The following is a 57671-nucleotide window of genomic DNA, read 5'->3' as shown; positions in this document are numbered from 1 at the left end:
ATTTTTATTTAGCTGTCTTCACATTAAATTTTTTCTTTTATTAATAAAGTACCTTAATCATACTAACGAATTGGAATTTAAAAGGAACTACTCATTTTGTTTGTTCTTAATTAATTCCTCAATTAATATTCCATTAATCTTTAATCCAGAAATATCGCAATCAGTAATCTCCATATTGGATAAATTACAGTTTTTTAACTGTCCTTTTGTAAGGTCACAATTATGAAAACTTATTGTTTTATATTGTCCATTTGGATTGTAATTCTCATCACCTTCGACTGGAAATACAACGTTATGAAATTCAGTCCCAAATAAATGAACATGGTCAATAACAGCATGGCTAAAGTTTGCATGCTGAATTTCTACTCCAGATAGATTAGCGTTTGAGATTTTGCTTTCGCCCATATTCACATCATTTATTACCATTTTGTGCATATTTACGTTATTAATTTTAGTTTTAGCCAAACTGACGTTGTCAATTTCTAGCTCCTCAGCTCTAACTTCTTTCCACTTCGAACCAGAAATATCTGCCATCTTCAAATCAAAGTTTTTAACTTCCAACACCATAACATAACCCCCCATTGATTGTGTTAAGTATTCAATTTCTATATCTCAATAAAGTTCTTTAATCTAAATAAAAACTCCTTCTCCTAAAATATTTTATCGTTCGACAATTAGCAGTATTAAAATATTTACTTACTCTCTAAAACGTGAAAACAATAACCTTCAGAGTCAGTTCGTATTTTTGTGGAGTAAAGCTAAATAACCAAACTTAAGCCATCTAGTACTATATAGCACGTAATTCCGAACTTCGCTATCAACAAAATAAATGTTTAACACCAACTTAATCCAACCTTAAAAAATGGAGTTTAAAATAACATTATGAAAACCATTACTCATATTTCGGAGGGATTTTGATGATGACAAATATTTTTTATGAATTTAAAAGTTGGTTTCTTCAGTCAAAATCAATTAATAAAAGGGATGAGTTTGAACGTCTTGAATCCAAGCATACAAGAATCCGTTATGACCGCGATATTCATGAAATGATCCGTGTCAATTAATTAATAATCATAAAAAACACCCTCGTTCAATAATGAATGAGGGTGTTTTTATAAAAGATAATGAGACACACCATAAATGAACTGATCAAAAATATCGGTCTCTATTTTATTCCCTTTTGCAATAAAACAATCACATAAGAACCGTAGGATAAATCCAAATCCTTTATGAATAAGTTCGATCCAAGAAAAGTAAATTTAGCATTTAAAAATGTAGCTACCAAAATGGCAGCTACATTTTTAAATCTTACCCATATTTTATGTTCAGCACTTAAACAAAGAAAATGTCACCAATCAATGATGATCCTTTGGTGGCCTTGGTGGTTTCGGTCCATGCTTAGGCTTTGGTGGCTTTGGACCATGCTTCGGTTTTGGTCCACGTTTCGGTCCCTTTGGTTTATGCTTATCTTTCGTTTTCTTTTCTTCTTTTTTATTTTCTTTTTTAGGAACTATTGGAACATCTTCAGGATTTCCACCTTTAATATATAATTCGTTATTTTGTCTATACACATCATCAGGCTGCACGAAATGGCTTTTGTCCGTTCCAAGTGCTTGTATCATGGCTTTAAACATTAGCTGAGAGATTTTCGTTGTATCTCCCATCATATAGTTACCCGGACCATTCTTAGCATATCCAGTCCAAACCGCCATCGTGTATTGCGGTGTATATCCTACCATCCAACTATCATTAGTTGCATTGTCAGGGTATCCAAATTTTGCACTAGTATTATCGTCAAAATTTGTTGTACCTGTTTTTCCAGCAACATCTATTTCAGGCACATTGGCTGTTGTCCCAGTCCCAGATTGTACCACCGTCCGCAACATATCTGTCACCAAGTAGGATGTATAATCTTGCATGACTTTTTTTGGCTTTGGCGTAAAATTAACCACTTTTCCATTAGGATAGACAACCTTCTGGACAAAATGTGGTGTATTATATTTTCCATTATTACCAAAGGCACTGTATGCCCCCGCCATCTCTAATGGACTAACCGAATTACTGCCAATTGAGTAGGATTCATAAACAATATTATTAGTAAAACGTATCCCAAGCTTTTCTGCAAAGTCCTTCGCTCGGTTCATCCCGACTTCCCTGTATGTGAGAAGAGCAGGAATATTGTAGGACCATTGTAATGCTTCTCGGATAGACAACTTTCCATGATATTGATGATCCCAGTTTGATATTGGTTGACCGGTAGAATACGTTATCTTTTGATCATTAATTTGATGCGCTGTTGACCATTTGAAGTTTTCAATGGCAGGACCATAATCAAGGATTGGCTTAAAGGAAGAACCTGGTTGGCGCTGAATATCAATCGCAAAATTATTACCACGGAATGAAGCTTTATAGTCGTTTCGGCCGCTTCCAATTGCACGAACAGCTCCAGTTTTTGTGTCCAAAAAGACGAAAGCGCCTTGAAATTTAGCATTAGGATAAGAAATAATCTTATTAGTGTCCATGATTTTATCCGAATAATCTTGTGCTTTCGGATCGATAGTTGTATATATCGATAACCCATCAGAAGTGATGTCTACATTCTTAAGCTTTGCCTCTACTTCTTTAACTGCGGCATCCAAAAATCCTTCATATGGCATCCCTTTATTTTTGTTCTTAGGTACAAGCCCTTTTGTAATAGGAACTTTCTTTGCATCTATCATTTGCTGTTCTGTAATATACCCTTGCTTATACATCACGCTTAGCACAACATTACGACGATTTGTAGCTGCTTCCCTGTTTTCAGGTACAGATGGATCGTAATTGCTAGGACTTTGTGGGAGCCCAGCTATCATAGCAGCCTGAGGAAGAGTCAATTTACTTAAATGATTAGCATCAATCCCGTAATACGTCTTTGCAGCTGCTGCTACCCCATAAGAGCCAGCACCAAGGTAGATTCTATTTAAATACATCATCAATATTTGATGCTTAGAATACTTTTTCTCCAGTTGATATGCCAAGCTCCATTCCTGAACTTTCCGCTCAATTGTTTTCTGAGGTGATAAAAAGGAATTTTTTATTACCTGTTGTGTAATCGTACTCCCACCTTGCGAACCAAAATTTCCCTTTAGGTTCTCGAATATTGCTCTGGCCGTCCCTTTTATATCAATCCCATGATGATCATAAAAACGGGCATCCTCGGTGGAAATGAATGCCTGTTCCAATATTTTAGGGACTTGTGAATACGTAATTTCAGTCCGCTTTTCTTTGCCATATTCGTAAAGGAATTTTCCATTTTTATCGTAAAATTTGGTTGAAAGAGGAACGACTAGTTTAGCAGGATCTAACCTTGGTGCGTCCTTCATCATTTTTGCCAAGATCCCTGCACCGATTCCTAATAAAACAATACCCAGAAGAAAAAAGGCAAAAAATATTTTGATTATTTTTTTACCCACTGATTTATTTCTTTTTTGCTTTTGTTTAGCTTTCTCCGCTTGTCTCCGTTCCTGTCGATAGCGATACGTTCCTTCTGACATTTTTAACTCTCCCATAATTATGTTACATGCTGTTTTATAAAGTATGCTTTAATGAGATGAAATATTGAACAATCACTTTTGTTGAATCCATTTCCTTAAACTAAACTCACTGCTTACTACTATTCATATACTTTCGCAGCAAATAATATTTTTATGGGGGGATGTACTTTATTTGTAACAACCTGATGCAAGTGTACATAACTTTGGCCCCTTTCCTGCGGATAAGGGGCCATTAGTAATTATTAATACTTTGCTATTTGCCTATTGCCTTCAAGATCATGTTTGCATAAACTTCCGAACCCTTACGATTAGGATGAACACGGTCCGGGTAAAAGTAGTCCGATCTCCCTTTACTTTTTTCATACCAATTCACAAGTTTAATATTGGAGTGCGATTTAGCGGCTTTCTGAAGAGTGGAATTAACCTCCTTTTCCCACGGCCGAGGTACTCTTGAATTAACAAGCAATATCTTTCGTGACTTTCCTATTTCTCCAATTAAAGACTCAAGTTGTTTTTTAGTAAATGGGCCATTTGTGCCCAATTCAATGACTACAGTATTCCCTAGTGCTCCTTTTGCTTTTAAGCTGTGAATAATAGAAATACCTTGAGACAATTGTCTGCCAATTTTTGCATCTATGTTAGCTTTTGGCAAATACTTTTTAATATAAGGACCGACATCTACCATAACAGAATCTCCAATGATAGAAACGCCTGACCTAGAACTTTGGCTATCCGTCTTTTTGGATTTTGAGCTCTGCTTGTTAACTTGTTTTGTAATACTTACACTTGACTTATTATTGGATTTTTTACCATTACTGTGAACTTTTACAGGTAGAATTTCTAGGTTCGAAGCTTTTTCCTCTGTGTTCATATCACTAGCAGATACAAACCCCTCCTTAGGCATTGCATATTTTTTAAAGTAGGATTTTGATGTTAGACCAAAGCAGGAAATACCCACTATCATTACAATCAAAACCGGGAGTACTCGGTAAAATAATGATGTTTTTTTCAAGGTCCATTTTCCTTTAAATATGTTTTTCAATGCTCCATTTAAGATGGGCTTTTCAATATAAAACCATGAAATATGAGCGATAAGGAAAATGGCAGCTATCTGCAAAAGAGAACGTACGATGTGAACACCATCATCATTACTTGGAGTCGTTAAAGTAATGATTGGAAACTGCCATAAATAAATTCCATAAGACCGTACCCCTATCCAACGAAGAAATTTCATTCCTGCCAGTTTTCCAAGGAAACTTGCTGGATGGGATAACGCCATAATGATGACAATACTAGCAAGAGAAACGAGAAACATTCCACCTCGATATATGAAAGGACTATATTGGGTTGTTCCCCCGATCATCCAAAATAGGAGGACAAATGCTGCTGCCCCACTCAAATCCAAAACAACGTTAGGCAATTTCGGTAATCGAGAGGAAAGGCTTTGACTTGGCCAAAGTACTGCCAGACCAGCGCCAAATAAGATGGAAAAAATACGTGTATCTGTTCCATAATAAACTCTACTTGGGTCCATGCCAGGGTGAAAAAGAAAGGCCATCAAAAAAGTGGAAATCAGCCCTGCAATTAGAGTGATCCATACCAATGTCATTTTCCTTTTAAATACAAACAACGCAAGTAAAACCACAAATGGCCAAATAATATAAAACTGTTCTTCAACAGCTAATGACCACAAATGATTAAAAGGTGATGGGGGGCCAAAGCTTTCGAAATACGAAACTTTATGAAAAATAAACCACCAATTGCTTATATAAAATAAAGATGCAAAAAAATCGGAGCGAGATTTTTCCACCAATGAAGGATCAACCACAGTAATCCATGACATAACTATTAGCAACATAAATAATAATGCAGGTAGCAGTCTTTTGATTCGTCGTATCCAAAAATTCTTCAGATTTAATTGAATAGTCTGCTTCCATTCCTTCAGTAAAAGATCGGTAATAAGATAGCCGGAAAGAACAAAGAACACGACAACACCTAAAAAGCCTCCTCCAGCCCACTGAAGATTTAAATGATAGAAAATGACTGCTAAAACAGCTATTGCTCTTAATCCATCTAATCCAGGCATATAGCGTTTTGAATTTCTCCCTGTTGCTGACATATTTCCTTCCCCCAATATAATTTCCCTATTAAATCTGTTTAAGTAGTACGATAAATCCTTGAAAACCAAAATGATCATAGACCGTGAAAAAGTTAATACAAAAAATAATGAAATGAATAATATAATTGCTACTTTCCTTCTTTTACGGTCAAGTCTTTTTATTGGACAGAGCTCTAGGCCATATATTACTGTTTGGTACTGAAAAGCTAAAAATTAATGTGTGGCGTCAAAATTGAAAATGATTTCTTCATAATTGGTTCCTCCTCTTTTTCGATTACACATACATAGACGTTTTATATTACAAAAAAGTTACGAGATAGTTACGATTATTTCAAAAATATTTTAGTAAGGTTTCTCCGATACATAAATATATGTGAAAATTCCTTAAATAGTAGTAGGTGGAAACGAAAAACAAGCATATTATTTTCTAGTGAAGGATGTGATTTTCTGGAATAAAGAATTTAATTTCGTACAGGCAATTTTCAGAAAAAACAAGCCACTGAAAGATGGAGCACTTGCTTTCATAGTGCTGGTTATTCCAAAATAGAAAAAGCGTCTCCACTATTGCGAAAACGCTTTTTCTGGTAACAATTTAATATCTGATTCAAGTTCAAGGTTCAATGAGATCCGTATCTGGTGGAATATATCCTAGTTGTCTTCCTATTTTTACAATTTGCCCTTTATGATGGAACTCGTGAGTAGCGGTGTGAGTAAACAGCCATAATGTGCTAAACTCATTGCTATCACCATTTTTAAAGGAAACTTTAACAGGATGATCCCAATTGCCTTTAAATTCATTCAAAAATTCATCAACAAGAGCATCTACTTCCCTGAAAACCTCACGCATTTCTTCTACAGTATTAATCGATTCTGGCTCTATTCTAGGAAGTGATTTACCAAGTGCGCGACTTCCCAACCACACCCGATAACAATCGGCTACATGAAAGTGTAAATTGCGAATGGAATCTCCACCAAAGGTTTCAAGTTCTTTTACATAATCCGTGATTGAAAGGGCTTCACAATATTGAAATAATAATTCCCTTGTGCGTTTTACCCAATCATATTGAGTTACGAATACATCCATCTTCTCGCTCTCCTTTAAAAATGAAAAATTGGCTTTTATCGCTCCAAATCCTTGTTGCTCTTATTAATCTTGATCATCGAATAAATACTAATAACATAGACCACTATTGCAATCCCAAGTGCAGAGTAGGTCAAGATCCACATTGGGCTCGGTACCACTTCCACATGTGCATCTCCAAACGTGAATAATCCTATAATTGCAAGATTGAATACTGCTATAAACGTTAAATATAGAAATATGCCGAAAAAAATGTACATGATATTCCGATTATGCTTTATAATACCATCCCGGATTGGGGAAGTTTCAATTTGGTCAGGAGGCTCTTCATTGGATAAGAAATACCATTTCCCGTTTTGCGTCACCGATTCCCAGTTATCAGATAATAAGGCATTTGGCTGCGATGTACCCTTTAATTTCTCAAAACCTATTCTATAAGTAATGGTTTTGGGCTCCTCTTGCTGGAAGAAGAAACAATGTGTCCAGCGGTTTATTTGTACAAGATGATTGCTATTTTCCGCCATTGTTGATAGCCATGTTTCTGTTTTTTTTACGTCGTAGCTCCAAAATGGTCTAAAGACTTTAATCATGAAAAACCCCCTAGTATTTAAAACCATAACGGTTCAACTTTATTTCAAAAACCACTTCACAAAACAAATCTTTTTTCATTCGGTCAACGAGTTGATGGCCAAGAACCTTGCATTTTTCTTATTTGAATAATTTGTCCTGTATGATAAGCATCATGAAGCATGATATCCAGTAATTTCCTCTCCAGTGAATTTTGATCAAGCTTTTCATCGGAAATCTTATTCATTACTTCTCTTAAATTTCGTTGAGCATTTTCGGCTCGTTCAACTACTTTTTCCCATTCCTTATCGTCATTAGATTGATCAGTGAGATAGAAAGTTTCATTACCGTCGAGATTACGCGACCATTCACGGCCTTCTAAGTTGGCAGCAAGTCTCTCTTTGTAATAAATAAGATGATTCACGTTTTCCCAAATGGTTTTAGATGCCTCGCCGGATGGTTTCCAGCTAGCCTGTCCGGCTGTTAGTCCTTCTATAGCATTTTTAAATGGTGCGTACCAACTCTCTTTATCGAAAGTTGTATCTAAGACGTATAAAAGCAAATCAGTTCGTTTCAAAGTCCTCTCCCCCTTAGAATAATTAGAATAATCAAAAAATTCTAATTAACGAATTCACTCTGTATATGATTCTACATTTTAATAAAACATCCTTCTTTTATCTCGCTAATCTTATTGCGCATTATGGCTCGATTGCGGAATTAAAAATCCTGTAATCAATACAGGACTTTTGATCAAATTTATTATAAATTATCGAACTTTATTCCATATCCGCAATTACTGTTATTTTAAAATAAAGTTCGCTCTAAAAACACCTCGAAAACCCGAATACATCATTCAATTTCATAAAAAATAGTGAGTATTTATTATAAACATTGACGAACTATCAGCTAGTTTTAGTAGAATAACAAAAGAGTTGACGACCATCTAAGATCTTCAACTCTAAGAATAACAATTATCAATATCACTTATTTCCTAAGTCTTTCAAGAATCCACCAAATCACCTTATGATTTGGGTAAAGTTTCGTTGGTATTTCATCAATACTTCTTATTGAACTATCATATTCGCTATCAGCCAAATCTGTTTCATTCTCTCTATATACGTGATAAGAGCCATCTAGTGGAATTTGATGTCTATATTTATACAACGCCACAATATATCTTTCAGGTGCTCCGTCTATATTTTTAACATGATTCCATGGGTCATAATAATATCCCTTAGAAAGTGGCAAATCTAAATCTTTTACTGTTGCACTCTCAAAGTTGTTAATAGCCGAAATACTGTACCATATTTGCTTCGTAACAGCTGGGTCAGACTCTTGTGGCCAAATAAAAACTGGGAGAATAAAAGTAACTAAAATAATCGCTATCCATATTATACTCTTATAAAGCCTTTTCAAATTATGGACTATTTTAAACCCTACTATTAATATAATAATATTAATGCCTAAAATTAGTGGAATTGACATTATCCTACCGAGTCCGGTACCAGGAAAAACCTTAGCTAATATAAGTAACATTAAAAAAGTAGGGAAAATAGCTAACAAGAATTTCAATATTTTTTTATCCATTATTTTCTCCTTTAACAACCCATTAGTTTAGTAGACAAACAAATTTTTAATATTACATTAACATATGAAAAGCACAAATAAAGACCAGCAATAAAAAGCGACCAATAGGACAATGATAAAACTCCTGAACAGCAAACTTACTCCCCCTTGAGTTTTTTTATTTTAGCCAAAATTCCATCAATTCATCTTTTTCTATATTACTTGATTCCCTCATTATTAGTAAATAGCTTTATAATTTAACAAATAAAGTCCCATTTAAAACAATGTTTCTTTTATTAATTGGTATAATATCTTTTTACTTTCTGCATCTTTCTGTCGTGGAGTTCGACCAATTTGTTCATAGACCTCTTTTTCTTCAAAAAGATGTTTTGGGTTCAATACGTGAGCTGATATTCCGTTCAAAATAAAGGCTTGTGGCAGTAAAGAATCTTTTCTCCATATCCATTCATAATATCGTTACCGTCATCGGCTGATTGCGGTGAACACATATAGGATTCAGATAGTTTCTTACCTTCTTCCCTCGGTCTTTTCTACTGCTTGTTTTCTTTAACATATTCCTTCTTAAACAAACCAACCCAGTTATTTTAAGTACAAAAAATCACCTTACCTCTAAGAAACATACAGAGGAAAGATGATTTTAATCAAATTTTGTATTAAATGATCTATCTTTAAAAAGTATTACTTTGTTCCTCAAACAAGCCCAATAAGCCAATAAAGGATGCACCCTTATTCCTGATAAGCGCCCGTTAATGGAACATCTATTTAGTATTTACCAAAAAAAATATTTTGTCTGGATTAAATTTACAAATCAAATGATAAAAACTCAGGCCGTTGTTGTTCATGCTTGTCGAGCATAATCTGTTCCGGCTTGATGCCTTGCTCACGCAGTACTTCAATGTTTTGCACGAGGAATTCGTCGCTGCCGACAACATAGAAGAGTCCATCCCTGTCTGCAGCAAGATTTTTCACTTCTTCATAGTAGTCTTTACGGTTAGCGACGAACTGTGATGTGAACTTCTTGTCAGGTGTAGATTTAAAAATATTAGTGAATAAGAAATCTTTTGATGAATCGATGTTCAAGGAATGAATTTGATTGACGTTGTCAGCACGTTCCAAATAATCAAGTACAAGCGGTCTGAAAGTTGCCAAGCCAACACCTGATGACAGCAGGTAGACATTTTTGTCTTCTCTTTTAAGCGGTACATTCGAATGAGTTTTAAATATTGCAACTTCATTGCCAACTTCAAGATTACTTAATATCGATTTAAACTCAGAGCACTGCTCTCTGATGCGTGTTGTGATACCGATTGCATTTTCGTGTGGTAAAGTAGAGATTGACATATGGCGAATCAGGCTTCGGTTTGGTTTATCTCCGGCATTGAAACCTTCCAATGCAAAGTGGGTGTGGGAACCTTCTTCCCATGTAAAGTCTTCCGGACGGTCGAGTAGGTACGTTTTAACCTCTTGCGTTTCTTCAATAATCTTATTTATTTTGGTCCAGTATATTTGCATTATATATTCTCCTTACTCAATTATATTTATCGTTATTATCTAATATATAACAATTGATAACAATTCTCAATTAAAAGAACTAATTATTTCAGATAATTTATGTAACTTAAATTTACTAATAATTCTCAAAAATATAGAACCTAGAATTATTCATAGTTCCAAACGAGCACGTTCTCATTACCAATTTTTCATTAAATTGCCCGATTGTGGAATAAGAAAAATCCTGCTTTGATACAGGATTTTTAATCAATCTTTATTTTTAATAATCGAACTTTCTATTAAATGATCAATCTTTTTTATAAAACCTACAATTACACTAATTTCATAGAAAAATCACTCCACCGTCAAACCTTTTGCCACATTACGAGGTCTGTAAACATTATATCCTCGGACAGTACCTGCATAATAAGCCAATAGTTATAGGGGAATGGCGGCAATGATTGGATCTTTTGTTATTAAACTTGGATAGAAACTAATCTCCTTTTATATTATACATCTGGAAGGGGATTTGTTATTTATAGCGAGGAATATGAAGAATCAATAATATTTGAAACAAACTAACCATCTCCCCACCCTAGAGTTAATAGGTTATGATAATAGTCTCATCTCTATTGCATTTGCAGCGGCTACCGCCCCACCTGCAGACTTAAATCCATCTGCTACACGACGCGCTCCATCTACACATGCGATTGTTTCCCGCACCTTAGCTCGTAGCCGATCGGGATTTAGTCGTTTCGAAGAAAGTCGTGTGCCCGCATTTGCAACCTCTACTCTCCGCGCTACCTCTAACTGATCACGCCCAAAAGGCACTGCACATACAGGTACTCCATGAGCTAACGCTTTTTGAGTAGCCCCCATCCCCCCATGCGTAATCGCGCATACTGCACGGTCTAGTACGAGCCCATGTGGGAGAAATGGCAATAACGTGGCGTTTGTTAATGATTGAAAGTCTTTAGGATTTTGTGAAGGTAGCGTAGCGATAATATGCACATTCTCATCTGCTAGCGCATTTAGTGCTGTTTCTACAAGGCGTCCATCGTCTTGAAATTCAGAGGAAGTTGTGACGAGTACAATGGGTAGATTGATTTTGGCCAGCCATTCAGGGGTCTCAGCAGGCGGATCCCAAGAACATGGACCTACCATAACGATATTCTGTGGCCAATCTGAGCGCGGATATTCAAACGGTTCTGCAGTAAGGTAAATGACGAGTGGTGGGCTGCTAAAAAAATCATCGGCACCTCGTAGTGGCGTAAGCCCTAGGCTAGAGCGTATCTCATTAAGCGGAGGTACCATTATTTTCTCTAGTGTACCTGTAAACACAGGTCGCAATGTGCGATCCCTCAGTTTGCCGAACACGCCGCGTGCTGGAGAAAGTCCAGGGCCAAATGGTGGAACATCACGAGAGGATAATGCTAGTGGATATGGGCAAAATGTCGCCCATGGACCTCCCCAAGCCTCGGCAGCAGCTACTGCACCCCAGCAATTCACATCGACAATGACAGCATCTGGGTTCGTGTCTACAATTGCACTCTGCAAATCGGGTGCATCATATTGTGCCCGTTCGCAAAATATACGTACCGAGCGTTGGAGTGCACTTCGTGCGGAACGTGCCCTGTAATCATCATGATTCATCGATTCGATTCGACTATCGATTGGTGTGGTGTCAAAGCCATGAGCCTGTGCCAATTCCATTTGTGAAGAAAGTGTACGAAGTGCAATTCTGTGACCACGACGAAGCAACTCTTCCAGAATAGGAGTTAGTGGAAATAAGTGCCCTCGCGCAGGCGAGGTATATGCAAGTATACGAGCCATTTACATTCCTCCAATCAGGGGTTGGAGTAGTTCCTTCAATGCAAGCTCTGTTTCATTTCGATTTAAGCCACAATCACGGCGAAGTAGCTTCCAGACATAAACATCTGTTACTGAAATCAATTGAGAGTGACGACGCTTTCGTTCCATCTCATTCATCCCAGTTAGAGCAGGAGCAAATACCCGCTCGCACCATTGATAGTGATATTCGCGGCCACCTTTAATGATATCGCGAAAAGCAGGGATTCTATCCTCTTCGGCAAGCATTCGCAATATCCCATCCCCAACTTCTTCATAGTGATCGATCAGGATATGCAAAGCCTCATCTACATTCCCCTCTACCGCTTGGTCTCGCTGGCTCGCAATTCGCTTGACTTCACGCTCTACAGCTGCAATAAACAAATCCTCTTTGCCGCCGAAACGTCGTATCACAGTCTGTACCGTGACACCCGCACGACTAGCAACATCATCAAGCGGAATGGTTTCAATTGGTCGCTCATAAAAGATCTCTACTGCAGCATCTAAGATACGTTCCCCTGTCATTTCTGTAGCATGAGCTCGGGCTTTCATTTGGTAGGATCGTGTTGACTTCGTTTTTTTGTCCAATGGCATAATTCTTTTCCCCTGTTTAATTTGATTTTAATCAGATTAACATCAAATTATTGCCAAGTCAATCCATTTTCCGCACAAAAAAAGAGACGAATGAAACGTCCCCTAGTCACCTAATAATGAATGAAATATTTAGTTTTCTGTAACTTACTCCACCGTCAAACTTTTTGCCAAATTACGGGGTCTATCAACATTATACCCACGAACAGTTCCGGCATAATAAGCTAATAATTGCAATGGTATAGCAGCAATGATCGGCATCAAAAACGGATGGACTTCTGGGATATACATAACTTCATCCACAATTTCGCCAACATCATCGTCTCCAATTGTTGTTACTCCAACCACAAAAGCATCACGGGCTTTGATTTCCTTGATATTACTAATTGTTTTATCGCGGAGATGTTTTTGAGTAGCTAGTGCAATAACAGGAACACCTGGTGTAATGAGAGCCATCGTCCCATGTTTCATCTCACCAGCTGCATATGCATCCGCATGTAAATAAGCTACTTCTTGAAGCTTGAGTGCGCCTTCTAAGGCGAGAACATAATCGAGTCCACGCCCGATAAGGAAGAGGCTATCCTGATCCTCTGTTACTTGAGCAAATTGATCAATTGCATCCTGTGTCATAATAAGTGTTTTTTCCACTTCTTCCGGAAGCTGATGCAATTCATTTATCATTTCAGGAATACGATCAATTCCATAGCCATTTGTTTTTTCCGTTAAAGCGATTGCTAAAAGATACAATGCAATGATTTGTGTTGTGTATGCCTTAGTGGCAGGAACGGCTAGTTCAGGTCCAGCATTTGTGCAAATAGTATAGTCTGCTTTTCTAGCGATATTACTACGCTTTTTATTTGTAATCGCAATCGTAGTACAACCATGTCGCTTTGCTTCTTTTAAGGCTGACAAGGTATCCGCTGTTTCACCAGATTGGCTGATAACGATCACTAAGTTTTTTTCGTTTAAATGTCCGTGTTCATAACGAAACTCCGAGGAAATCGAAACTTCGACCGGTATATCCAACAGTGTCTCCATTACCTTTTTCCCGATCATTCCGGAATGATGAGAGGTTCCGTTCGCTATAATATCAATTTTCCGATAGTCAAATGGTTCATTTAGAAGTGACAGAAGCTCCGGTATGTTCACTCCATTTTCCGTCAAGCGACCCTCAAGGGTGTTTTTAATTGCCTTAGGCTGTTCCATAATTTCCTTTAACATATAATGTTCATATTCACGGAGACTAAAGTCATCTTCTGTCCACTCAATGATCTTTTTCTCCGGATGAACAGTTTCTCCACCGAGTGTCTTCACTTTAATTTCTTTGGAAGTTAAAATGGCAATTTCTCCATTTTTAATTGGATAAATTTCTTTTGTATAAGATAGAAGAGCAGATATATCCGAGGATAGAAATGCTTCATCATTCCCAAATCCAATAATCAATGGATTTTCCTGAGATATTCCGATAATCGTATCAGTTTGATTCTTGGACATAATCGCAAGAGCAAAAGATCCTTTTAACAAAGGCAATACCTTACGAACTGTATCTTCGAATACACCTGTATCGTACTGTACGAGTAGGTGTGGAATAACTTCTGTATCTGTATCGGTGGAAAATACATGTCCTTTTGTTATCAGGTCATTTTTTAATTGCCGATAATTTTCAATAATCCCATTATGAACGACAAAGAATTCCGCTTCGGCATCACTTAAAGGATGGGCATTCGATATAGTTGGCGATCCATGTGATGCCCATCTTGTATGACCGATGCCAATACTGCCTTTAATGATCGGTTCCATTTCCAACAGTGCCTGTAAATCTTCAATTCTACCTGTTTCCTTTCGAATCTCAATCTTTTCCTGATTAGATATCGCAATCCCTGCAGAATCGTAGCCACGGTAATCTAAATGGGTCAAGCAATCTAAAAGAATGGACTCGGCCGAAGACCTTCCAATATAACCAACGATTCCACTCATTTTTTTCACCTCTAGTAGGATGGTAATTTATTTTTATTAGGATAACATATTTATCTAGCAATGATGGATAATTTAATTTATTGCTGTAAAATCCTATTCTCATTACTCATGTACCTGATGAATTACAGTACACTGTTCATCCCCCAAAAATATAGCTCATAACAGAAAACAAAAAAAACACTGTAATCTCTACATTAGATTCAGTGTATTCCTTTTAGTGCTACATTATAACGAAAATACCCTATTTAGATTCCTTAATAGTTGAAGAATTTAGAGTTTCCAACTTTTCATTCAGTGTAGTTAAAAGATCGATAATACATATTAGTAAACCAATGATAATTCCAATTAATATACTTTTTGTCCCAGCAAATATAAAACTAGGGACCACACCTATAAATAAATATAACAATATACGCATTTGAACACCCCCTTCCTATCATAGCAATTGATCGAAAAGGGAGAAAGTAGTATTCAACAGAATAATAAACCAATATATTTTATGTCTCACAAGATTTTTCTAACCAATCTAGAAATCGTTCCTTCCTAACAACATTTAAAACACATGGTATCCCTTCTTGTGTTTCCAGTTTTTTATGTTCTTCTGGAAATTCCTTTTCCACTCCAATACTCATATATGGCAATTTAATTTGGGCTTTTTGAGAACGAATATTTACTATTCTCGCCCCGGCAAAAACGTAATTTAAACCCAACTTAAGAAACGCATCTTTTAAAATATCCGCTTTTGCCATTTCATTATAGCCTTGCCCCCAATATGGATGACCAATCCAAGTTCCAATGTGGCTTGTCTTATTCTTGTAGTCTATCTCTTTTAATGTGATAACTCCTATTAATTCCGCATCCTCATTCATAATCACTCTGAAATATTGTTTTCCTAACCTTTCCTCCTCCAGAATGAATCGGATGAAATCAACGGTTCCTTCAAGCGAGATCTGTTTATCACTTAAACCTAAGGCTTCCTTCACATGTTGGCTTGAGGATAGATTAGACATTTTATCAGCAAAATCTACTTGATGTGGAACTAATAATACCTTTTTCATTAACTCTCACACCCTATCTTTTTGTCGGACGTTCTAACATTGCTATTTCTTCCTCAAGTGATAAGAATTGCTGTTCAACTACATGCTTTGCATCTTGAAGTGCAGCATTATAAAAATGTGGAGCAAGAGAATCTTTGAAGAAATTCAAAACGGTTTCTGCAGCAAACTCCGTTATTTCCTCATCTCTCTCCTGCAAAAAAAAGTCCTGAATTTCAGATATCATTAATTGTCTTTGTTCCTTTGTGAGTTTGATAAACATGTTATAATACTCCTTACTATTTACTTTGACATTATTAACACAATAGCTTCATTTATATTTTGCTATATCGTCATCCCCAAAAAATCAATATCCACGAATTTTAGGAGTGTTTTTTCTCTGCTATCTGTTTTCACTAAATTAGAATTCCAGTTTTTTTATTGATTCAGCAACATTCGGAAACCGTTTAAATTTTTCAGGGTAAATTACTCGATCATCCCCATCTCTATCCATAATAACTGCTTGTATATGAAAAAAACAAAACATAAGATCCACCAAAATACACATTAACCTAAATATAATATTCCAGTTTACACTAATAAATTCCTGTTTATGAAGTTAACAGGTCAATCAAAAATTTTTAAGGGTTAAACATTTGCCTTTTAATATTCCAATTATTAAATGAATGGCTAGAGGCTTTTTGAAATCCCAAGTGCGTTATGTCCCCACAGGACTCTTTCGACAAGCTCTGATTGATTTGTTTCGCATTCCACAATTAGAACGACTTCAGTTGATACTTTGTTTTGAAACCATTTGCCTTTATAAATAAGGAAAGAAATTATTATGCCCAAAAGCGCGCCAATAATAAGACCAATCAGGGACCAAATAATTGGGCCCCAAGACCAAATAAACCCATAAATACCACCAAGTAGCATAAAAATTGCCCCTAAAAAAAACGCCAATTCATACCTACTGGCACCTTCCTTTTGGATTTTAGGAAGATCAGGAAAATTAGGAGTATATTTTTCAAGTGGAGCAACAAAAATATTCTCTTTTGGTATCCCCCCCTGCTCCAAATCATTTAGAGCAAGTTCTAATAAGGCACTATGGTAAAATGTTGAAATAATATGCATAGAATCAGATTCCCTCTTTTTTATCCTGTCGGGCATATTGTAATGTTTCGGCTGATAATGGATATTAAAATATTTGGATTGTTCAATTTTGAATAATTTATTGGTAAACAATATATCTTGATAGGAGCTACTAATACTGAAAAGTAATATGGATGGTAAACTTAAAAACCACTGAATATTAATAGATTTACTGGCAAGTTCTGCTTTCCCCTCAAAAGTCAAATGGATAGCAGGTAATACATTCGAAAAATATACTGTCATAATAAAACAAATAAGGATAAAAAACCCCGTCGGAAGTCTGTTGTTATAAATAGAACCGAGTCCAGGATTTAAAAAAGACCATAATGCTCCATTCCAAGGTTTACGATTTTCAAGATAATAAATTTCCAAGGCTCCTATGTTAAATGGTATGACTGGTGCATCTGCTCGGTCAGCTAATTGTGCAAATTTATTTATTTCAATTGTTTTACTGTAGCTATCCCACATCGCAAAAATATAAACAGCTGAATATAAAAGAAACCATCGCATGTCAATTGTTGATTTGGCTATCTCGAATTTCCCTATCATAGAGTAATAAATTGCTTCATTAATATGTGCCTTGACATTAATAAAAAATTCCCAAAACAGCAACATGACAGCCGAAAAATATTTACATAAAACCATATGCCCAGCACCAGGCAGGGCAGCGGACCAACACACAGTTGTCCAAGGATTCCGTTCTTCGATGTAATTTATTAAAAATGGGGAAATATTTGCTTTCGGGCGGCGTACTTCATTGTAAAAAATCTTATTCAATTGTTCTACCTCACAGATTAAATTAAGTTCCCTTACATAATTTACTAATATTATCTACTTTCCGATGAACAAATATCCCTATTAATTAACCTTTATTTCCCAAAAATAAGACGAGTCACTTCTGCATTAATAATGGAAATTTCGTTTTTTTGAAAAAGGATAGCTGGTATATGAAGAAACAGAAAAACACCTGGAATAATCCAAGTGTTCCATCCTAATTTATTGTATTTTCGCCAATTCTTGCTATACATTTTATACGATCTGATTTTCTATTCGGTCTTTCACTTTATGCCCTTCCCATTTCGAAACAACAATAGCAGCTAATGAGTTCCCCACAATGTTAACTGCAGTACGAGCCATATCGAGAATTCGATCAATTCCTGCAATTAAAGCTAGGCCTTCAACTGGGAGACCAACACTTCCTAATGTTGCAAGCAGGACAACGAATGAAACTCCCGGTACACCAGCAATCCCTTTCGAAGTAATCATTAAGACTAACACTAGCGTAATTTGGTGCCCAATACTCATATGAATTCCATAAAGTTGAGCGATGAAAATAGCCGCTATCGATTGATAAAGGGTAGAACCATCTAAGTTAAAGGAATATCCTGCAGGTATTACAAAAGATGTAATCGCTTTTGGACATCCTAGCTTCTCCATTTTTTCCATAATTCTCGGAAGAACCGTCTCAGAACTCGATGTAGAATAGCCCAAAATTAATTCATCTTTTAAATAACGGAGTAACCTGAAAATATTAACTTTTACCATTCTTGCTATTAAACCTAAAATAACTAAAATAAAAAAGATCATAGCTCCATAAACAACCGTAACTAATTTAATTAAAGGGAATAAAGAAGTGATTCCAAATGTTGATACAGTCACACCAATTAGAGCAAATACACCAAGCGGTGCAACTTTCATTACTTGGTTTGTAACGTGGAACATAGCATCTGCTACACCCTTAAAGAAGTTCGTAACTGGGATTCCTCTTTCTCCTACTGCCGCAACTCCCAATCCAAAAAGAACAGAGAAGAAAATGATTGCTAGCATATCACCATTTACTAATGCTTGAACCGGATTGGTAGGAACAATGTTCACAATAGTATCCACAAATGAATGGCTCTTTGCCGCTTCCGTTGTACTCACATAACTTGAAATATCGGATTTGGCTAGGGTTGATTTATCGATTCCTGTACCTGGATGAAAGATGTTTGCGGAAAGTAAACCAACTACGATGGCAATCGTCGTAATGATTTCAAAATATAGAAGGGTTTTACCGCCAATTTTCCCAAGAGACTTCATGTCTCCTACACCAGATACGCCGATAATTAAACTAGATACAACTATAGGAACGACTATCATTTTAATGAGTCGAAGAAATATATCGCCAATTGGCTTTAAGATAGTTGGCAAAACTGGATTTTCAAAAAAACAAGCCCCAATAATAATACCAAGAGCAAGTCCAATGAGAATTTGCCAACCTAAGCTGATTTTTTTCATGCTGTGACTCTCCTTTATTACTATAATTGAGTATGAATGAGAGGACTTTTTTATATATTAATATAATATTTTTAAATATTCATATTAACAATATATATTTAATATATTATTTATATCAAAATGAGATAGTAGGAAACATATGGAATTAAGACAATTGTTGTATTTTATAGAAGTTGCTAAACAAGAGCATATGTCTCTTGCAGCTGACAACCTTCATATTTCCCAATCAGCAATAAGTCGACAAATTAGAAATTCAGAGGAAGAGGTAGGGGTACAGCTTTTTGAAAGAAAAGGTAGAAATATTAAATTAAACTATATTGGAAAATTTTTTTTCGAAAAGGCAGCCGTTGCAGTAAATGCTATCAATGACGCCAAAGAATTGATCAACGAATATTTAGATCCTGAACGAGGTATGATCCGAATCGGTTTCCCGTCCAGTTTAGCTAGTAATACATTGCCACAGATCATTACAGCTTTTAAAAAAGAACATCCAGATATAACTTTTCATTTACGGCAAGGATCATATGATTTTCTAATAGAAGGGATAAAAAGAAGAGAAATTGACCTTGCCTTCATTGGTCCTGTGCCAACACGAGATCCTGACATTCGTACAGATATTCTATTTGTGGAACAATTTGTCGCCCTGGTCCATAAAGAGCTTCCACTAGCAAGTGAAAATACTCTTTCCCTTCATCAGCTTGCAAACGAATCATTTGTTCTGTTTCCAAAAGGGTTTATTCTTCGCAAGATTGTAGAGGAGGCTTGTCTTCAATCTGGCTTTCATCCAAAGATTCCTTTTGAAGGAGAAGATTTGGATGCAATTAAATGCTTAGTTTCTTCAGGGATGGGTGTTACGCTGCTACCTGAAATTACACTTATGGAAAATGTGCCGAGTGGGACATTAGTAAAACAAATCCGTCAAACTAAGGTCCGCAGAACAGTTGGGATGATTAGTCCTAAATCCAGGGGGCTATCTCCTTCTGAGAAATTATTTTATGATTTCGTAACACGATACTTCTCAATGCTCTCACGTCAGCAAGAACTTGATTAATAGTGGTTGTTCATTTGAGACAATATAACAAAAATCCAGTAGATAATTATGTCTATTGGTTATTTTACATAAAGTGAATTGGTGATTTCCAAAAATGATCTGTGGTTGTATCTTCCGAAGTGGTGATACACATATAATAAGTTTTTTAAGAGATTTAAAAATGGTATATCTTAAGAAAATAGGTTGGCCACTTGGGATAAGTATGAACTGCACGATATGATAGTAGAACCGCATGTAAGCAGCAATCAACTGCACAAAAGTAAGGTTGAACTGCACGAAATCTGCAAGGAACTGCACGAATCGGGACTTTTTGCCCGTGCAACTTCTAAAAACAAATAAAATGTAAAAAGATCAACCTAAAGTTTTTATCTTTGCTACACCAAAGGCTAAGTTATCCCAAAGTATTTTCTCTACTTGCTTTCCATCTTCATCCTGACATTCAATAATCAGTATTAATTCAGATATTTTCCCTTTTTTTAACATCTGCTTTTTGTGTTTTCTTTTGATTTGCAGCCAATCTATCAAAAAACCAACGATAAGACCTGTACCTGCACCAATAAGTCCCCAATAGATAGGACCCCATTTTAATTCGAACCCCCTACTTGCCATTATTACGGATAATATAACAGCAAGAAAAATTCCTGTATTTATTAGAGATTCTCCATCCGAGCGATGAAGCGAATCGAACAATTTTGGTTTCATCGGTGGATTATCTAGTGGTACAGCGAAAATATTACGGAATCCGGCTTCTTCTAATTTTGCAATAGTTAATTCTACATGAACAGAATGATCAAACGTTGCAAAAATCTGCATTTACTTCACCTTAACTCCTTTCTTAATCTTAAAGCTGCTAGGTTGATAATGCTTCTTTAAATAGTTTCTTTGTTCTGCTTCATATAATTTATTATTTTCTACTGTATTCATATATGTTTCATAAATGGTAAAGAAATATAACGAGGGGACATATAGTAACCATTGTATATCCAAAGCTTTCGTTGATTTTGGAATATTCCCCAATAATAAATAGTGAAGTCCTTCGATTAAATGAGAATAATAATTAAATACGACAATGGTAACAAGTGTGAAGCCCGCAGATAAAATTTGATGAAGATATAATTGTCCGACACTAGGTATAGTCATAGACCAGAAAATAGCTACTATTGGACTTCTTTTGCTTAAGTAATTTATTTCAAATGGCTGTACAGACATTGTTCTAACAGAAGGGTTTTCTTTTTCCGATAATGTATGCAAGTTATTGAGTTCTACCGTTGTTCGATAGCTATCCCAAATGGCAAATAAGTAAAGTGGGATATACATATAAACATAATTAATATTTAGCGTTTCTTTTGCCTGATCAATTTTTCCTAAAAACGAATAAACCATGGCAAGATTCAAATGGGAGACTTGGTTGATATATACTTCCCAAATAATTAATGCAAATCCCCGCAAATATTTATGTAACAATAGATGTCCATAGCCCGGAAAGGTAACAGACCATAAAGCAACAATATAAGGATTTCTCTGATGTATATATGTAGTTCCCCAAATACTAAGGTTAGCAATGGGACGTCGAGCATTTTTTTTTGAAGTCACAAAAAACGCATCCTTACTATTTTTACTTTAATGGTATTATTAGCTAATTTTAAGAATTAATACCGTTACACTGACAGGATTTATTATCCATAAAAAAAACACATTGAGATTTTACATGACAAAAAAATCTCAATGTGTTCATTAGATAGATTACTTCTTCAAATTCTCATAATGACGCAAAACCTCTAAAGTAATCTCACTATTTTCAGCCAACCCGCTCACTTCATTCAACGCATGCTTAACCCCATGTTTTTGAATCATTTCTTGCAGTTTTACCGCCTCTTCATCTTCCTTATTATCAAAGAGCAGTGCTGCTGCAATCGCTTTTGCAAGATTTGTGTAGGAAAGGCTAGCTTTTGCTGCCTCTGTTGCAGGACGAACAAGACGATCATTTGGGCCAAGCTTGCGAATTGGTGAACGACCTACTCTTGTAACTCCATCATTCAAATAAACATTTTTAAAGCGATGAATGATTTTATCCATATATTGCTGGTGTTCTTCCGGATTTATGCCGTATTGCATGATTAAATAAGCACCTGTTTCACCTAGGGTCGCTTTCACTTGTTTCTCAATCGCTTCATCTGCCAGTGTTTGATCGATGGTAGATTTATTTTCTAAATATCCAAGATAGGCAATTACCGCATGACCAGTATTTACCGTAAATAGTTTCCGTTCAATAAATGGGGCAAGATCCACAACTATTTTCATGCCCTCAACTGGTGGTATATCTTCCTTTGTTTCCACAACCCATTCATAATAAGGCTCCACCAGTACATCCAAGGAACCCTGATTATTTTGAATCGGAACAATACGGTCAACGGCAGAATTGAAAAAGTACACTTTACCTTCTAATTCCGCTTTTGTGTCTTCATCAAGGTTTTCAAACACATAACCTTTTAACAAATCCGTTGCAGAAATTTGATTTTCACAGGCAATCACATATAATTTTTCATCGTTTGATTTTACTCTTTCCGTTAGGCCCTTTGCAATTAAAGGAGCAATGCGCGGCAAGATAGTTGGACCTATTGCAGTGGTTAAATAAGTTGCGCCTTTTATGGCTTCTACTACTTCGTTTTCTTGCTTTATATTATTCAAACCAGAAACATTTGAAATGGTCACTGATTCCTGCTCGTCAGTCGCTAATTTTACCTGATATTGACCTTTTTCATTCAGCCCGTCGATCACTTGATCAGCAATATCCACAAAGGTTACATGATAACCGGATTGCGAAAAAAGAGCACCGATAAATCCTCTTCCTATGTTCCCTGCACCAAAATGAACTACTTGTTTCATTCCAATCATTCCTTTAATAAATTTGTTTGAAGATACTCTAAAAAGATGGATTCCAGCTTTGTGCGAATAGCATCTTCATTTCCTGATGAAAAAATAATGATAGATTCTTTTGTTTCGATTAAACTCGTGCTTAGTAAACTGATCATTTCTTGTTCTCTCGAGCTTATATCTTCAGGCGCCAGCATTAACAACAGACTTTTCATTGGCATCTCATTCCCGTCCATCCCATTTACGATAAAAGGCTTGTCTAAGTGGGAAATTTGAAAAATAAGTCGACGAACATACTCGCTCCGGCAATGGAAAAGGCCCATGCCAGTGTCAGGAATACCAAGACCGCCTTTTTCTTCTCTGTCCAATAATGTTTCCATTACATTTTCTGCATTTTCGATTAGATTTTCCGTTTCTGCAATTCTTAGCATTTCTTGCATAATCTCTTTGTATCCATTCTTTCTGAGGTTACGAAAAACGCGAAAATGCTGCATAATAGATTCGATGCTTAATTCAATATCCTTTAATTCTTGCAATAAGTCCGTTAATGTTGGATTTGCTTTTCTTGATACACGAGGAACCGCTTTTCCTGTATATTTTTTATTCTTGGTTAAGTTCCCGATATTTTTTTGCAAAAAGCTTCTGATTGTTGTTATATCATCTACACTTAGAAGTGGATTGACCAAAACGTATTCCGTTCGGATAAATGGTAATCGGACGGTAGAAATAATGACATCAAATGACAGTAAGATTTCCTGACTTTGAATTTCTTTCATTGATTTAATTTCTACCGAATCAATTTCCAATATCTCTTTTTTGATCCGGCTCGCCAACATTTTCGAGGTTCCTATACCGGTTGGACAAACCACTACAGCTTTAATCATCATTTCCTCTTCTCGCAGGACGAGTGCGGACCCGAAATGAAGAACAATAAAGGCAATTTCATCCTCTGGAAAATGCTCAATATCTTTAAATTCCTTTTCAACACTATTTTTAACAGCTAGAAAAAGAACTGGATATTTTCGTTTTATCTCTTCGGTTAATGGATTGAATAGTCCCATATTCTGCTTTATTCGAAAAAGTGATGGCTCTAAATGGGAAACAAGTCCCTGAAATAAGGAAAAATCCCTTGTTAAATCAACATGGAGCTGCGACGAAACATATTGGATCATATTTTTAATCATTTGTCCCAATACAACACTATCATACGGAACAGTTTCCACTTCCTGAAACTTGGATCCCTTTAATATGGAGGCTAAAAAGCGTTTATCAGCATAGGTAAACTGAATGGAAAAGGATGTTTCCAACTTACTGCATATTTTCTTCATCAAAACATATTCTTCTGATTGTTCATTGAAAAAACTGCTTTCCTTTTCCATTAGGAATCCATCTTTTATCCTTTGCACGGTAATACATATTTGAATAATCAGTCCGATATAATCACTGTCCGCCAGCCGAGCATGCCTGTTAGTCAGTGTATCGTTTACAAGCACATCAATATCCAACAAATAATCTGGATTAAAAAAATGCAGAATCTTCTCTTTGAATCCTTTTCCCTTTTCCAGCAAAAATAAGCTTTCAATCAAATCCTCGTTAAAATAAAGCAAGAAATAGCTTGCTAATGCTTTACGCTTATCTTCCTCTGTTCCATGAAATTCTACCCCTACTCCGCGTTTACGGGTAAGTTCAAGGTTGAAATTTTTTAGCCATTCCGTTAATTCATCGAGATAAGTAGTTAAGGTAGTAATACTAACACCTAATTCAGTCGCTAAAGCTTGTATTTTGAAGGATTCTACATCTTTCAATAAAGTTAAAAGTAGCAGTAGTTTCCTTTCCTGTGGCGTTTGGTCCACTGGATGACTCCCGGTTAGATGCTGAACAAGGCGAAAAATTTGTTCATTTTTCCCTTCTATCACTAAACCTTCATTTGAATTTCGCTCTAATTGAAGGTGAAATTGATCTAAAATTTTTTCGATTGCTTTTAAATCCCGTTGAATCGTTCGGACACTTACATTTAAAAAAGTAGCAATAGAAAAAGCCGTATGCCTCCCGGATGTTTTAATAATCAATTCGATGATTGCTTTTTCCCTTGAGGTAATAAACATACAACACCCTCATTTCAGGAAATATTTTTTGTGGTGTCAGGCACCGTGGTTCCTGACACCACATTTTACACTACAAATAGAAAAGCGCAGGGATCCTGTCGCTTTTCTATATTTGTCTAGCTCCAGCGCCTATCGGCTCATGGATGAGCAAGGCGCTTGCGCTTTTCTTATTTATTATTGATTATATCCATAATTTCTTTTGCTGATTTTGCATTAACCATCTTTTCAATGTTTTCCATATCAGAGCATGTCACTGCAATTCCAGATAAGATTTCAAGATGGGTGCCATCCTTACCAGCAATACCGAAGATTAAACGCACCTTATTGCCGTCAAAATCAACGCCATTTGGCACTTGCAATACGGTGAAGCCAGATTGTAGCACATCTTTTTTCGCTTCTTCCGTACCATGTGGAATTGCGACATCATTCCCCATATAAGTAGAAGTCATTTCATCGCGTGCGATCATCGCATCGATATAGCTCTCTTTTGCATAACCAGAATCTACTAAAGCTCTACCTGCAAAGCGAATAGCTTCTTCTTTATTTGCAAATTGTTTATTTAGGAAAATGTTTTTTTCTAATAACAGTCCGTCATTTCCATTGGGAATATCCTCTGGTCTTGGAGCATTATTTTCCGCTTCTTCCACAATTTCCTTTAGCTCATTTGTATCGCCATTTTTTAGCTGATCGATTAATTTGTCGTATTCTGGACTTGATAAGAAATTATCAACAGATATATGATACGCATTTGGAAGCTTGTTCTGTGCTCTTGGCGTCAACTCCTCTTGTGTCACAACAATTTGTGCATCAGGAGGCAAGTTGCTAATAGCTGTATTCGTTACATTTATATTTAATCCTGCTTCCTTTACTTTTTTACGCAGAAGGGATGCCCCCATGGCGCTGGATCCCATTCCTGCATCACACGCAAATACAATTTTACTTACATGTTCAGGTAGTGTTCCTTGGTTTGCTGCAAAGACACCAGCTACTGAGCTTTTTTTGCCTTTCATTTCTTGCATTTTTCTTGCCGCTTCTTCAATGTCTTCATCTTTTTGTTTACTTGTTTTTAAAATTAAGGATGAAACAACAAAGGATACAATAGCAGCAACTAATACACCGGCAATATTGGCAATATACGTACCTGCATGATGCGGTGTAACCGCTAAAACAGCAATGATACTACCAGGTGAAGCTGGTGCAATTAATCCACCGCCTAAAAGCACTAATGTGAATACACCACTCATACCGCCAAGGATAACAGCGATGAATAACATTGGACGCATTAATACATACGGGAAGTAAATTTCATGAATACCGCCAAAGAATTGGATAATGGCAGCACCTGATGCCGATCTTTTTGCTGTTCCTTTTCCAAAAATACAATAAGCTAACAATAGACCGATACCTGGTCCAGGATTTGCTTCAAGCAAAAATAGAATGGATTTACCTGCTGTTTTTGCTTGCTCAACACCAATTGGCGACAATACACCATGGTTAATTGCATTGTTTAAGAATAAGATTTTGGCAGGTTCGATGATAATGCTAGTTAATGGAAGTAACCCAGTAGCAACTAACCAATCTACACCATGTTCGAGCCCTTTTGCAATAACATCTACGACAGGTCCAATTCCAAGAAATGCCGCAATAGCAAGCGCTCCTCCCAATATACCTGCAGAGAAATTGTTCACTAGCATTTCGAAACCGGTTCTAACTTTTCCTTCGATTAGTTGATCAAATTTCTTAATGACATAACCACCAATAGGCCCCATAATCATAGCGCCTAAAAACATCGGGATATCTGAACCTACGATAACCCCCATTGTCGCAATTGCACCAACAACGGCTCCACGTTGATCATGTACCAACTTACCACCGGTATATCCAATGAGTAGCGGCAATAAGTACGTAATCATTGGGCCAACCATTTTGGCAAGGCTTTCATTTGGAGCGAAACCAGTAGGAATAAAGAGTGCTGTAATCAAGCCCCAAGCAATGAAAGCGGAAATATTCGGCATTACCATTGAGCTCAAGAAGTTACCAAACTTCTGAACTGCAACTTTAATATTAGACTGAGCCATTTGCTCTCTCCCCTTCATAAAAGATAGTATAATATTATGGTAAAGGACAATGATACCGCATTCAATAAAGAAGAAAGCTAACTTTGTCGCAGCCACGTTGACAAATCTATTGTTTCTCAAAACCTGTGAAGCCATTCACATGGTGTCAGGCAACATAAAAAAGGCATGCACCGTTCCGATTTTCGGACGGTGCATGCCACTTTTGTTCTGCTTTAGGAAATTATAAAGTTTCACACTGTGGATAACCCTTTGTACAAGTTGTCTTCGTCTAGCTTCAGCGCCTATCGGCTAGCGGATTTCTACGTCTCCTCCCTACGATAAGTCAACATCGACTCGTCCCTCGCCGTGTTTCCTTTATCTCAGTCGAAGACTACGAAATCCGTACGCCGATGAGCAAGGCGCTTCCGCATTTGTTCATTAACCTAAATCATGACCTGTGATGAAAATATAAGCGACTAAGAAAATGTTCAATACGATAATAACAGCTGTACATATCCAGGCTAAAGATTTCAGCCACATGCGGTTTGCGAACTCTCCCATTTTCTTTTTATCACTAGTAAACACTACTAATGGAACGACCGCAAATGGAAGTTGCAAGCTTAGAATAACCTGACTCCATAATAATAGTTCACCTGTTCCTCTTGAACCAGCTATCCATGTAACTATAAAAGCCGGAACAACAGCAAGTAATCGGGTAATAAGACGACGTAGCCAAGGTGCAATTCTTAAATTCATAAACCCTTCCATCACGATTTGTCCTGCTAATGTACCTGTAATGGTCGAGTTTTGCCCGGAAGCAAGTAATGCAACCGCAAATAATGTACTTGCAATCCCCACTCCTACTGTTGGGCTCAACATTTTATAAGCTCCTTCAATTTCGGATACATTCAAGCCAGTTCCATGAAATGCAGCTGCCCCAAGAATTAAGATAGCAGAGTTAATTAGGAACGCAACGGTTAACGAAAGAGCTGAATCCCACAATGAAAACTTAACTGCCTCTTTCTTCCCTTCCCTATTACGCTTATACTGGCGTGTTTGGACGATGGAAGAGTGCAAATACAGATTGTGAGGCATCACTGTTGCCCCTAAAATTCCTAATGAAATAAACAACATTTCTGGATTTGTTACAATCTCTGGCTTTGGAACATAACCACCTAACAGAGCAGATATTTCCGGTTTTGAAACAATCACTTCAAAGGCAAAAACAACAAATATAGTTGTCATTAATACAATTACAATGGATTCAATAATCCTAAATCCTTTTTGCTGTAGTAATAATAGAAGCAAAACATCCAGAGTGGTAATCAAAATACCGATTAATAACGGAATTCCAAACAGTAAATTCAATGCAATGGCTGAACCAATAACCTCTGCCAAATCCGTTGCGATAATAGCAAGTTCGGATAAAATCCAAAGGCAAAAAGCTGTTTTCTTCCCTGTTGCATCCCTTGTTGCTTGTGCCAGATCTCTACCTGTTACAACCCCAAGCTTTGCTGATAATGCTTGAAGTAAAACAGCGATTAAATTGGATATTAAAATAACTGACAGCAATGTATAACCAAAACGTGCTCCACCAGCTATAGAAGTAGCCCAGTTGCCTGGGTCAACATAACCAACAGCAACCAATGATCCCGGTCCAACGAAAGCAAGAAATTTCCGCCAAGTACTTGCTTTTGTTGGAATTTTAACCGAGTTATTTACTTCTTCTAGACTTACATTTGAACTTTTTTTCAACCAACCACGTTCTTCACTTGGCCGTTCAACATGCATATTCATAAAAGGTCCTCCTTTTTAATTGCACAAAAGAAAGTAATTTTCCTTAGGGCAAAAATTAATGTAAAAAAATTAGATTCGTTCATTTTTATATAATGATAATATCACGATTAATTTACCTTGTAAACAACTTTTTCCCTAATGCAACTTTTTAATATTATTACAAAACACACCAAAAAATCATCATTTTTTCCATGATATTCAATTTAAAAACAATTGTGAAAATATTTTTATTTTCAAACTTATTTATATTGTCAATTTCCATTTCTCATCCATTTTTAATAATTCCTTAAGCAAAAATTAAGTAAAAACGTTTATAGTTACTACTTCAAAGGAAAGGAGACTTTTATGAAGAAAATAAGGAATAATCTATTCCATTACTTTCGAAAACAACCATTGGCTACTGCATTAGCATTAATAATTGTCTTTCCACCAATAGGTATTTTATATATGCTTACACTCGGAGGAAGAGAAATTCTTCGAGTACTAAAAGGATCTAGAGGAATTCCTTTTGATATTATCACTATCTTCTTTTTTATAACATTTTTATCGACAATTGGAGCGGCATTACAGCAACAACAATGGAGCTATCTGACCGTTTCATTAAGTATTGTAGGTTTTTACGGCGTATATTTGTATAGTATGAACCAGAATAAAGTGACTCAGTTGAAATACTTCAGTTGGGTTATTATTTTTGGTGGAGTTTACCAATTTTTGTTTGGCATAATTAGTTTAATGCTATTTCGAACAGGATGGACCAATAAACTTTTTGGCTATTTAACAGGAAGTCAATTATTAGGATTTCTAAGTCATAATCGTTTATATGGATCTGCCTATAACCCAAATTACTCAGCTTTTTTATTAGTTTTTGCAATGGGATTTTTACTAGCGGAACTTTTAAAAGCCTTGAAAGCAAAAGTCTACAAACGAATCCTTATTTACTGCACCTTTCTAGTCTTCCTTATCGCTGGTATTGTTGCGACAGGATCGCGGTCAGGATTTGGGGTAATGGTATTCTTGTTTGGAATTTTCTTATTCAGAATAAGTTGGAAATGGACCCTTTCCATGGTTGGATTTATTGTAGTGAATGGGTTTTGGCTATACCACTTTATTCCAAGAAACTATGATATTTTCAAAAATTTAGCTACTCGAATTTTTATTTGGAAAAATAGTATTTCATTAATTAAAGAATATCCAAACTTTGGCCTAACGCCACTTGGATTTCCGGAAGAATATCTTAACCAAACCGGACATCATGCTGCACATGCACATAATATCTTTTTAGCCATTTTTACAGACTTCGGGATATTATCCGGAGTAATGTTTGTTGGTATTACCGCCTTCTTTATGTATCATTTCTTAAAATTGCTTAAATATAATCGCAGTAAAAGCATATTTGATTGGTTTTTATTCTCATTACCGATCCTTGGCTTGACAGGCATTTTGGACTTTCCGTTGTCATCACCGCAAATTGCCTTACCAGCTATCATACTAGTCAGTAAATGGCAGCAGTACATCGTTCGGACAAATCATTCTTTTAAGAATAGACATTCTGCTATTTTTCAAGAAAAATAAGCACCAAGCATTTCGTCTCATTGAAATGCTTGGTGCCTTTTTTGTATCATGCGTCCAAAATTTTTCCTTATAAAAACTACCTGTCTACACAAAATATAGATTAGAAAGGAGGATCCACAATCATGACAAACAAAAACGACAACCGCGAACGCAAAAGCAAATATCCAAATAACAAACAAAACACTGAGTTCTCTAAAGAGGTAAATATTCGCAGCGAGATCACTAAGAAAGATCAAAAGAAATAAAAATGGTGTCAGGCACCACACACTTTTCGACATCTCCCTAAAAATAAAATAGGAACCACACTTTCTTTGCCGAAGCAGTACTTGTTTTGTCACATGGAAAGGAATCTAAATTTTTAGGGAGAATACTTTGTGTAAATAGATAATTACAGAGCTCCGTATTTCCTCCATAATACAGCCGCCCTGTAGCATCTATTAGCAAAATGAAAAGGGGGCATATTCTTGAATACGCAAGCTGTAGCAAATTTACTTGGGATTTCACCAAGCACTTTAAAACGCTGGATTAAAGAATTGGATCTTGAGACGAATCGTAATGAACTTGGGCATTTTGATTTTCAGGAGGAGGATATTATTGTTCTAAAGCAAATTCAAAAACAAATTCAAAATGGTACATTTCTTCATGATATCGTGGTCCCCACTAATATAGTCCGCAAAGGTAAAACGGTAATCAGGTCAAAGGCTCCAGCTACCGAAACACTTCTGCAAAGAGTGAAAGATTTGGAAAAAAAGCTAAATGAAAAGGCAGACAAGGTAGTTTCTTACCAATTATTAACTCATCGAAAAGAAATAGAGGATCTGGAAAATGAGGTTAAGCGACTTCATTCACGAGTTGAATTTTTAGAAAACAAACTAACAGATATCAGTACGGAATCAGAACATGCCAGTCGAGTCAGATCCAATAAAATAGAAGAAGTAGCAAAAATTAAAAAAAGAAATTTATTAACTATGCTTTTTCATTTTTAACACCTTGGTGTTATTTTTTTTGTAGTTGGCTTTGTTAATGATTATTGATGATTTTCAGCCTTATGTGTACGCGTGAACGGCTTGATTAACTTTAGTGAACGTGTACACATAAGGCTGTATGAGAGACAACAATATTATTTTAACAAAGCCTTGTAGTTAAAAAACTCCCAAAATCCTTGTTCCATGTATTTCTCTTACTTTTAAATTCACGGCAACAAACTCTAGATTTTTATCCGTTATACCCCCGCCAGGCATAATGATGATTCGGTCTGATGCATACGTAATATATTTTTGAAGTTCAGTAAGATTTTCCTCAATGGATGTTTCCGATGTTCCTCCATGAGTCAATATCCGGCTTACTTTTTGATCAATTAGCCAATCAATCGCATCTATCCTAAGCTCATATTTAATATGATCAAATGCCATGTGAAAAGTAATATCTAACCCCTCAGCAGCTGCTAGCAAACGGTACATAGCTTTTTCATCTATCCAACCTTGCTTATTTAGACAGCCAATGACAACTCCATCCACTCCTAATTTCTTGAGATGGAGGATATCGTAGCACATGATTTCCACTTCTTCATCATTATAAATAAAGTTTCCACCCCTTGGTCTAACAATAGCCATAATGTTTACATTTTTATTATTACAATACTGGATTGCTTTAGCAGCTACCCCGTGACTTACAGTCGTCCCTCCAACAGAAAGGTTATCACATAGTTCGATGCGATCCGCACCACGTTCAATAGCCTCAGGAATGACGGTAAAGTTTTCAACACAAACTTCCTTTAACATATGTATCACCTGACTTATTTATATGAAAGTATAAGTTTTTTATCATATCAATTATTTAACTGGTTTATCTATGTCTAGCGCAAGCAGCCGTAGGCTAGCGGATTTCTCTGTCTCTTCCCTATGATAAGCGGGCATCCAGTGAAATTCATGTGCCAATTTCACTCGGTGAAATTACACTTCAAATGCCACTCATTCGTACGCCGATGGGCACGGCGCCCCGCTCTTTTCTTATTACTCCTCATGAGTATCCAACCATTTTTGCGAGGCTTCTTCAATAATAGTAGTGTGCCCATCCCCTTTCTTTGCTACAAAAATTTTCGGTTCTTCTGATTCAGTTGCGACTACAAACGGAAATTCAACATTAGTTGCAACACCCCACTCCCCGTTCGTATTCATACAAATAAGCGACATGGCACCAGCTTTCCCTTTTCGTTTAATCAATTTGTCATGAAATCCATATACCGCTTTATCCGCTGCTGCTTGTGGTGTAAATCCCTCTCCCATTAAGCGAACAATTTCATAGCTGAGGCAGCCTTTCATCAAGTCCTCCCCTAAACCAGTTGCAGTTGCTCCACCAATTTCACTATCCACGTAAAATCCCGAACCTGAAAGTGGGGAATCTCCAACACGACCAGGCATTTTCATAAATAATCCTGATGATGATGTGCCAGCTACCATCGATTTATTAGAATCTAAACAAACAACCCCTACCGTGTCATGGCCATCATAAGGGCTCAACTTGTTATTTTTCATATCTGCTAATCGCTTTTCCCAGATAGATTTAGCATTTTCCGTCAGCATATTTACCTTTTCAAATCCATTCTGGTGTGCATATGTGGTGGCACCATCTCCAACAAGAAAACGATTAAATTGATGACCACTTAATTTTCGGGCAACAGAGATTGGATTCTTTACATCTTGAATTCCAGCAACCGCACCTATATTAAAATTATCCCCATCCATAAAAGCTGCATCCAATTGTACAATTCCTTGTTCATTTGGCAGTCCGCCATAACCAACAGATTTATAGTATGGATGATTCTCAACCTCTTTAATTGCTAATTCCAGTGCATCTGCTGCGCTTATGTTATTTTTCAATTCAACGGAAGCTTTTTGGACACCATCGTATGCCATGGCCCATGTAGCAATCATTCCCCATTTCATTCCTGCTTGTCCCAACAAAATCCCTCCCCATTTTTATGTGTATATTAATCAGAGACTTTCTTAAACATTACGTAAAACAACAATATAAAACGAGTATATCTTATTTATAAGACAGTCGGTTATATGAGAATTGCTATTTTGATAAATAGAGTAGACAAAGATTTTTTCAGCATTAGTATTTTTGCTGAACTATGAAGACCCTAGGTTTAGAATGTTTGATACAATTCTTCTACTATCGTTCCCATTTTCCTTCCACCCTCTTGTTTTCGGGAACAATTCTATCACTATTGTTCTTAGTTTTCCTTGCTCGGTGTCACCCATTTAGGGGGCCATCAGAAATATCCCCCCCCAATTTAATCATCAAAAACGGCCACCAATCCAATGATGACCGTTTTACTTAATAATGTAAATCAAATTCCACCATATAAAACTGGTAGTTTCACATGACTTGGATAATTCACATCATGAAAAACGCTCTGAGTGACAATCATTGGCTCTGTTTCTTCATACGGATTATCGCCGGTATTTGTATTAGGAAATGCAACGAACTTGCTTGACGATGTAATCGAAAAGCGAATCCGCTTCCCTTTGCGGAATGTATGAGCAACATTTTGCAAAAAGATTGAATACTTTTCCACTTTTCCCGGAGTAAGAAGCTCTGGGGCATCGTAGCCGTTTCGATACTTCGCTCTCACAATATAGTTGGACAACAATATCGAGTTTCCTTTTTCATCAACTTCACTCAAAGTTACTGCCCAATCCGTATCATACCCAGTACTTGCCGCATATATTTCCGCAGAAAGCTCACCAGCAATGGCTAAATCTTCCTTCAATACTTTACTCGTATACACGAGAATATCGTTCCTCATTTCATATTTTCTTAGATTCTCCGGTTCTCTCTCTCCGCTAAAATGGAAAGGGTCATCCGGATTATAAATAAAAGTATCATTAGGCAATACTTCGCTAGGTTCACATTGTAGAACACCATCCCCATTACTGGAGTTTGCATGTCCATTACTAGATAAATAAAAGTTTGTCACAGTCGCCTCGTTCGGTGTCCAATCATTGGATGTTTTCCACTTATTTTCACCAACAAGATAATATGTCGCTCTCGGTTCCTCCTCTATCCCATTTGGAATATTTTTAAGGAAACGATCATACCATTTTAATATTTTTACATCATAATCATATACCACCGCATCATTGCTAAAAGGTACCCCACCGAAATCCCTTGCCCGATTCGGATTATGTTCCCAAGGGCCAAGCCATATTTTACGATTCGGAACATTATGCTCTGTCAACATTCTCCAAGTTTCCGATACCCCTGGACTATCGCCATCATACCAACCAGATATCACGAACATAGGTGCTTTCACATGGCTTCCACGTTCTGTAAAAGTACAGTTCTTCCAGAATTCATCATACTCTGGATGCTTGCTCCAAAGAGTCCATGGCCCTGATTCCCTGCCAATTATTTTCTGAGGTATTTCTTTGATTGGTCTAGCATCAACTGCTTCTTCTACACTTACAGTAAGACCTCCAAAAATATCAAAGTCTGTGCGGTTACCAACCGATTGCGCGAGTGTCCAGCTGAGCAATGGCCAAGAGCAAACCGTTCCGCCTCTTCTCACCGTATCCACAAACGGCGACCCTACATTCACTTCATCGACAACCGCTTTCAAATTTGGATGGCCACTCGTTGCAGCTGCCACCACAACATAACCCAAATAAGAGGCTCCCCACATACCTACATTGCCATCAGCCCAATCTTGAGAAATAATCCAGTCAATGGTGTCGTACCCGTCCTCTCTTTCATGATAAAAAGGAACTAATTCACCTTCTGAATCCGCACGTCCCCTCACATCCTGCGATACGACTGCATACCCTTTATTGGCCCATCTTATAAGCGATTCCTTTTTACGATTTCGGTCATAGCATGACCTGATTAAAATCGCCGGAACTTTTTGTCCTTTCTCCAATCCCTCTGGTAAAAACACATCGGTAGCTAATTTCACGCCGTCTCTCATCGGAATTAGAAAAGTCCCTAAATCATTGATGCCGTATTCTGGTTTAGAAAGAAGAGGATCATCATAGACAACAAGCGGTGTCAGCTTCTCATAACCTTCTTTTACTATAATCTCCATTCCATTTCGGTTTGGACAGACAAATGCAATCACTTCGCCGTCCACAGTCACAACATCTAATGCCGTCTCATTTCTAAAAGCCCAAACCTGTGAAGAAAGCTCCTTCCCATCCACTTCGCCTTGATATTGCACATGCCTTTGATAAATATCCCCGTTTTCTAGACATACTTCTTCCCCTACCCATTCCTGCTTGGAATACGAAGAAAGATTTTCATGAATTTTTTGGAAAGGGATATTAGCTTTTACATCTGCCGAAATAACATTTTCCTGCATTTGTGTTCTTCTGCGCAAATCCACCTTGCTATACATAATTTGTTTTTCTGTAAATTGAATCTTGCCCTCATATACTCCTGCACAATAATAATGAAAAATAGTTTGATTTAAATAATGGTTCATTTCGCTTCTCCCCACTTCACATTGAAATAATAGTTCCTTTTTTTAACTTGATGCCTTCTTGATAAATAAAATTCGCAACAGCCAAGTCCTCAACAGCCAATCCAAGTGATTCAAAAATAGTAATCTCCGAATCTGATTTTCGTCCAAGCACTTTTTTTATCAATACCTCTCCAATTTCCCCTACTATATGATGTTGATTAATTACCCCTTCTTTTAATGGAATGAGATAATCGCCGGATTCATTGATAGCTGATTCCACTCTATCTACATAAAATAAAGACTTTTTCACTAGGGCAGAATCTAATTCCCTGTCTGCTGCTTTACATGCGCCTACTGCATTTATATGGGTCCCTTCCTTTACCCATTCACTATGTAAGATCGGTTCCGAAGAGGCTGTCAAAGTACAAATAATATCTGCCTCCCGAACAGCATCTTCAACCGTTTCGAAAACCTGAATGGAGAAAGGATATTTTTGTTCCATCTCCTCTTTAAGTAATTTTGCTTTATGTATATTTCTGCTCCAAATGTTCACTTGTGTAATCGGACGAACTAATGATATGGCTTCCAAATGGGTTCTAGCTTGTTCACCAGAGCCTAACAGACTAAGAATCTGGGAATCTTTTTTGGATAAAGCATTTGTCGCTACGGCACTGGCAGCAGCAGTTCGGATCGCGGTGATTTTCGTTCCATCGATTACAGCTTTTAGACTTCCATCCTTAGCATCATTGAGTAAAACAACTCCTTGATGGGATGGTAATCCATGTTGATGATTCTCAGGATAAATCGTTATCACCTTAGCACCGACTACCTCTTCTTTTCGTAAATATCCTGGCATTAGTCCCATTAAATTTTCCTTCTGGATAGGTGCGACGGATCGTAAATGTTGTACAACCTCTCCCACTGCTAAATCCTTTAATACCGCCTCCATTACCTGAATGCACGCTTCCATAGTTAATAACGCTTCTACTTCTTTTGGATTAATTACTAACATAATGTCACTCCTGCTAACATTATTTATTAGGCTTATTTTATATGTAAAAATTAGAAAATTCAATCACTGTACATTCTACCCTTTGTTAGGCATCCATTTATTCATATAAAACATTCATAAGCGTCCGCTCACAACCCAGTATGTACATGTTGGCAGACCTGCTCTTCTTTCGCTATTATTCGTCAATCATAAAGGCTTGTTGAAATTTGAAGGTCTAATTTCACTTGTTCAAGCAGGTCGACCAACAATATATTTTTCACACAGAAAAAGGAACTCCTAATCAGATTGGAGTTCCATTACTTACGATTTTTTCATTTAATAATTCAAACACTTTCTTTAATTTATCTTTCGGAACTTTTTCATATAGATCCCCAATACTTATTTCATAGGAACAGGAGGTTGCACTTGTTTCTCGCAAATAACTCGTTAAGCCAATACCTGTTTCTTTATATATTTCTATTAAAATAGGCTCTAGGTCTTCTTTAGCAACGTCAAAATGAACATGGAACATATTTGAAACCGGTACTAAAGGCTCGGTTTGGGTAGAACCGCAATGATTATAAAACGCAGCAAGCTCCTTTGCTTCTTCATAATATTGCTCCATTTTAGAAATCCTTTGATCAAAATAATATTCAGAGCTCACAATATATGGATATAGGCTAATGAGATCACCGCCATGGCGTCGTTTCCAAACCTTTGATTTCTCTGTAAATTCCTTGTCACCAACAAGAATAGCGCCAGCAATTCCACCGATTCCTTTATAGAAAGAAACATACACACTGTCAAAAAGCGCACAAACCTCTTCAGCAGTCTTTTGATAATATGGCAGAATTTCAAAAAGGCGAGCACCATCTAAATGAAGCTTTATTCCCTTTTCACGACAGTAGCGAGAAATCGCTTCAAGTGTTTCATAGTCAGGTAATTGTCCGCCTATTTCACGCTGAGGTAGCTCCAACAATAAACACGCAATCTTCTCATCCATGTTCACAACATCATCTAACTCTATTACTCTATTTTTATCCGCTAGTAAAACTGGTTCAATATGATGTAATTCCTTTAATCCATCTTCTTCATGAATTTCTAGGTGGCAAAGAGGATGATAAGCTACTCTCTTCAATCCCTTCTCATCACACCATATTCTTAGCGCAATTTGCTGAGCCATTGTTCCACTTGGAAAAAACACGGCTGTTTCCTTACCCAGATACTGCGCCATCTTCGCTTGAAAATCTTCCATTACTTTCCCTTTTCCATACATATCACTTTCAAGTGCGCCATCCACTTCAGCAAAAGCTTCTTTCAGAACTTGAGCATTTCTTTTCCCGTTACCTGCAACTTGATAGTCAGTTTCCTTAAATGCTTCCAACAAATGGTTTTGTTCACTCATTCTTTTCTCTCCTATTCAAAATATTAAGTCTTTAAAAATATTAAAACACTTTTTCATTTAATATGCTAATTGATATATCAAAAACCTTTCGTTAGGATTGTGCTCGACCATACCCGGCAATGGAACCTCCTGCTTCAACGTAAAGGCGGTTTGGTTTTCTAAAAAATACACATATTCATCCGATGGATAATATAATATCAACTCGGTCTCCCGCTTTTCGTTTTCAACAGACTGCAAAATGTGATTGATAACCTTCATAAAAATTTGCACGGAAAATGGATTGAAAAAGTAAAAACGATTATCCTGTGGATCAATTTCATATTCCTCTGCAAGACAGCAATGAAAATGAATGTGCTCTGCGTGATGGTGATGCTTTTTTAAGTGATTTTCCCGGTTTGTACTCGCATCATGGAAGAACTGCTCATTCATTTCGATCCCAACTACCGTTGCCTGAAAGAAGTGATGAATATAAAAATTCAACCTACCTTTCCCACAGCCAAAATCAACAATCCGATCACTGCTTTTTATCTCGTACTTTTGAAATAAAATCTCTAATGCCTGATACGGAGTCGGCTCGTAGCGATGATAATGCATTGACTTCAAAAAGCCTTTTTGTACTTCTCTTGTTTTAATATTCAATAATGCATCAAAATATTTGTCATTCATACAATGCTCCTTTATTAAAGGCTCTTTTCTTAAACTTTGTTGCTATTTATATATGAGTAAAAATCGGCAGTAGGATTTTTACGGTAATTTTCTGCTAACTAATGAAAAACGGAATGTAGAAAAGAGCGCGAATCCTATCCATTTCAAAGATTATATACTTATACGAAAGCAACAATCTTTGCGAAAACAGCTTTTTGAAAAAAAAAGAAATCGGCAACATATGCACCGATTTCAAATTTTGTCCAGATCCATCGCCTATCGGCTAGCGGATTTCTACATCTCTTCCCTGCGAGTAAGGGCTTCATGAGGGCTTCATGTAAAATTATTCTTCAAATTTTACTCGGTTAAATTTGAAGTGCCATTTATACACATTTTTACGCTACAGCTGACCCGCTTACGCTTTTTTTATTATGGATATAAACGATTAAGAAGTCTTGGGAATGGAATGGTTTCACGGACGTGTTCAACACCTGAAATCCATGCAACAGTCCTTTCCAGTCCAAGTCCAAAACCAGAGTGTGGAACAGATCCATATTTACTTAAATCTAAATACCAGTTATATGCTTCTAATGGCAACCCATGCTCTTCTATCCGCTGTTTCATTACATCATAATCATGAATACGTTCTGATCCACCAATAATTTCTCCGTAACCCTCAGGAGCAATTAAGTCTGCACAAAGTACTACTTCAGGACGTTCTGGATGTGGCTGCATATAAAATGGTTTCAAGGAAGTTGGATAATTTGTAATAAATACTGGTTTATCATAGCTTTCTGCAATAGCAGTCTCATGTGGCGCCCCAAAATCATCGCCCCACTCAATATCATTAAATCCTTTTTCATGTAGTAATGTAATCGCATCATCATATGAAATACGTGGAAATGGCGCATTAATTTGTTGTAATTTTGATGTATCTCTTCCAAGTCTTTCTAAATCTAATTTGCAATTTTTCAGTACTGATTGAACAATATGGGAAACATATTGCTCTTGTACTCTTAAACTATCCTCATGTTCATAGAAAGCCATTTCCGGTTCAATCATCCAAAACTCAATTAAATGTCTTCTAGTTTTTGACTTTTCTGCACGGAATGTTGGACCGAATGAAAATACCTTTCCTAAAGCCATCGCAGCTGCTTCCATATAAAGCTGTCCACTTTGAGATAAATATGCATCTTCCTCAAAATATTTTGTATGGAATAATTCCGTGGTACCTTCTGGTGCACTTCCAGTTAAAATTGGTGGATCTACTTTAGTAAAACCATTCTCATTGAAAAATTCATATGTAGATCGAATGATTTCATTACGAATCTTCATTACAGCATGTTGTCGTCTTGAACGCAACCATAGATGACGATTGTCCATTAAAAACTCCGTACCATGCTCTTTAGGGGTGATTGGAAAATCTACTGATTCATGTATTACATTGATATTATTAACTAGTAACTCATATCCAAATGATGATCGTTCATCCTTTTGTACTGTAGCTGTAACAAAAATGGATGTTTCCTGAGTTAGAGATTTTGCTTTTTGGAAAACTTCTTCATCTACATCAGATTTTACTACGACACCTTGTATAAAACCTGTTCCATCGCGAAGTTGTAAAAAGGCAATTTTGCCACTTGATCTTTTATTAGCAACCCAGGCACCGATAGTTACTTCTTGTCCTACATATTTATTAACTTCCATAATTGTAACTTTCACTATTTTTTCCCTCCAAAAAACAAACGAAAATAAAAGTATGTACCTCATTATTATACTAAACGTAGGAATAAAAGAAAAATATCATGAAAAAGGCTGAAATTATTCAGCCTTTTTTCTATTAATGAATGCTGTTATTCTTGTTAATGCATTTTCAAAATTTTCTAATGATGTTGCATATGATAAGCGAATATAATCCGGGGCACCGAACCCTGAACCAGGTATCACAGCAACCTTAGCCTCTTCTAATAAGCTTTTAGCAAAAGCATCTACCGATAAATACCCAGTAATTTTAGAAGCTTCCACAGCATTTACAAAGAGATAAAAAGCTCCTTGTGGTTTAATGCAGGAGAGCCCAGGAATACTTATTAGCTTTGGGAAAATAGTATTTAATCTCCCCTCAAATGCCCTTCTCATTTCCTCTACCGGTTCTTGTGTTCCATTATAAGCAGCAATAGTTCCGTATTGAGAAGGAGTTGTAGGGTTAGATGTTGAATGACTTGCCAAATCTGTCATTGCCTTTATTATTTTTTCATCTCCAGCTGCATATCCAATTCTCCAACCTGTCATGGAATGTGATTTTGATACACCATTAATAACGATTGTTTGGGCTTTTAATTGTGGAGAAATCTGGGCAATTGATACATGGTTGTAATTGTCATAGACCAACTTTTCATATATTTCATCCGAAACAATTAAGATTCCATGTTCTAGGCAAATATCACCTAAAAGTCTCAATTCCTCTTCCGAATAAATCATTCCTGTAGGATTGCTAGGAGAGTTGATAATAAACGCTTTGGTTTTAGGTGTAATCGCTTCTTTTAATTGTTCAGGAGTAATTTTAAATTGATTTTCCTCTGATCCATTAATAAAGACGGATTTTCCACCTGCAAGCTTAACTTGCTCAGGGTAGCTAACCCAATATGGGATAGGAATAATTACTTCATCTTCCTCGTTTAAAATAACTTGGAAAAGCGTATATAATGCATGCTTTGCGCCATTAGTCACAATAATTTCTGAAGGTTTATAATTAATTCCTTGATCACGGTTAAATTTATCAATAATCGCTTTTTTTAACGATGGAAGTCCACCTGTTGCGGTATATTTTGTCTTCCCTTCATTCATTGATTTAACAGCAGCTTCAATAATATGAACAGGGGTATTAAAATCGGGTTCGCCTGCTCCAAGTCCGATTACATCGATTCCTTCTGCTTTCATTTCATTTGCTTTCGCTGTAATCGCCAATGTTGTTGATGGGGTTAATGCACTTACACGTTTTGCTAAAGATATTTCCAATGTTCTCCCCGCCTTTTTAATCCACTCTTGATTAAATATTTTCAATTAATGTTGAATGATTACTTGTTTTTAAAAAGTCTATATAAAAATAATTGAGCTTTTTATATTTATCCAAAAATGATATTTCCCATACAGGAATTTTATCTTTCATCCCTAGATGAATACCGAGAATTTTATTTGGAGTTGTTTTCTCTAAAAGTTTATTAAGTGCATCATGTTCTGATATACCATCTGCCCATTTCATAATCGTTATATTTTCTCTTTTATCCTCTGGAATCCAAACAGCAACCTTTAATCCTGCCTTTTGCTTTCCTATAACAACAGAATAAGCTTGTTTCCCATAATATTGATAAAATTTATCTACAGAAACGAGATTTGCTTCTTGTTTTGCTTCCTTTATTGCCGTTTGATTGGCTGTGTTTAAAGGTTTCACTGCTTGAAAATAAACATTGACGAAAAATCCGATGATCACTATTACAATTATACTTATTATTAAGATCCATTTTTTCATAATTACCCTCTTATGTACGATATATTGTAAAAATTGCCTTTTTATCGTCTTGTGAATCCAATGCTAGACCAAACATTAGATCATTTTCTTTTAAGGTTCTGTTTAACGCATCCACAATTTTATATAAATCAGAATGATGGTCAATTTTAACGGAAGATAACACCTCAATTTTACTCTCCATCTTAATCCTCCTCTACACACAGAATTTGTTATTCATATTGAATATAAGATTGGCCAAAATATTATTAATTACACTTCATCATTATAACAGTAAACAACAGTAAATGATGATGTTATTATTCAAAAATTACTTCTAGTCCACACTTTTCCTACGCTGCTAATTGCAGCGTTTTTTTCTTGATATAAAGGTACGGTATGATTAATGGAATTAGTTTCTTACCTATAGCCATTTTTCAATACTTTCAATAATTTTTGGTAAATCGCCATGCTCAATTGGGACAGAAGGAATAGATTTTATAAAGGCTTGACCATAATTTGTTGTTTCAACTCTTCTGTCAAATATAATGACTACACCTCTGTCCGTACTTCTTCTTATGAGGCGGCCAAAACCTTGTTTAAATCTAATAATCGCTTCTGGTAAGGAATGTGCAGTAAATGAATTTTTCCCTTTTTGTTGATAATATTCATTAATTGCCGCTGTTATAGGATCATCAGGAGGAGAAAAAGGCAATCGCACGATAACTAAACATGACAAGTCCTCACCAGGAATATCGACTCCTTCCCAAAAACTATTTGTTCCAAATAATATGGATTTATCGAAGCGTTGAAAGTTCTTAGTTAGTCTTGTTCTACTTCCAGATGTTATCCCTTGTGCAATAAGAATAAATTCTTCTAATAACCCGCAAGATTTTATATAATCATGTACCATTCTCAATAGCTCATATGAAGTAAAAAGAACAAGCATCCTACCATTTGCAGCTTGAGCGATTCCAATCAGATGGTTTGTTATCGCTTCCGCATATTCCTGCAGGGAGACATGGTGTATTTCAGGAATATCGTTTGGAATGATTAATTTTGTTAAATTTTGATAATCGAATGGAGAAGGAATTTGTTTTTCAACTACATCGTTAATTGTATTTAACCCAATTGCCTCTTTAAAATAGTGAAAAGATTGGTCAATCGTTAATGTTGCAGATGTGAGAAAAACGCTTTTCATTTTCCCAAATAGCTTTTCCTTAAGCTGTGACTGTATTGTAATTGGTTGAGCGTGAATAATAATACTATTTGGAAGAGCCCGCTTATCCCCTTCCATCCAATATACATGATTATCTAAACGCTGTAAGAAGACGGATTTTATTGTTTCCTGTAATTGATTCCAATCCACCATAAAGCCATAAAACTCTTCTATTAATGCTTTTTCATTATTTTTTAATTGTTCACTTTTTTCATTTAAGGAGTCCAATCTTTCTTGTATTCCCTTTTGAATATCTTTAAGAAGTGAAATAATTTGTTCCGCACATAATTTTATTGCATCCCAACGAGGATTTTTCAAATTGTCATTCGTTAAGCGAAGTTTTACTTTAGGTTGCAATTTTTTCATTTTGGTAATAGGTTGTTGGACAAATTGACCTAGCATCATGAATAATTCGTCTATTGCCAAATCAAGTTCATGAATCATAAAATCAAGTTCAAATGCATGGACATTCTTAGATATATTTTGAGTATCCGCTAATTTTTCTAGTCGATAATATAAATTTTTTTTCTCATAAATGCCTAAGCGACTGAGCAAAAATTTACTCGGTATATATTCCAGCTTTAATGATAAATGTCCACGAGCTGCATGTTCTAAATGATGTGCCTCATCAATTACTAGGTAGGAAAATTCGGGAAATAACTTAATATCTTGAACCAGTTCCGTTAATAGCATGGAGTGATTGGTAACAATGATATCTGCATCTTGTGCAAATTTTCTAGCATGTAGATAAAAGTCTCTCGATGCCCATGGATCTTTTTCTTTTGTTAAATGCCAACCATCATGCTTCATTCTATTCCAAAAGACGTTACCTCCACTAGACAAATTCAATTCATCCACATCGCCTGATACCGTTTGTGTAAGCCAAACTAATATTTGCATTTTGGTAAGTAGTGTATCATACTGCCAGTCAGTTTCACGCAAGGATTGTTCAAATTTAAACAAGTTTAAATAGTGGTTTCTTCCCTTCAATAAAACACTTTTAAAGGAAAACGGAAGAATATTGGTTAAGTCCTTTATTTCTTTTTTCATTAACTGTTCTTGTAGCTGTACCGTATAAGTGCTAATGATAACAGGCGTTCGTTCAGTATGTGCGAAATAAATACTGGGAAGTAAATAACCAATAGATTTCCCTATCCCTGTACCTGCTTCTATGACTGCCGACTTCTTATGTTTGAAGGATTCATATACAGAGTCCATCATTTCAAATTGACCAGTTCGGCGTTCGTAATGTTTTATGTTTTTTGAAACTAATCTCTCTTTTTCTTCCAAAGTTTCCGGATATTTAATTATTTCCCTGTAGTGATCTAATTTTGGAGAAAGATGCTTCTTTTTAATAGCTATTCCTCTAAATACTTCTAAATCATGTGGTAAATCATCTACATGTGTTCGTTTCTCTGCTAAAATATTTTCAAATAGAATGGAAATATTGCTTTTTAAATGTATGGAAAAGTCCGCTAATTTCTCCAAGGTTACAAGTGGAAGTTGATTTACCCCATTTATTAAATATAACAATAATTCAGCCGTTACTATAGCATCACTATCAGCGCGATGTGGTCTCTCATGTGTTAAAGACAATATATCTGCTAGTTCGGAGAGTTTATAACTATCGGATGTTGGCAGAATAATTTTTGCCAATTCGACCGTATCAATCGTGCTTCCTTCAAATGGTAGCACCCCAACTCTTTCAAATTCATTTTGTAAAAATTGGAGATCAAATAATACATTATGCGCAACAAAAACACACCCATCCAAATATCCTCTTAAGTAAAGAGCAATCTCTTCGAATGATGGAGCATCTTTAACCATGCTTTCATTAATTCCTGTCAATGCCTCTATGAACGGTGGAATTGGAATATCAGGATTAACAAAAGTTGTGTATTGATCAATAATTTTTTCTTTATCCATTTTGACAGCGGAAATTTGAATAATTCTTTCCCCTTTTTTCGGGGAATTTCCTGTTGTTTCAATATCAACAACAACAAAATTCTGGTCCATAAAATCACCTAAACCTAAATTTACTTATATAATAAACGTAATTTGTGTTTTTTTTGCATAAATTATTTATATATTAGTGTAGCATAATTTTATATCCAATACATAAATACCATATAAAAAACCGCATCTATTGTGATACGGTTTTTCTTAAGCTTAAACTATTACAGTAGCTTCCGGTTCATGTGAAATCATTTCTTTAATACTATTATTTTCATCCATAATAGCTATTTTCGGGCGATGTAATGGAATTTGCTCTTCGTGAATCATCGCATAGGAAATAATTATAACGATATCTCCTACATGAACCAGTCTTGCTGCAGCGCCATTCAGACATATAACGCCACTGCCCCTTTCCCCAGCTATGATATATGTTTCGAAACGGGCACCATTATTATTATTCACAATTTGTACCTTTTCATTTTCAACCATACCAACATTATCTAATATATCTTGATCTATAGTTATACTACCAACATAATTTAAGTTTGCTTCTGTTACGGTTGCGCGGTGAATCTTACCATTCATCATTGTGCGAAACATGATGTATCCTCCTTGTTCTTTTCCAATCAATCTATCTCCATCACAATATTATCAATAAGTCTTGCTTTTGAAAACTGCACTGCAATCGCAATAATTATTTTTCCTTTTATAACATTTAATGGTTTTAAAGATGGATATTGGTACATTTCTATATAGTCGATAGTACCGTTTGTTGTTGTTTGTAAATGATTTTCAATTATTGAAATTACTCGATCACTATTCTTTTCTCCGTTTTGAATCGTTAATTTTGCTGCCTGTAAACTTTTCTGAAGCTGAACAGCCTCTATTCTTTCTTGATCGTTTAAATAAACATTTCTTGAGCTTTTTGCAAGTCCATCCGCTTCCCGAACAGTATCTACTGCAACTAATTCTATTGGAAAAAAGAAGTCATCGATAAGACTATTTACCACTGCGACTTGCTGTGCATCCTTTTGACCAAAATAGACTCTATCCGGCAAAGTAATGTGGAATAATTTAGTTAAAACCGTGACCACACCATCAAAATGTCCTTCTCGCTTCTTTCCGCATAAAACATTAACTCGGTCTTGAACGGACATATTAATAGATAATGGAGATGGATACATTTCTTCCACAGTTGGAATAAATAAATAATCAACCCCCGCGTTTTTTGCTAACTGTTCATCACGAATTATATCCCTGGGATATGTTTCGAAATCTTCATTTGGACCAAACTGAAGGGGATTAACAAAAATACTCATCATCACGATTTTATTATTTTCTCGTGCTTTCTCGACTAATGTCAGATGCCCTTCATGTAAAAAGCCCATTGTAGGAACAAAACCTATGGAGTTCCCTGCCTTTTTATGTTCTAGAGCAATCTCTTGCATTTCTTTTCTAGTTGTTATTACTTTCATGAATTATTGCCCCCATACAGGTAAGTTAATTCTTCATTTTTCATCGAGAAACTATGGTTCTCATCAGGAAAGTTTCCGTTTTTCACTTCACGAATAAATTGTGCTATCCCATCTAAAGCAACAGAATTCATATCACCAAATTTTTTTACGAATTTAGGTACTCTGTTTACTCCAAAAGATAATAAATCATGAAAAACTAAAACTTGCCCATCTGTATCAACACCTGCACCAATACCGATAGTCGGTATGTTAAGTTGCGATGTTATTTGTTCCGCTATTTGTTTAGGAACACATTCAAGAACAACAGCAAATGCACCAGCTTCCTCACACATTTTCGCATCTAAAAGCAACTGTTTTGCCGCTTCCGCTGTTTTTCCTTGCACTTTGTACCCGCCTAAAATACCAACCATTTGCGGCGTAAGACCTAAGTGGGCCACAACAGGAATACCTGAATTTGTAAGTGCACGAATCATCGCTAAAACGTCACCACTACCTTCTACCTTAACAGCATGTGCCCCGCCTTCTTGAATAATTCGTGCAGCGGATTGTAGGGTATGTTCTCGATTTAAATGGTAACTCATAAATGGCATATCTGTTACAATAAACGTGTTTTTTGCACCACGTTTTACCGCTTTTGTATGATGAATCATATCATCAACTGTAACTGGAATCGTCGAATCGTAACCTAGAACAACCATTCCTAATGAATCCCCTACTAAAATCATATCGATGTTTGCTTCTTCCGCTAACTTCGCACTTGGGTAATCATATGCCGTTAACATAGATATTTTATCTCCGGCCTCTTTCATTTTCAAAAAATCAGTTGTTTGTTTCATTGAAATTCCCCTTTCGTAAATTAGTCATTTTATACCGACCATTACACTTGGGAAGAAGGTGAAACACTACCTGCAATTTTTAATAATGAACAAAAAAGAGTCCCGCTGGAAGGCAGAAGGACTCTGTAGTGTTTGTGTTAGTTTCGACCCTCTGTCCCCGTCCCTAATTGGATCAAGGCAGAACATATTCTGCTTATAAAAGAAAAAATAAGGTGCAGTTCCTATGGATACTACCCACTAAAGAGTATAGCAAATTTATTTTCAAATGACTATTTCTTTTTATTACAAATTTCAATATCCGCAGAATAAATTTCATGAATTTGACCATCTTTATCCTGAATTTTTAGTACACCTTCATCTGTAATTCCAAGTGCTTTTCCCGATATATTTCCGGATATTGTCCTTGCCACAATATCCTTACCGAGAGATACAGCATATCCTTCCCAAAGGAGCTTTAGTGGCTTAAACCCTTTTTCCAGATAAAGAAAATAATATTTTTCAAGATTTTCCAGTATCTTTTTAACAAGTTCTGATCGAGATATTTCATTTCCTTTCTCAATTGCAATTGAAGTTGCTACTTGATTTAATTCCTTAGGGAAATCCTCTTTCTTCTGATTTACATTCATCCCAATCCCCATAATAATCGCATTTATTTTATCGGAATCTGCTTGCAATTCAGTTAAAATACCAGTAATTTTTTTTCCGTTTATCAAAAGGTCGTTTGGCCATTTTATATCTGGACTAATATTACAAATATCTTCTATTGCTTGTGCGACTGCAACAGCAGCTATTAAAGTGAATTGGGGAGCTTTACTGGGAGGAAGTTTAGGTCTTAAGACAATGCTCATCCATATACCTGTATATTTAGGAGAATGCCAATTGCGAGCTAATCTTCCTCGTCCATTTGTTTGTTCCTCTGCAATAACTAATGTACCGTCTGGACATCCCTCTTGAGCAAGCTGATGGGCAATTTTCTGAGTTGATTCTGTTGTATCTAAATAATGTATTGTCTTTCCAAAATTAGTTGTTTTCAGACCTAAGCGCAGTTCATTTTCAGAAATATTTTTCGGAGTGTCGATTATTCTATAGCCTTTATTGCGAATAGCCTCTAATTCAAAACCTTCTTTTCGTAATTCTTCGATATGCTTCCAAATTGCCGTCCGTGAACATCCTAAAATATCTGCTAACGCTTGTCCTGATAAAAACTCTCCATTAGCATTTGAAAATGCTTCAATCAGTTTCGTTCTCGTTGGTGATTGCACGTTTCAATATCCACCTCTTTATGGCATCTTTATTATTTATTACTATTTTTAATAGGACAGCTTCCTCTATTTTATCCAATGTCGCTTTTATCCAAGGACCTGGTGGACGATTAAACCATTTTATTAAATCACTGCCCTTAACAGCTAGTTCATCTCGACTTTTAATAATTAACTTATCAAATTTGCTAGCCATTTCGTTATGTAAATCTTTCATATTTTGGTTATTTAATATCCGATATACAGTTTCAATATCTGTCGCCATCTCTATATGTAATGGATAAAGTGTAACGACTGACCACTCTTTTTTCACACGATTTTTTAATGAAAGTAAGCATTTAGTTAAATATTTTATTTTTTGATTTGGAAAGCGCCATTCTTTTAGATAATCGCTTGGTTCACCTGATTGAAAGTATAAAATCAGTAACCACATTTGATTTTCTGTCAAGCAATCAATATTATATTCGATACACTTCGTTAAAGAATATTTCGTTTCAGAAGTTCTTGGCATATAATCCACTAAAGTTGATTGTATAAGGATTGACAATGCTTTCGATTTTGCAGTACCTTTCAATAATTTGACAAATTCGTTTGTTATTCGTTCTATTGCAATAAATTTTAACAAACTTGCATTTTGATAAAGAGCAAGCTCTGTGTTTTCATCAATTGAAAACTCAAGTTGGCTTACGAAACGAACTGCTCTCATCATTCTTAATGCATCCTCGTGGAAGCGACATTTTGCTTCTCCTACCGTGCAAATATTTCTACGCTCAATATCGATTTTCCCATCAAAAGGATCCCTTAATTCTCCGTGCCGATCCATTGCTATAGCATTCATTGTAAAGTCTCGACGCTCCAAATCCATTTGCAATGATCTTATGAATTCAACCTTTTCAGGATGTCTATAATCCTTATATTCAGATTCTGAACGAAATGTAGTCACTTCATAGCCTACATTGTTGTGAAGAACTAATACAGTTCCATGTTCTATTCCAACATCCACTGTTCGATCAAATATTGTTTTTATTTCTTCTGGGGTAGCGGATGTAGCGATATCTACATCCGCAATTGGTCGATTTAATAAAGAATCGCGAATGGATCCACCAACAAAATATGCTTCATAGCCGTACGATTCTATTTTTTGCAATATTGGCACTGCCTTTAGGAATTGGTCTTTCATTAAACCACCTTTTCCCCTTTTTTAAATTGGGTATTCATGTTTTTGTTTGTTTCCTATTAAAAAGCCTAATACGGTATTGTTTTGGGCATCTTTTCTTAAAATAGATAACCATTATAACTAAATATCAAAATTTACAAGTTGTTATTTTAATAACACTGATAATTTAAGATAAGGACCTAGTTAATAATCGATAATAAATTTCTTCATACTCATCGACAATCTTACTAGACATAAAATCTTTCTTTACACTTGCAATAGCATTGGCTGAAAATACTTCGTGAAGTATTGGATCTGTTAAGAGATGTAAGGCTTTTTCGGCAATTGTATCGATATCACCGACTTCGCAAATATAACCATTTTTTCCATCCTGGATGACTTCTGGAATCCCACCAATATTCGTTCCAATACAAGGCACACCACATGCCATAGCTTCAAGGGCAACTAATCCAAAGCTTTCTTTTTGAGAAAGCAACAATTTCAAATCACTTATTGAATATAATTCCTCTAAACTATCTTGCCTACCTAAAAGTAAGACGCGATCCCGAAGTTTTAAATCACTCACTAATCTGCAAACTAGGGTCATTTCCGGGCCATCGCCAACTAATAATAACTTCGCAGGAATAGATTCACTTATTTTGGCGAAAGCTTTCACTACATCCTGAACTCTTTTAACGCCTCGAAAATTCGATACATGAATAATTACTTTCTCGTTTGGTAATATCCCATATTCTTCGCGTAAATGTTCAGAATTTACTTTTTTATAGATTCGCTCGTCAATAAAATTGTAAACTGTTTGAATATCTTTTTCTGGCTGAATTAAATCATAGGTCTGTTGTACAAGAGCTTTTGAAACTGCTGTGACATGATCGGATTGCTCTATGCCAAAACGAATGGCATTTGTTAAGGATGGATCATATCCTAAAACCGTTATGTCCGTTCCATGTAGTGTTGTAACGATTTTTAAATCCGTATCGGCCATTTGTTTGGCAAGAATGGCACAAATAGCATGTGGAATTGCATAATGAACGTGGAGAATATCTAACTTTTCCCTTTTCGCAACTTCTGCCATTTTGCTTGCTAAGGCAATATCATATGGTGGATATTGAAATACAGAATACTGATTTACTTCAACTTGGTGATAAAAAATATTATGATACATTTTGTTCAATCTAAATGGGATACTCGACGAAATAAAATGAATTTCATGTCCACGTTCTGCAAGAAGCTTTCCTAATTCAGTTGCAATGACACCTGATCCACCCACACTCGGATAGCAGGTAATGCCTATTTTTAATTTAGTTTCCATTCTCCACTCACATCCATATTAAGTAAAATCGGTTTCTTTGTCTTGAAACCTTCCGCATAAGTAGTCGTTACTTCCTTACCAAATAATCGTTCTCGTGCCTGAACCGTTTCAATATATCCATCTGTAAGCGGTGTTGGAATACCATCATCTGTGATTAGAAATTGGCTCTTATAGGCATAAAGACTTTCTATTTTTTTATCCATAAAATCGGTTACATCAATTACAAAGTCCGGACGATGAAAACCGTTAATCATAAAATAAAATAGATTTCTTGGTTTATGAACGGATGTTTCCTTTGCCGTTTTGATTTTTCCAATCCCAGCAGAGAAAAATGCCTCTTCCACTAAATAAGAGCAATTCGCATGGTCAGGATGGCGATCTTTAAAGTAAGGTGCAAACACTAAAGTTGGTTTATAAATACGTATGATTTCGACAATTTTCAGAATATTCTCTTCACGTTTGTATAATCCTCGATCAGGAAGATTTAATGTAATACGTTCAGTAACACCTAATAAATTTGCAGCATTAGTTGCTTCAACTTTTCGAGACTCAACCGTCCCATTTGAAGATAATTCTGCATGAGTTAAATCGCAAATTACTACTTTTTTTCCTTCATGAACCCATTTCGCTATAGAACCACCCATCCCAATTTCTACATCATCGGCATGAGCACCAAATGCTAGTATATCTATACTATTCATTCCACTACTCCTCTAGTAATCGTTCTCCAACTGATATCCCCTTTTTCCAACCCTCTAATTAGCACTTCAGCCGTCCCCATATTGGTAGCCAAAGGAACAGCGTATACATCACATAATCTCATTAACGCCGAAACATCTGGTTCGTGTGGTTGAGCAGTTAAGGGATCGCGAAAGAAAATTACTAAATCCAATAGATTTTTCGCTATTAAAGCACCAATTTCTTGGTCTCCACCAAACGGACCAGATTGAAAGCGATGAACACTCATACCTGTCGCTTCCATAATTCTTTTTCCAGTTGTACCGGTTGCATACAATTGATGGTCCTGAAAAATATGTTTATAAGCTGTGACAAAGCGCATCATATCATCTTTCTTTTTATCGTGAGCAATCAATGCAATCTCCATTTAATTCATCCCCTTAATTTCCTATTTACTCTAGAATATTTTCCAACCCGTATACAAGAGTAGTGAGATTTATCACCGTATCGATCGATACTTTAACACCTGACATAAAGGATGCCCGATTATAAGAATCGTGACGAATCGTTAATGTTTGACCGTCCCCGCCGAATAATACTTGTTGATGTGCAATTAAGCCCGGAAGTCTCACACTATGAATATGCATTCCTTCGAAATTTGCACCTCTTGCACCAGTTATAGTTTCTTTTTCCATTGGATGACCTTGCTCTTTGATGCTGCGAGATTCTGAAATCATTTGCGCAGTTTTCACGGCAGTTCCTGAAGGTGCATCAAGCTTTTGATCATGGTGTAGTTCAATAATTTCAACATCAGGAAAGAACTTTGCAGCCATTCGTGAGAACTTCATCATAAGCACTGCTCCAATTGCAAAGTTTGGAGCAATAATACAACCAATTTCTTTTTCTTTTGCTAATTCTGTTAGTTCATCTAATTGTTCCTTTGTAAAACCTGTTGTCCCTACAACTGGTCTAACACCGTTAAGAATAGCTGTTTTTGTATGTATGTAGCCAGATTCTGGTATAGTTAAATCAACTATCACATCTGCATTGCTTTTTTGTAAACATTCCTCTAAATTCGTATATACTGGTACATCAATATTTGCGAATCCTTCTATCTCCGAAAGCAATTTGCCATCATTTTTATGATCAAGAACACTTACTAATTCAAATTCATCTGTTTTATGTACCATTTTCACTGCTTCTTGCCCCATACGTCCTCTCGGCCCTGCGACAATAACTTTTACTTTTGCCATCTGAATCTCCTTATTCATATAATAAATTATTTTCTCGTCCAACGGTCTTTATCTCGAGTCATAAATTTATTCATGACTCGATTATGCGCTTCCTCAAGATCAATATTTAATGAATTTGCTAAGCACATTACCACAAATTGCAAGTCGCCTAATTCTTCTTCGACAGTTCTTTCTTTTTCCGTCGTTTTCTTTGGTTTTTCACCATAATAATGATTAATTTCCCTAGCTAGTTCCCCAAGCTCCTCTGTCAACCTTGCAAGACTAGCTAATGGACTGAAATACCCTTCTTTAAATTGACTTATATATTGATCAACTTCTTTTTGCATTTCACTCATTGTTTTATTACTCAAGTCTTGGCACCCCTTCAATGATTCTAGTGATTGTCCCATTACCATGTTAGCCAAATATCTTTTCATTTACAAATATTTTAAATGATAACCACAATCTATTTGATAGTTTCCTTTTCATTATATATAATAAGGACGCTAACCTTATGAAATCTTAGCCTTTTTATACATATTCAGGAGGAACTGTTGCATGATTTTTGATTTAAAAATAAAAAATATCCTCTTTATTTTGCTTGGATCTGCTATCTTTGGTTTTGGTATTGTTCATTTCAATATGGAAAATCACCTTGCTGAAGGTGGATTTACTGGTATTACATTAATATTGTATGCGAAATTAGGGATAAATCCATCTTATACGAATTTAGCATTAAATATCCCTGTTTTTTTTATCGGGTGGAGGATGCTAGGTAAGAAATCATTTATTTACACCATCATTGGTACTGTAGGAACTTCTGTTTTCTTATGGATATTTCAGAGGGATCATTTAAGCTTCCCATTAACGGATGACTTGTTTCTTGCTGCCCTTTTTGCAGGAGCATTTATTGGTATTGGACTTGGTATTATCTTTCGTTATGGGGGTACATCTGGCGGAGTCGATATTATTGCTAGATTATTTTTTAAATATAAAGGCTGGGCAATGGGAAGAACCATGTTTGTTTTTGATGCCTGCGTTATTACCCTTTCCTTAATTACCTATTTGGACTATCGCCATGCGATGTATACACTAGTTGCTGTATTTGTAGGCGCAAGGGTTATTGACTTCATGCAGGAAGGTGCATATACAGCTAGAGGAACTCTTATCATTTCCAAGGATCATAATGAAATTGCAAATAAAATAATGAAGGAAATGGATCGTGGGGTAACTGTATTAAAAGGTCATGGCTCTTATACTAAAGAAGATAAAGAAGTATTATATTGTGTTGTTGGTAAAAATGAGATTGCTCGTTTAAAAGGAATCATTAATTCAGTTGATCCACATGCTTTTGTATCCGTAACAATCGTACATGATGTGTTAGGAGAAGGCTTTACTTTGGATGAGAACAAAAAACCGATTGAAGTTTAGATATCAAGAAAACGGGCTTTCATTATGAAAACCCGTTTTTTCTTAAATATAGCTAACTGTGATATTTATTTCACAAAAGTTAATTAATCATTTCTGTTCATATTAGTAAATATTAATACTAATCTCAATAATTCAATTACAGCTACAGCAGCGGCGGCAACATAAGTTAACGCTGCGGCATTTAATACTTTACGTGCTTGTCTTTCTTCACTATTTTGAATAATACCCAATCCTACTATTTGATTGATTGCACGTGATGATGCATTAAATTCAACCGGTAATGTTACTAGCTGGAATAATACTCCAACTGCCATAAAAATGATTCCTAATAACAGCATATTAGAAGCCTGTGATAGTATACCGATCATAATAAAGATCCAAGATGCGTTTGACCCGATATTTGCAATAGGAACTAAAGAATGCCGAAACCGTAGTGCCGCATAATTTTCTTTATCTTGAATAGCATGCCCCACTTCATGGGCTGCAACGGCCGCTCCAGAAACGGAGTACCCATTATAGTTATTTGATGATAAATGAACTGTTTTAGTCATAGGGTTATAATGGTCACTTAAAAAACCCTGCTGTTCGATAACCTTTACATTGTATAAGCCATTTTCATCGAGTATTTTCCTAGCTACTTGAGCGCCAGTCATTCCGGCAGTCGATTCAACCTTGGAGTATTTTCCAATCGTACTTTTCACTCTTAGTTGTGCCCATATTGGAATTAAAGCAATTATGATGAAGTAAATGAAAAACGACCCCATTTTCAACCTCCATTATCTATATATTACTTTACATTCTATTCAAATTTACTATTTAAATCAATCATTATGCTCTATTCGCTTTTTATCTTGTTTCTGTCCATGATATTTTCGCCACCCAACATAGGTTAGAGTAAAGATTATAATCGATCCAGTTGTAAAGATAACCCACCAAAACTGCGGATCCGTTTCATCTCTGGACGTATCATCAAATACATGTTGTAAATCCATTCCTAACCCTTCCATTTCCGTTTGTTGAGAAGCATCATATACCACGCTACCCCTATACCGATCTATAAAGGCTATTTTTGCATTAAGTTTTTGCAATTTATTATTTGGGAGTTCAATTGATAAACTTGGTTCAATGACGGAAAACTCAGATAGAAAAGTATTTAAATTTGCTTGAAATTCATCGAAGTTTCGATTATTAGCTGCCAGTTTAGCACTATTAAATGCAGACATAATGGGCTCTTTCATATTAGTCCATAATGGTTGATATTTAGAATTTAAAGCGTCAACAACAAGGCGAAATGCCATTACATCCTTAAGTTTCTCATCAGGATGGGTAGAGTTGCTTGTTACGGCCTTTAACGCTTGATTTTGAGCCAAGCTTAATACTCGGAGTTCGTCCATTGTAAATAGGTTACTTTTATTATTAAAGCTGGATAACTGTCTCGAAAATGATTGTAAAAGCATTTCTGCCTCATTAAAGTGATTCATTTTCGATACTTGCAATATTTCATCCGCCATGTCATCCATTTTTTTTAAAGGCATTGATAAAGGTGAAGTTGCTTTTGCATGATGTATGGATAGAAGTGTGATAGATAATAGAAGGAATAGCGTTTTTATTTTCATTTCTTGTCCCCCCTCAAACTATTACTATGTGTATGAAAGGTGGGACAAGAGTAGACCAAAAGAGATGAGCCTCTTTAATATTTAATGGATAATTCTAACCGGTTTTTTCGAATACATAAATAATAGGCAATTGCTATTGAAAAGATACTTAACCAAAATGTAAAATAACCTATTTCACGTATATACATATACAAGTCTGGGTAATGCGGGAATTGCATGAATACATAGTCAATAATAACATCATGTAATACCCAAATTGCCGCAATTGCAAGATATGGCAGCTTTATTCGATAAAAAGGAGCATACAAAATTCCTTCTATAGCCATTGCTCCATGTGAAATGATTAACATATACCCTTCCCAAGGTAAATATCCCGATACCGTCCTCGTCAATATATTCATTACAACCGCCCAAATCCCATACTTAAATAATGTGACAATTGCAAGAGCTTCAAATAATGGCCAATTCCTCCCGAGTAAAAATGCGATTAAAACGAAAACAAAAAATAAACTGGCAGTCGGACTATCCGGAACGAATGGAATAAATTGTGTTGGAGTTATACTTAGCTGTCCTCCATACCAATAGTAACCATAGATTGTACCTAACATGTTAATGATTAGTAATATCCATAATATTTTCTTGCTAGCCAATAAAGGGAATAGTAGTCTCAAAAAAGAGCACCTCAATTATGTAATGTACTGTTTTTTAATAATTCAAATATTTTTAAGAGAAATAAAAGCTGGCAAATGCCAGCTTTTATAAT

General features: G+C 36.0%; 52 protein-coding genes. 6 read left to right on the top strand and 46 right to left on the bottom strand.

Translation table 11 applies throughout. The features are described 5' to 3' along the window. Positions 1 to 87: 87 nt before the first annotated feature. Entirely contained in the window at positions 88 to 567 is a 480-nt protein-coding gene (locus tag AC3WJF_RS12465) for a pentapeptide repeat-containing protein (protein ID WP_492452613.1), read from the bottom strand. 350 nt (positions 568 to 917) lie between these two features. Between AC3WJF_RS12465 and AC3WJF_RS12460 the strand changes: the two genes are divergently transcribed. Continuing rightward, positions 918 to 1064 carry a hypothetical protein gene (locus tag AC3WJF_RS12460; RefSeq protein ID WP_492452611.1) on the top strand — a complete coding sequence of 49 codons (147 nt, stop codon included), beginning with the start codon at positions 918 to 920 and terminating at the stop codon, positions 1062 to 1064. 291 nt (positions 1065 to 1355) lie between these two features. On the opposite strand, the gene AC3WJF_RS12455 is transcribed toward AC3WJF_RS12460, so the two are convergent. The 15 genes from AC3WJF_RS12455 to AC3WJF_RS12385 form a co-directional block, all read right to left on the bottom strand. Next, on the bottom strand, positions 1356 to 3533 hold the full coding sequence (locus tag AC3WJF_RS12455; RefSeq protein WP_492452609.1) for a transglycosylase domain-containing protein: 2178 nt from the start codon (positions 3531 to 3533) through the stop codon (positions 1356 to 1358). Between the two features lie 253 nt (positions 3534 to 3786). After that, complete coding sequence (locus AC3WJF_RS12450; protein ID WP_492452607.1) at positions 3787 to 5652, bottom strand: acyltransferase family protein; 1866 nt, start codon at positions 5650 to 5652, stop codon at positions 3787 to 3789. 610 nt (positions 5653 to 6262) lie between these two features. After that, positions 6263 to 6736, bottom strand: coding sequence for a DinB family protein (locus AC3WJF_RS12445; RefSeq protein ID WP_492452605.1), 474 nt, complete (start codon positions 6734 to 6736; stop codon positions 6263 to 6265). A gap of 35 nt (positions 6737 to 6771) precedes the next feature. Further along, the gene (locus AC3WJF_RS12440) at positions 6772 to 7323 is read right to left on the bottom strand and encodes a DUF2812 domain-containing protein (protein WP_492452604.1); all 552 of its coding nucleotides are present in this window, start codon (positions 7321 to 7323) and stop codon (positions 6772 to 6774) included. Between the two features lie 83 nt (positions 7324 to 7406). Beyond that, positions 7407 to 7877 carry a DinB family protein gene (locus tag AC3WJF_RS12435; RefSeq protein ID WP_492452602.1) on the bottom strand — a complete coding sequence of 157 codons (471 nt, stop codon included), beginning with the start codon at positions 7875 to 7877 and terminating at the stop codon, positions 7407 to 7409. 407 nt (positions 7878 to 8284) lie between these two features. Beyond that, entirely contained in the window at positions 8285 to 8887 is a 603-nt protein-coding gene (locus tag AC3WJF_RS12430; RefSeq protein ID WP_492452600.1) for a hypothetical protein, read from the bottom strand. 801 nt (positions 8888 to 9688) lie between these two features. Next, positions 9689 to 10399 (bottom strand): dihydropteridine reductase, encoded by a 711-nt coding sequence (locus AC3WJF_RS12425; RefSeq protein WP_492452598.1) that lies wholly within the window; start codon positions 10397 to 10399, stop codon positions 9689 to 9691. Positions 10400 to 10987: 588 nt separating this feature from the next. Further along, the gene (locus AC3WJF_RS12420) at positions 10988 to 12211 is read right to left on the bottom strand and encodes a glycosyltransferase (protein WP_492452596.1); all 1224 of its coding nucleotides are present in this window, start codon (positions 12209 to 12211) and stop codon (positions 10988 to 10990) included. Next, positions 12212 to 12820 (bottom strand): TetR/AcrR family transcriptional regulator, encoded by a 609-nt coding sequence (locus AC3WJF_RS12415; RefSeq protein ID WP_492452595.1) that lies wholly within the window; start codon positions 12818 to 12820, stop codon positions 12212 to 12214. Positions 12821 to 12964: 144 nt separating this feature from the next. Then, positions 12965 to 14794, bottom strand: a complete 1830-nt coding sequence (gene glmS, locus AC3WJF_RS12410; RefSeq protein ID WP_492452593.1) for a glutamine--fructose-6-phosphate transaminase (isomerizing) — start codon at positions 14792 to 14794, stop codon at positions 12965 to 12967. A gap of 241 nt (positions 14795 to 15035) precedes the next feature. Next, a complete protein-coding gene (locus AC3WJF_RS12405; protein ID WP_492452591.1) occupies positions 15036 to 15212 on the bottom strand; it encodes a hypothetical protein in 177 nt (58 codons plus the stop codon). 79 nt (positions 15213 to 15291) lie between these two features. Continuing rightward, positions 15292 to 15852 carry a GNAT family N-acetyltransferase gene (locus tag AC3WJF_RS12400; RefSeq protein WP_492452589.1) on the bottom strand — a complete coding sequence of 187 codons (561 nt, stop codon included), beginning with the start codon at positions 15850 to 15852 and terminating at the stop codon, positions 15292 to 15294. A 13-nt stretch (positions 15853 to 15865) separates the two neighbouring features. Then, on the bottom strand, positions 15866 to 16111 hold the full coding sequence (locus AC3WJF_RS12395) for a DUF2164 domain-containing protein (protein ID WP_492452587.1): 246 nt from the start codon (positions 16109 to 16111) through the stop codon (positions 15866 to 15868). A 407-nt stretch (positions 16112 to 16518) separates the two neighbouring features. After that, a complete protein-coding gene (locus tag AC3WJF_RS12390; RefSeq protein ID WP_492452585.1) occupies positions 16519 to 17757 on the bottom strand; it encodes a hypothetical protein in 1239 nt (412 codons plus the stop codon). 252 nt (positions 17758 to 18009) lie between these two features. Beyond that, positions 18010 to 19257, bottom strand: a complete 1248-nt coding sequence (locus AC3WJF_RS12385) for a cation:dicarboxylate symporter family transporter (protein WP_492452583.1) — start codon at positions 19255 to 19257, stop codon at positions 18010 to 18012. Between the two features lie 139 nt (positions 19258 to 19396). Here AC3WJF_RS12385 and gltC point away from each other — a divergent pair, with 139 nt between their 5' ends. Then, the gene (gltC, locus tag AC3WJF_RS12380) at positions 19397 to 20308 is read left to right on the top strand and encodes a glutamate biosynthesis transcriptional regulator GltC (RefSeq protein WP_492452581.1); all 912 of its coding nucleotides are present in this window, start codon (positions 19397 to 19399) and stop codon (positions 20306 to 20308) included. A 351-nt stretch (positions 20309 to 20659) separates the two neighbouring features. Here the strand turns inward: gltC and AC3WJF_RS12375 are convergent, their stop codons facing one another. From AC3WJF_RS12375 to AC3WJF_RS12350, 6 genes are all read right to left on the bottom strand, one after another. Beyond that, positions 20660 to 21121: a hypothetical protein gene (locus AC3WJF_RS12375; protein ID WP_492452579.1), complete on the bottom strand. Its 462-nt coding sequence runs from the start codon at positions 21119 to 21121 to the stop codon at positions 20660 to 20662. After that, positions 21122 to 21901: a hypothetical protein gene (locus AC3WJF_RS12370; protein ID WP_492452577.1), complete on the bottom strand. Its 780-nt coding sequence runs from the start codon at positions 21899 to 21901 to the stop codon at positions 21122 to 21124. It lies immediately after the preceding gene. 150 nt (positions 21902 to 22051) lie between these two features. Further along, on the bottom strand, positions 22052 to 23194 hold the full coding sequence (locus AC3WJF_RS12365; RefSeq protein WP_492452575.1) for a mannitol-1-phosphate 5-dehydrogenase: 1143 nt from the start codon (positions 23192 to 23194) through the stop codon (positions 22052 to 22054). 5 nt (positions 23195 to 23199) lie between these two features. After that, the gene (locus tag AC3WJF_RS12360; protein ID WP_492452573.1) at positions 23200 to 25287 is read right to left on the bottom strand and encodes a BglG family transcription antiterminator; all 2088 of its coding nucleotides are present in this window, start codon (positions 25285 to 25287) and stop codon (positions 23200 to 23202) included. Between the two features lie 167 nt (positions 25288 to 25454). Then, a complete protein-coding gene (locus AC3WJF_RS12355; protein ID WP_492452571.1) occupies positions 25455 to 27365 on the bottom strand; it encodes a PTS mannitol transporter subunit IICBA in 1911 nt (636 codons plus the stop codon). A 417-nt stretch (positions 27366 to 27782) separates the two neighbouring features. Further along, entirely contained in the window at positions 27783 to 29141 is a 1359-nt protein-coding gene (locus AC3WJF_RS12350; protein WP_492452569.1) for an Nramp family divalent metal transporter, read from the bottom strand. Positions 29142 to 29486: 345 nt separating this feature from the next. Between AC3WJF_RS12350 and AC3WJF_RS12345 the strand changes: the two genes are divergently transcribed. The 3 genes from AC3WJF_RS12345 to AC3WJF_RS12335 all read left to right on the top strand — a co-directional run bounded on the left by AC3WJF_RS12345 (position 29487) and on the right by AC3WJF_RS12335 (position 31699). Then, positions 29487 to 30713, top strand: coding sequence for an O-antigen ligase family protein (locus AC3WJF_RS12345; protein ID WP_492452567.1), 1227 nt, complete (start codon positions 29487 to 29489; stop codon positions 30711 to 30713). 122 nt (positions 30714 to 30835) lie between these two features. Beyond that, positions 30836 to 30958, top strand: a complete 123-nt coding sequence (locus AC3WJF_RS12340) for a hypothetical protein (RefSeq protein WP_492452565.1) — start codon at positions 30836 to 30838, stop codon at positions 30956 to 30958. A 219-nt stretch (positions 30959 to 31177) separates the two neighbouring features. Further along, the gene (locus tag AC3WJF_RS12335; protein ID WP_492452563.1) at positions 31178 to 31699 is read left to right on the top strand and encodes a MerR family transcriptional regulator; all 522 of its coding nucleotides are present in this window, start codon (positions 31178 to 31180) and stop codon (positions 31697 to 31699) included. Between the two features lie 156 nt (positions 31700 to 31855). Here AC3WJF_RS12335 and AC3WJF_RS12330 read toward each other — a convergent pair whose 3' ends face one another. The 21 genes from AC3WJF_RS12330 to AC3WJF_RS12230 all read right to left on the bottom strand — a co-directional run bounded on the left by AC3WJF_RS12330 (position 31856) and on the right by AC3WJF_RS12230 (position 54277). Beyond that, entirely contained in the window at positions 31856 to 32494 is a 639-nt protein-coding gene (locus AC3WJF_RS12330) for a copper homeostasis protein CutC (RefSeq protein ID WP_492452561.1), read from the bottom strand. Positions 32495 to 32725: 231 nt separating this feature from the next. Then, a complete protein-coding gene (locus AC3WJF_RS12325) occupies positions 32726 to 33673 on the bottom strand; it encodes a glycosylasparaginase (protein WP_492452559.1) in 948 nt (315 codons plus the stop codon). A 395-nt stretch (positions 33674 to 34068) separates the two neighbouring features. Next, positions 34069 to 36198, bottom strand: a complete 2130-nt coding sequence (locus AC3WJF_RS12320; protein ID WP_492452557.1) for a CocE/NonD family hydrolase — start codon at positions 36196 to 36198, stop codon at positions 34069 to 34071. A gap of 16 nt (positions 36199 to 36214) precedes the next feature. Beyond that, a complete protein-coding gene (locus AC3WJF_RS12315) occupies positions 36215 to 37189 on the bottom strand; it encodes an ornithine cyclodeaminase family protein (protein ID WP_492452555.1) in 975 nt (324 codons plus the stop codon). Positions 37190 to 37469: 280 nt separating this feature from the next. Further along, a complete protein-coding gene (locus AC3WJF_RS12310; RefSeq protein WP_492452553.1) occupies positions 37470 to 38573 on the bottom strand; it encodes a threonine aldolase family protein in 1104 nt (367 codons plus the stop codon). Between the two features lie 57 nt (positions 38574 to 38630). Beyond that, the gene (locus tag AC3WJF_RS12305) at positions 38631 to 39239 is read right to left on the bottom strand and encodes a methyltransferase (protein ID WP_492452551.1); all 609 of its coding nucleotides are present in this window, start codon (positions 39237 to 39239) and stop codon (positions 38631 to 38633) included. Between the two features lie 408 nt (positions 39240 to 39647). Beyond that, a complete protein-coding gene (gene asnS / locus AC3WJF_RS12300; RefSeq protein ID WP_492452549.1) occupies positions 39648 to 40940 on the bottom strand; it encodes an asparagine--tRNA ligase in 1293 nt (430 codons plus the stop codon). A 99-nt stretch (positions 40941 to 41039) separates the two neighbouring features. Then, positions 41040 to 42227, bottom strand: a complete 1188-nt coding sequence (locus tag AC3WJF_RS12295; protein WP_492452638.1) for a pyridoxal phosphate-dependent aminotransferase — start codon at positions 42225 to 42227, stop codon at positions 41040 to 41042. A 37-nt stretch (positions 42228 to 42264) separates the two neighbouring features. Then, the gene (locus tag AC3WJF_RS12290) at positions 42265 to 42744 is read right to left on the bottom strand and encodes a cell wall elongation regulator TseB-like domain-containing protein (protein WP_492452547.1); all 480 of its coding nucleotides are present in this window, start codon (positions 42742 to 42744) and stop codon (positions 42265 to 42267) included. Between the two features lie 10 nt (positions 42745 to 42754). Beyond that, on the bottom strand, positions 42755 to 42925 hold the full coding sequence (locus tag AC3WJF_RS12285) for a YpmA family protein (protein WP_492452545.1): 171 nt from the start codon (positions 42923 to 42925) through the stop codon (positions 42755 to 42757). A gap of 219 nt (positions 42926 to 43144) precedes the next feature. Further along, positions 43145 to 45955 carry an ATP-dependent DNA helicase DinG gene (gene dinG / locus AC3WJF_RS12280; protein ID WP_492452543.1) on the bottom strand — a complete coding sequence of 937 codons (2811 nt, stop codon included), beginning with the start codon at positions 45953 to 45955 and terminating at the stop codon, positions 43145 to 43147. A 153-nt stretch (positions 45956 to 46108) separates the two neighbouring features. Beyond that, positions 46109 to 46495 carry an aspartate 1-decarboxylase gene (gene panD / locus AC3WJF_RS12275; protein WP_492452541.1) on the bottom strand — a complete coding sequence of 129 codons (387 nt, stop codon included), beginning with the start codon at positions 46493 to 46495 and terminating at the stop codon, positions 46109 to 46111. 26 nt (positions 46496 to 46521) lie between these two features. Next, entirely contained in the window at positions 46522 to 47370 is an 849-nt protein-coding gene (panC, locus tag AC3WJF_RS12270; RefSeq protein ID WP_492452539.1) for a pantoate--beta-alanine ligase, read from the bottom strand. Continuing rightward, positions 47367 to 48206, bottom strand: a complete 840-nt coding sequence (panB, locus tag AC3WJF_RS12265) for a 3-methyl-2-oxobutanoate hydroxymethyltransferase (RefSeq protein WP_492452537.1) — start codon at positions 48204 to 48206, stop codon at positions 47367 to 47369. Before panB ends, panC begins: the two co-directional genes overlap by 4 nt. A gap of 269 nt (positions 48207 to 48475) precedes the next feature. Then, positions 48476 to 49468, bottom strand: a complete 993-nt coding sequence (locus AC3WJF_RS12260) for a biotin--[acetyl-CoA-carboxylase] ligase (protein ID WP_492452535.1) — start codon at positions 49466 to 49468, stop codon at positions 48476 to 48478. Beyond that, positions 49437 to 50645: a CCA tRNA nucleotidyltransferase gene (locus AC3WJF_RS12255; protein ID WP_492452534.1), complete on the bottom strand. Its 1209-nt coding sequence runs from the start codon at positions 50643 to 50645 to the stop codon at positions 49437 to 49439. Before AC3WJF_RS12255 ends, AC3WJF_RS12260 begins: the two co-directional genes overlap by 32 nt. Before the next feature lie 163 nt (positions 50646 to 50808). Continuing rightward, on the bottom strand, positions 50809 to 51951 hold the full coding sequence (bshA, locus tag AC3WJF_RS12250) for an N-acetyl-alpha-D-glucosaminyl L-malate synthase BshA (protein WP_492452532.1): 1143 nt from the start codon (positions 51949 to 51951) through the stop codon (positions 50809 to 50811). Next, a complete protein-coding gene (bshB1, locus tag AC3WJF_RS12245; RefSeq protein WP_492452530.1) occupies positions 51936 to 52652 on the bottom strand; it encodes a bacillithiol biosynthesis deacetylase BshB1 in 717 nt (238 codons plus the stop codon). Before bshB1 ends, bshA begins: the two co-directional genes overlap by 16 nt. Continuing rightward, complete coding sequence (mgsA, locus tag AC3WJF_RS12240) at positions 52649 to 53056, bottom strand: methylglyoxal synthase (RefSeq protein ID WP_492452528.1); 408 nt, start codon at positions 53054 to 53056, stop codon at positions 52649 to 52651. The genes bshB1 and mgsA overlap by 4 nt, the downstream gene beginning before the upstream one ends. Before the next feature lie 25 nt (positions 53057 to 53081). Next, complete coding sequence (gene dapB / locus AC3WJF_RS12235) at positions 53082 to 53882, bottom strand: 4-hydroxy-tetrahydrodipicolinate reductase (RefSeq protein ID WP_492452526.1); 801 nt, start codon at positions 53880 to 53882, stop codon at positions 53082 to 53084. Between the two features lie 26 nt (positions 53883 to 53908). Continuing rightward, positions 53909 to 54277, bottom strand: coding sequence for a nucleotide pyrophosphohydrolase (locus AC3WJF_RS12230; protein WP_492452636.1), 369 nt, complete (start codon positions 54275 to 54277; stop codon positions 53909 to 53911). Positions 54278 to 54419: 142 nt separating this feature from the next. Between AC3WJF_RS12230 and AC3WJF_RS12225 the strand changes: the two genes are divergently transcribed. Further along, positions 54420 to 55292 carry a YitT family protein gene (locus tag AC3WJF_RS12225; protein WP_492452524.1) on the top strand — a complete coding sequence of 291 codons (873 nt, stop codon included), beginning with the start codon at positions 54420 to 54422 and terminating at the stop codon, positions 55290 to 55292. Between the two features lie 83 nt (positions 55293 to 55375). On the opposite strand, the gene AC3WJF_RS12220 is transcribed toward AC3WJF_RS12225, so the two are convergent. The 3 genes from AC3WJF_RS12220 to lhaT form a co-directional block, all read right to left on the bottom strand. Beyond that, positions 55376 to 56056 (bottom strand): zinc metallopeptidase, encoded by a 681-nt coding sequence (locus AC3WJF_RS12220; RefSeq protein WP_492452522.1) that lies wholly within the window; start codon positions 56054 to 56056, stop codon positions 55376 to 55378. 57 nt (positions 56057 to 56113) lie between these two features. Then, positions 56114 to 56908: a sporulation protein YpjB gene (gene ypjB, locus AC3WJF_RS12215; protein ID WP_492452520.1), complete on the bottom strand. Its 795-nt coding sequence runs from the start codon at positions 56906 to 56908 to the stop codon at positions 56114 to 56116. A gap of 74 nt (positions 56909 to 56982) precedes the next feature. Next, on the bottom strand, positions 56983 to 57579 hold the full coding sequence (gene lhaT / locus AC3WJF_RS12210) for a lipoprotein heptaprenylglyceryl N-acetyltransferase LhaT (RefSeq protein ID WP_492452518.1): 597 nt from the start codon (positions 57577 to 57579) through the stop codon (positions 56983 to 56985). Positions 57580 to 57671: the final 92 nt, after the last annotated feature.

The sequence above is a fragment of the Heyndrickxia sp. FW510-T9 genome (assembly GCF_058781025.1).
The sequence above is the reverse complement of the archived record's forward strand: the minus strand, read 5'-3'. Positions and strand labels throughout refer to the sequence as shown.

What these genes read in the sequence shown, in the direction of transcription:
- mgsA (WP_492452528.1), bottom strand. Translation starts at nt 53,056, where the DNA reads ATGGAGATTGCATTGATTGCTCACGATAAAAAGAAAGATGATATGATG.
- AC3WJF_RS12385 (WP_492452583.1), bottom strand. Translation starts at nt 19,257, where the DNA reads ATGAAAAAAATCAGCTTAGGTTGGCAAATTCTCATTGGACTTGCTCTT.
- panB (WP_492452537.1), bottom strand. Translation starts at nt 48,206, where the DNA reads ATGAAACAAACAACTGATTTTTTGAAAATGAAAGAGGCCGGAGATAAA.
- AC3WJF_RS12400 (WP_492452589.1), bottom strand. Translation starts at nt 15,852, where the DNA reads ATGAAAAAGGTATTATTAGTTCCACATCAAGTAGATTTTGCTGATAAA.
- ypjB (WP_492452520.1), bottom strand. Translation starts at nt 56,908, where the DNA reads ATGAAAATAAAAACGCTATTCCTTCTATTATCTATCACACTTCTATCC.
- AC3WJF_RS12350 (WP_492452569.1), bottom strand. Translation starts at nt 29,141, where the DNA reads ATGAATATGCATGTTGAACGGCCAAGTGAAGAACGTGGTTGGTTGAAA.
- AC3WJF_RS12285 (WP_492452545.1), bottom strand. Translation starts at nt 42,925, where the DNA reads ATGGAGAGTAAAATTGAGGTGTTATCTTCCGTTAAAATTGACCATCAT.
- AC3WJF_RS12405 (WP_492452591.1), bottom strand. Translation starts at nt 15,212, where the DNA reads ATGCGTATATTGTTATATTTATTTATAGGTGTGGTCCCTAGTTTTATA.
- AC3WJF_RS12290 (WP_492452547.1), bottom strand. Translation starts at nt 42,744, where the DNA reads ATGAAAAAATGGATCTTAATAATAAGTATAATTGTAATAGTGATCATC.
- AC3WJF_RS12420 (WP_492452596.1), bottom strand. Translation starts at nt 12,211, where the DNA reads ATGGCTCGTATACTTGCATATACCTCGCCTGCGCGAGGGCACTTATTT.
- AC3WJF_RS12305 (WP_492452551.1), bottom strand. Translation starts at nt 39,239, where the DNA reads ATGAATGACAAATATTTTGATGCATTATTGAATATTAAAACAAGAGAA.
- AC3WJF_RS12360 (WP_492452573.1), bottom strand. Translation starts at nt 25,287, where the DNA reads ATGTTTATTACCTCAAGGGAAAAAGCAATCATCGAATTGATTATTAAA.
- AC3WJF_RS12225 (WP_492452524.1), top strand. Translation starts at nt 54,420, where the DNA reads ATGATTTTTGATTTAAAAATAAAAAATATCCTCTTTATTTTGCTTGGA.
- AC3WJF_RS12455 (WP_492452609.1), bottom strand. Translation starts at nt 3,533, where the DNA reads ATGTCAGAAGGAACGTATCGCTATCGACAGGAACGGAGACAAGCGGAG.
- dinG (WP_492452543.1), bottom strand. Translation starts at nt 45,955, where the DNA reads ATGGACCAGAATTTTGTTGTTGTTGATATTGAAACAACAGGAAATTCC.
- panC (WP_492452539.1), bottom strand. Translation starts at nt 47,370, where the DNA reads ATGAAAGTAATAACAACTAGAAAAGAAATGCAAGAGATTGCTCTAGAA.
- AC3WJF_RS12340 (WP_492452565.1), top strand. Translation starts at nt 30,836, where the DNA reads ATGACAAACAAAAACGACAACCGCGAACGCAAAAGCAAATATCCAAAT.
- panD (WP_492452541.1), bottom strand. Translation starts at nt 46,495, where the DNA reads ATGTTTCGCACAATGATGAATGGTAAGATTCACCGCGCAACCGTAACA.
- AC3WJF_RS12310 (WP_492452553.1), bottom strand. Translation starts at nt 38,573, where the DNA reads ATGAGTGAACAAAACCATTTGTTGGAAGCATTTAAGGAAACTGACTAT.
- AC3WJF_RS12355 (WP_492452571.1), bottom strand. Translation starts at nt 27,365, where the DNA reads ATGGCTCAGTCTAATATTAAAGTTGCAGTTCAGAAGTTTGGTAACTTC.
- AC3WJF_RS12255 (WP_492452534.1), bottom strand. Translation starts at nt 50,645, where the DNA reads ATGAAAGACCAATTCCTAAAGGCAGTGCCAATATTGCAAAAAATAGAA.
- AC3WJF_RS12320 (WP_492452557.1), bottom strand. Translation starts at nt 36,198, where the DNA reads ATGAACCATTATTTAAATCAAACTATTTTTCATTATTATTGTGCAGGA.
- AC3WJF_RS12440 (WP_492452604.1), bottom strand. Translation starts at nt 7,323, where the DNA reads ATGATTAAAGTCTTTAGACCATTTTGGAGCTACGACGTAAAAAAAACA.
- bshA (WP_492452532.1), bottom strand. Translation starts at nt 51,951, where the DNA reads ATGGAAACTAAATTAAAAATAGGCATTACCTGCTATCCGAGTGTGGGT.
- AC3WJF_RS12450 (WP_492452607.1), bottom strand. Translation starts at nt 5,652, where the DNA reads ATGTCAGCAACAGGGAGAAATTCAAAACGCTATATGCCTGGATTAGAT.
- AC3WJF_RS12345 (WP_492452567.1), top strand. Translation starts at nt 29,487, where the DNA reads ATGAAGAAAATAAGGAATAATCTATTCCATTACTTTCGAAAACAACCA.
- AC3WJF_RS12220 (WP_492452522.1), bottom strand. Translation starts at nt 56,056, where the DNA reads ATGGGGTCGTTTTTCATTTACTTCATCATAATTGCTTTAATTCCAATA.
- AC3WJF_RS12430 (WP_492452600.1), bottom strand. Translation starts at nt 8,887, where the DNA reads ATGGATAAAAAAATATTGAAATTCTTGTTAGCTATTTTCCCTACTTTT.
- gltC (WP_492452581.1), top strand. Translation starts at nt 19,397, where the DNA reads ATGGAATTAAGACAATTGTTGTATTTTATAGAAGTTGCTAAACAAGAG.
- AC3WJF_RS12375 (WP_492452579.1), bottom strand. Translation starts at nt 21,121, where the DNA reads ATGCAGATTTTTGCAACGTTTGATCATTCTGTTCATGTAGAATTAACT.
- AC3WJF_RS12460 (WP_492452611.1), top strand. Translation starts at nt 918, where the DNA reads ATGATGACAAATATTTTTTATGAATTTAAAAGTTGGTTTCTTCAGTCA.
- dapB (WP_492452526.1), bottom strand. Translation starts at nt 53,882, where the DNA reads ATGGCAAAAGTAAAAGTTATTGTCGCAGGGCCGAGAGGACGTATGGGG.
- AC3WJF_RS12315 (WP_492452555.1), bottom strand. Translation starts at nt 37,189, where the DNA reads ATGTTAGTAATTAATCCAAAAGAAGTAGAAGCGTTATTAACTATGGAA.
- glmS (WP_492452593.1), bottom strand. Translation starts at nt 14,794, where the DNA reads ATGAGTGGAATCGTTGGTTATATTGGAAGGTCTTCGGCCGAGTCCATT.
- bshB1 (WP_492452530.1), bottom strand. Translation starts at nt 52,652, where the DNA reads ATGAATAGTATAGATATACTAGCATTTGGTGCTCATGCCGATGATGTA.
- AC3WJF_RS12330 (WP_492452561.1), bottom strand. Translation starts at nt 32,494, where the DNA reads ATGTTAAAGGAAGTTTGTGTTGAAAACTTTACCGTCATTCCTGAGGCT.
- AC3WJF_RS12365 (WP_492452575.1), bottom strand. Translation starts at nt 23,194, where the DNA reads ATGAAACAAGTAGTTCATTTTGGTGCAGGGAACATAGGAAGAGGATTT.
- AC3WJF_RS12230 (WP_492452636.1), bottom strand. Translation starts at nt 54,277, where the DNA reads ATGGTAATGGGACAATCACTAGAATCATTGAAGGGGTGCCAAGACTTG.
- AC3WJF_RS12465 (WP_492452613.1), bottom strand. Translation starts at nt 567, where the DNA reads ATGGTGTTGGAAGTTAAAAACTTTGATTTGAAGATGGCAGATATTTCT.
- AC3WJF_RS12445 (WP_492452605.1), bottom strand. Translation starts at nt 6,736, where the DNA reads ATGGATGTATTCGTAACTCAATATGATTGGGTAAAACGCACAAGGGAA.
- AC3WJF_RS12425 (WP_492452598.1), bottom strand. Translation starts at nt 10,399, where the DNA reads ATGCAAATATACTGGACCAAAATAAATAAGATTATTGAAGAAACGCAA.
- AC3WJF_RS12395 (WP_492452587.1), bottom strand. Translation starts at nt 16,111, where the DNA reads ATGTTTATCAAACTCACAAAGGAACAAAGACAATTAATGATATCTGAA.
- AC3WJF_RS12415 (WP_492452595.1), bottom strand. Translation starts at nt 12,820, where the DNA reads ATGCCATTGGACAAAAAAACGAAGTCAACACGATCCTACCAAATGAAA.